The sequence below is a fragment of the Desulforamulus profundi genome (assembly GCF_002607855.1).
Genome location: NZ_AWQQ01000088.1, coordinates 1 through 57,671, shown reverse-complemented (window position 1 = coordinate 57,671; position 57,671 = coordinate 1). Strand labels below are relative to the sequence as shown.

General features: G+C 44.2%; 53 protein-coding genes and 10 pseudogenes (1 of these 63 running past the window's edge). 11 read left to right on the top strand and 52 right to left on the bottom strand.

Annotated elements, in window-relative coordinates:
• The 31 genes and pseudogenes from cooS to P378_RS13180 form a co-directional block, all read right to left on the bottom strand.
• A pseudogene (cooS, locus tag P378_RS13330) lies at nt 1-989 on the bottom strand (anaerobic carbon-monoxide dehydrogenase catalytic subunit); it reaches 920 nt to the left of the window's first position.
• 24 nt (nt 990-1,013) lie between these two features.
• On the bottom strand, nt 1,014-1,577 hold the full coding sequence (locus tag P378_RS13325) for a 4Fe-4S dicluster domain-containing protein (protein ID WP_099083593.1): 564 nt from the start codon (nt 1,575-1,577) through the stop codon (nt 1,014-1,016).
• 18 nt (nt 1,578-1,595) lie between these two features.
• Complete coding sequence (gene hypA / locus P378_RS13320) at nt 1,596-1,931, bottom strand: hydrogenase maturation nickel metallochaperone HypA (protein ID WP_238473223.1); 336 nt, start codon at nt 1,929-1,931, stop codon at nt 1,596-1,598.
• Between the two features lie 131 nt (nt 1,932-2,062).
• Entirely contained in the window at nt 2,063-2,236 is a 174-nt protein-coding gene (locus tag P378_RS23090; protein WP_274378725.1) for an NADH-quinone oxidoreductase subunit D-related protein, read from the bottom strand.
• Nucleotides 2,233-3,144, bottom strand: a complete 912-nt coding sequence (locus tag P378_RS13315) for a hydrogenase large subunit (protein WP_238473222.1) — start codon at nt 3,142-3,144, stop codon at nt 2,233-2,235. Before P378_RS13315 ends, P378_RS23090 begins: the two co-directional genes overlap by 4 nt.
• On the bottom strand, nt 3,141-3,683 hold the full coding sequence (locus P378_RS13310; protein ID WP_099083591.1) for an NADH-quinone oxidoreductase subunit C: 543 nt from the start codon (nt 3,681-3,683) through the stop codon (nt 3,141-3,143). The genes P378_RS13315 and P378_RS13310 overlap by 4 nt, the downstream gene beginning before the upstream one ends.
• Before the next feature lie 21 nt (nt 3,684-3,704).
• Complete coding sequence (locus P378_RS13305) at nt 3,705-4,199, bottom strand: 4Fe-4S dicluster domain-containing protein (protein WP_099083590.1); 495 nt, start codon at nt 4,197-4,199, stop codon at nt 3,705-3,707.
• Between the two features lie 13 nt (nt 4,200-4,212).
• On the bottom strand, nt 4,213-4,644 hold the full coding sequence (locus P378_RS13300; protein WP_099083589.1) for an NADH-quinone oxidoreductase subunit B family protein: 432 nt from the start codon (nt 4,642-4,644) through the stop codon (nt 4,213-4,215).
• Between the two features lie 15 nt (nt 4,645-4,659).
• On the bottom strand, nt 4,660-5,625 hold the full coding sequence (locus tag P378_RS13295) for a respiratory chain complex I subunit 1 family protein (RefSeq protein ID WP_099083588.1): 966 nt from the start codon (nt 5,623-5,625) through the stop codon (nt 4,660-4,662).
• Nucleotides 5,626-5,627: 2 nt separating this feature from the next.
• Complete coding sequence (locus P378_RS13290; protein WP_238473221.1) at nt 5,628-9,056, bottom strand: complex I subunit 5 family protein; 3,429 nt, start codon at nt 9,054-9,056, stop codon at nt 5,628-5,630.
• Nucleotides 9,053-9,451, bottom strand: a complete 399-nt coding sequence (locus P378_RS21950) for a proton-conducting transporter transmembrane domain-containing protein (RefSeq protein ID WP_238473220.1) — start codon at nt 9,449-9,451, stop codon at nt 9,053-9,055. The genes P378_RS13290 and P378_RS21950 overlap by 4 nt, the downstream gene beginning before the upstream one ends.
• 413 nt (nt 9,452-9,864) lie before the next feature.
• Nucleotides 9,865-10,530, bottom strand: coding sequence for a Crp/Fnr family transcriptional regulator (locus tag P378_RS13285; RefSeq protein WP_099083587.1), 666 nt, complete (start codon nt 10,528-10,530; stop codon nt 9,865-9,867).
• Between the two features lie 311 nt (nt 10,531-10,841).
• Nucleotides 10,842-11,942: a GerAB/ArcD/ProY family transporter gene (locus P378_RS13280; RefSeq protein ID WP_099083586.1), complete on the bottom strand. Its 1,101-nt coding sequence runs from the start codon at nt 11,940-11,942 to the stop codon at nt 10,842-10,844.
• An 11-nt stretch (nt 11,943-11,953) separates the two neighbouring features.
• The gene (locus P378_RS13275; RefSeq protein WP_099083585.1) at nt 11,954-12,505 is read right to left on the bottom strand and encodes a Ger(x)C family spore germination C-terminal domain-containing protein; all 552 of its coding nucleotides are present in this window, start codon (nt 12,503-12,505) and stop codon (nt 11,954-11,956) included.
• Nucleotides 12,493-12,837: a Ger(x)C family spore germination protein gene (locus P378_RS13270; protein WP_143338490.1), complete on the bottom strand. Its 345-nt coding sequence runs from the start codon at nt 12,835-12,837 to the stop codon at nt 12,493-12,495. The genes P378_RS13275 and P378_RS13270 overlap by 13 nt, the downstream gene beginning before the upstream one ends.
• 11 nt (nt 12,838-12,848) lie before the next feature.
• Nucleotides 12,849-13,136, bottom strand: coding sequence for a Ger(x)C family spore germination protein (locus P378_RS13265; RefSeq protein ID WP_099083583.1), 288 nt, complete (start codon nt 13,134-13,136; stop codon nt 12,849-12,851).
• Nucleotides 13,108-14,563 (bottom strand): annotated as a pseudogene (locus P378_RS21945) (spore germination protein). The gene P378_RS13265 and the pseudogene P378_RS21945 overlap by 29 nt, the downstream one beginning before the upstream one ends.
• An 836-nt stretch (nt 14,564-15,399) precedes the next feature.
• Nucleotides 15,400-16,253 (bottom strand): annotated as a pseudogene (locus tag P378_RS13240) (class II fructose-1,6-bisphosphate aldolase).
• 40 nt (nt 16,254-16,293) lie between these two features.
• Nucleotides 16,294-17,483: pseudogene (locus P378_RS13235) on the bottom strand (phosphoglycerate kinase).
• A 144-nt stretch (nt 17,484-17,627) separates the two neighbouring features.
• Nucleotides 17,628-18,692 (bottom strand): type I glyceraldehyde-3-phosphate dehydrogenase, encoded by a 1,065-nt coding sequence (gene gap, locus P378_RS13230; protein WP_099083578.1) that lies wholly within the window; start codon nt 18,690-18,692, stop codon nt 17,628-17,630.
• Nucleotides 18,693-18,777: 85 nt separating this feature from the next.
• A pseudogene (gene glpX / locus P378_RS13225) lies at nt 18,778-19,745 on the bottom strand (class II fructose-bisphosphatase).
• Between the two features lie 83 nt (nt 19,746-19,828).
• Nucleotides 19,829-20,587 carry a LytR/AlgR family response regulator transcription factor gene (locus P378_RS13220; protein ID WP_099083577.1) on the bottom strand — a complete coding sequence of 253 codons (759 nt, stop codon included), beginning with the start codon at nt 20,585-20,587 and terminating at the stop codon, nt 19,829-19,831.
• 154 nt (nt 20,588-20,741) lie between these two features.
• The gene (gene rpe / locus P378_RS13215; RefSeq protein WP_099083677.1) at nt 20,742-21,419 is read right to left on the bottom strand and encodes a ribulose-phosphate 3-epimerase; all 678 of its coding nucleotides are present in this window, start codon (nt 21,417-21,419) and stop codon (nt 20,742-20,744) included.
• A 101-nt stretch (nt 21,420-21,520) separates the two neighbouring features.
• Nucleotides 21,521-22,693: a fructose-1,6-bisphosphate aldolase/phosphatase gene (fbp, locus tag P378_RS13210; protein ID WP_238473219.1), complete on the bottom strand. Its 1,173-nt coding sequence runs from the start codon at nt 22,691-22,693 to the stop codon at nt 21,521-21,523.
• Nucleotides 22,642-23,606 (bottom strand): annotated as a pseudogene (locus tag P378_RS13205) (transketolase family protein). Before P378_RS13205 ends, fbp begins: the two are co-directional and overlap by 52 nt.
• A gap of 4 nt (nt 23,607-23,610) precedes the next feature.
• A complete protein-coding gene (locus tag P378_RS13200) occupies nt 23,611-24,450 on the bottom strand; it encodes a transketolase (protein WP_099083576.1) in 840 nt (279 codons plus the stop codon).
• The gene (locus P378_RS13195; protein ID WP_099083575.1) at nt 24,434-24,631 is read right to left on the bottom strand and encodes a hypothetical protein; all 198 of its coding nucleotides are present in this window, start codon (nt 24,629-24,631) and stop codon (nt 24,434-24,436) included. Before P378_RS13195 ends, P378_RS13200 begins: the two co-directional genes overlap by 17 nt.
• A 116-nt stretch (nt 24,632-24,747) precedes the next feature.
• Nucleotides 24,748-25,335 (bottom strand): phosphoribulokinase, encoded by a 588-nt coding sequence (locus P378_RS13190; protein WP_099083574.1) that lies wholly within the window; start codon nt 25,333-25,335, stop codon nt 24,748-24,750.
• Between the two features lie 31 nt (nt 25,336-25,366).
• Nucleotides 25,367-25,462, bottom strand: a pseudogene (locus P378_RS24255) (hypothetical protein); the annotation flags it as partial.
• Between the two features lie 75 nt (nt 25,463-25,537).
• Nucleotides 25,538-25,804, bottom strand: coding sequence for a RuBisCO large subunit C-terminal-like domain-containing protein (locus P378_RS23085; protein ID WP_274378724.1), 267 nt, complete (start codon nt 25,802-25,804; stop codon nt 25,538-25,540).
• Between the two features lie 11 nt (nt 25,805-25,815).
• Nucleotides 25,816-26,934, bottom strand: coding sequence for a ribulose-bisphosphate carboxylase (locus P378_RS13180; protein WP_207654047.1), 1,119 nt, complete (start codon nt 26,932-26,934; stop codon nt 25,816-25,818).
• Nucleotides 26,935-27,650: 716 nt separating this feature from the next.
• Here P378_RS13180 and P378_RS13175 point away from each other — a divergent pair.
• Complete coding sequence (locus P378_RS13175; RefSeq protein ID WP_099083675.1) at nt 27,651-27,950, top strand: zinc-ribbon domain containing protein; 300 nt, start codon at nt 27,651-27,653, stop codon at nt 27,948-27,950.
• Nucleotides 27,951-28,040: 90 nt separating this feature from the next.
• Here P378_RS13175 and P378_RS13170 read toward each other — a convergent pair whose 3' ends face one another.
• Nucleotides 28,041-28,349, bottom strand: a complete 309-nt coding sequence (locus tag P378_RS13170) for a helix-turn-helix domain-containing protein (protein ID WP_099083573.1) — start codon at nt 28,347-28,349, stop codon at nt 28,041-28,043.
• Between the two features lie 207 nt (nt 28,350-28,556).
• Between P378_RS13170 and P378_RS13165 the strand changes: the two genes are divergently transcribed.
• Nucleotides 28,557-28,811: a ribbon-helix-helix domain-containing protein gene (locus P378_RS13165; RefSeq protein WP_099083572.1), complete on the top strand. Its 255-nt coding sequence runs from the start codon at nt 28,557-28,559 to the stop codon at nt 28,809-28,811.
• Nucleotides 28,812-28,854: 43 nt separating this feature from the next.
• On the opposite strand, the gene P378_RS13160 is transcribed toward P378_RS13165, so the two are convergent.
• Nucleotides 28,855-31,092 carry an S-layer homology domain-containing protein gene (locus tag P378_RS13160; protein WP_099083571.1) on the bottom strand — a complete coding sequence of 746 codons (2,238 nt, stop codon included), beginning with the start codon at nt 31,090-31,092 and terminating at the stop codon, nt 28,855-28,857.
• A gap of 260 nt (nt 31,093-31,352) precedes the next feature.
• Between P378_RS13160 and P378_RS13155 the strand changes: the two genes are divergently transcribed.
• On the top strand, nt 31,353-31,646 hold the full coding sequence (locus P378_RS13155; RefSeq protein ID WP_099083570.1) for a hypothetical protein: 294 nt from the start codon (nt 31,353-31,355) through the stop codon (nt 31,644-31,646).
• Nucleotides 31,647-31,803: 157 nt separating this feature from the next.
• Entirely contained in the window at nt 31,804-32,037 is a 234-nt protein-coding gene (locus tag P378_RS13150) for a hypothetical protein (protein ID WP_099083569.1), read from the top strand.
• A gap of 162 nt (nt 32,038-32,199) precedes the next feature.
• Here P378_RS13150 and nrdD read toward each other — a convergent pair whose 3' ends face one another.
• Nucleotides 32,200-32,460, bottom strand: a complete 261-nt coding sequence (nrdD, locus tag P378_RS13145) for an anaerobic ribonucleoside-triphosphate reductase (RefSeq protein WP_099083568.1) — start codon at nt 32,458-32,460, stop codon at nt 32,200-32,202.
• A 1,094-nt stretch (nt 32,461-33,554) separates the two neighbouring features.
• Here nrdD and P378_RS20180 point away from each other — a divergent pair.
• The 3 genes from P378_RS20180 to P378_RS13135 are packed head-to-tail and all read left to right on the top strand — an operon-like array spanning nt 33,555 to nt 34,747.
• Nucleotides 33,555-33,995 carry a DUF3800 domain-containing protein gene (locus P378_RS20180; RefSeq protein WP_207654046.1) on the top strand — a complete coding sequence of 147 codons (441 nt, stop codon included), beginning with the start codon at nt 33,555-33,557 and terminating at the stop codon, nt 33,993-33,995.
• Nucleotides 33,974-34,258, top strand: a complete 285-nt coding sequence (locus P378_RS24250) for a DUF3800 domain-containing protein (RefSeq protein WP_207654059.1) — start codon at nt 33,974-33,976, stop codon at nt 34,256-34,258. The genes P378_RS20180 and P378_RS24250 overlap by 22 nt, the downstream gene beginning before the upstream one ends.
• A 3-nt stretch (nt 34,259-34,261) precedes the next feature.
• A complete protein-coding gene (locus tag P378_RS13135; RefSeq protein ID WP_099083567.1) occupies nt 34,262-34,747 on the top strand; it encodes a hypothetical protein in 486 nt (161 codons plus the stop codon).
• A 459-nt stretch (nt 34,748-35,206) separates the two neighbouring features.
• On the opposite strand, the gene P378_RS23080 is transcribed toward P378_RS13135, so the two are convergent.
• The 13 genes and pseudogenes from P378_RS23080 to P378_RS13090 all read right to left on the bottom strand — a co-directional run bounded on the left by P378_RS23080 (nt 35,207) and on the right by P378_RS13090 (nt 48,933).
• The gene (locus tag P378_RS23080) at nt 35,207-35,332 is read right to left on the bottom strand and encodes a hypothetical protein (protein WP_274378723.1); all 126 of its coding nucleotides are present in this window, start codon (nt 35,330-35,332) and stop codon (nt 35,207-35,209) included.
• 586 nt (nt 35,333-35,918) lie between these two features.
• Complete coding sequence (locus tag P378_RS13130) at nt 35,919-36,137, bottom strand: YdbC family protein (RefSeq protein WP_099083566.1); 219 nt, start codon at nt 36,135-36,137, stop codon at nt 35,919-35,921.
• Nucleotides 36,138-36,194: 57 nt separating this feature from the next.
• Nucleotides 36,195-39,301 (bottom strand): annotated as a pseudogene (locus P378_RS24545) (type III restriction-modification system endonuclease).
• Nucleotides 39,302-39,312: 11 nt separating this feature from the next.
• The gene (locus tag P378_RS13120; RefSeq protein ID WP_338013932.1) at nt 39,313-40,815 is read right to left on the bottom strand and encodes a site-specific DNA-methyltransferase; all 1,503 of its coding nucleotides are present in this window, start codon (nt 40,813-40,815) and stop codon (nt 39,313-39,315) included.
• A 70-nt stretch (nt 40,816-40,885) separates the two neighbouring features.
• The gene (locus P378_RS23675) at nt 40,886-41,263 is read right to left on the bottom strand and encodes a hypothetical protein (RefSeq protein WP_338013922.1); all 378 of its coding nucleotides are present in this window, start codon (nt 41,261-41,263) and stop codon (nt 40,886-40,888) included.
• A gap of 2 nt (nt 41,264-41,265) precedes the next feature.
• A complete protein-coding gene (locus tag P378_RS13115; protein ID WP_099083565.1) occupies nt 41,266-41,892 on the bottom strand; it encodes a DUF4391 domain-containing protein in 627 nt (208 codons plus the stop codon).
• 1 nt (nt 41,893) lies between these two features.
• Complete coding sequence (locus P378_RS13110; protein WP_338013921.1) at nt 41,894-44,644, bottom strand: helicase-related protein; 2,751 nt, start codon at nt 44,642-44,644, stop codon at nt 41,894-41,896.
• Nucleotides 44,645-44,697: 53 nt separating this feature from the next.
• The gene (locus P378_RS23670; protein ID WP_338013920.1) at nt 44,698-45,120 is read right to left on the bottom strand and encodes a phospholipase D-like domain-containing protein; all 423 of its coding nucleotides are present in this window, start codon (nt 45,118-45,120) and stop codon (nt 44,698-44,700) included.
• Nucleotides 45,121-45,187: 67 nt separating this feature from the next.
• Complete coding sequence (locus P378_RS13105) at nt 45,188-47,158, bottom strand: DUF262 domain-containing protein (RefSeq protein ID WP_099083564.1); 1,971 nt, start codon at nt 47,156-47,158, stop codon at nt 45,188-45,190.
• A 366-nt stretch (nt 47,159-47,524) separates the two neighbouring features.
• Entirely contained in the window at nt 47,525-48,013 is a 489-nt protein-coding gene (locus P378_RS21940) for a C1 family peptidase (RefSeq protein WP_238473218.1), read from the bottom strand.
• A complete protein-coding gene (locus tag P378_RS21935) occupies nt 47,959-48,318 on the bottom strand; it encodes a hypothetical protein (RefSeq protein ID WP_238473217.1) in 360 nt (119 codons plus the stop codon). The genes P378_RS21940 and P378_RS21935 overlap by 55 nt, the downstream gene beginning before the upstream one ends.
• A 52-nt stretch (nt 48,319-48,370) precedes the next feature.
• The gene (locus P378_RS13095) at nt 48,371-48,748 is read right to left on the bottom strand and encodes a YcbK family protein (RefSeq protein ID WP_099083563.1); all 378 of its coding nucleotides are present in this window, start codon (nt 48,746-48,748) and stop codon (nt 48,371-48,373) included.
• A 2-nt stretch (nt 48,749-48,750) separates the two neighbouring features.
• Entirely contained in the window at nt 48,751-48,933 is a 183-nt protein-coding gene (locus P378_RS13090; protein ID WP_099083562.1) for a YvrJ family protein, read from the bottom strand.
• A gap of 174 nt (nt 48,934-49,107) precedes the next feature.
• Here P378_RS13090 and P378_RS13085 point away from each other — a divergent pair, with 174 nt between their 5' ends.
• On the top strand, nt 49,108-50,685 hold the full coding sequence (locus P378_RS13085; protein WP_099083561.1) for an IS1182 family transposase: 1,578 nt from the start codon (nt 49,108-49,110) through the stop codon (nt 50,683-50,685).
• 1,486 nt (nt 50,686-52,171) lie between these two features.
• Here the strand turns inward: P378_RS13085 and P378_RS19740 are convergent.
• Nucleotides 52,172-52,342, bottom strand: a complete 171-nt coding sequence (locus P378_RS19740; protein WP_180261104.1) for a hypothetical protein — start codon at nt 52,340-52,342, stop codon at nt 52,172-52,174.
• Between the two features lie 365 nt (nt 52,343-52,707).
• On the opposite strand from P378_RS19740, the gene P378_RS13070 reads away from it, so the two are divergent.
• Together P378_RS13070 and P378_RS13065 are read left to right on the top strand one after the other, a co-directional pair.
• Nucleotides 52,708-53,352 carry a YpjP family protein gene (locus tag P378_RS13070; protein WP_099083558.1) on the top strand — a complete coding sequence of 215 codons (645 nt, stop codon included), beginning with the start codon at nt 52,708-52,710 and terminating at the stop codon, nt 53,350-53,352.
• 137 nt (nt 53,353-53,489) lie between these two features.
• On the top strand, nt 53,490-54,011 hold the full coding sequence (locus P378_RS13065; protein WP_099083557.1) for a hypothetical protein: 522 nt from the start codon (nt 53,490-53,492) through the stop codon (nt 54,009-54,011).
• Nucleotides 54,012-54,031: 20 nt separating this feature from the next.
• Here P378_RS13065 and P378_RS13060 read toward each other — a convergent pair whose 3' ends face one another.
• From P378_RS13060 to P378_RS13050, 4 genes and pseudogenes are all read right to left on the bottom strand, one after another.
• Entirely contained in the window at nt 54,032-54,619 is a 588-nt protein-coding gene (locus P378_RS13060; RefSeq protein WP_420796005.1) for a S8 family peptidase, read from the bottom strand.
• 3 nt (nt 54,620-54,622) lie between these two features.
• Nucleotides 54,623-54,808, bottom strand: a pseudogene (locus P378_RS24245) (DDE-type integrase/transposase/recombinase); the annotation flags it as partial.
• 82 nt (nt 54,809-54,890) lie between these two features.
• Nucleotides 54,891-55,517: a DUF6431 domain-containing protein gene (locus tag P378_RS21930; protein ID WP_238473240.1), complete on the bottom strand. Its 627-nt coding sequence runs from the start codon at nt 55,515-55,517 to the stop codon at nt 54,891-54,893.
• Nucleotides 55,518-56,067: 550 nt separating this feature from the next.
• Nucleotides 56,068-56,709: a hypothetical protein gene (locus P378_RS13050; protein WP_099083555.1), complete on the bottom strand. Its 642-nt coding sequence runs from the start codon at nt 56,707-56,709 to the stop codon at nt 56,068-56,070.
• Nucleotides 56,710-56,955: 246 nt separating this feature from the next.
• On the opposite strand from P378_RS13050, the pseudogene P378_RS13045 reads away from it, so the two are divergent.
• Nucleotides 56,956-57,435, top strand: a pseudogene (locus P378_RS13045) (IS1595 family transposase); the annotation flags it as partial.
• Nucleotides 57,436-57,671 lie beyond the last annotated feature (236 nt).

Genomic DNA, 57,671 nt, shown 5'->3' with positions numbered 1-57,671 from the left:
AACCATGGCATCAACAGCACCGGTAATAAGGCTAGTTCTTGAGACAGATAATTGGTAGCCAGTGGAACTCCACGCCGCATCATTACTTCATTACCCGTACAACAAATACCTACTATATTAATACCTTCTTTAGCCCCGGCTTTCTTAGCGTCTTCATTCATTTTCATCGCTACATCGCAAACGATTTCACTAAGTAACGGGTTATGACCGTGAACCGCAATGTTGACAGCATCTTCCTTCAACACACCAAGGTTGGCTGTAGTAACTACAGGCTCAGGGGTTCCAAATATAACATCTGATAACTCTGTTGACAAATACATGCCTGTATAATCAGACAATGCACCCTTTACTCCTCCAAGCGTAACGTTAACTGCATCGGCATCACATCCTACATGAGTGCGTCCCATGATTTCTGTGACAACGGCATCAATATTATGTGGCATAACCCCTAGTTCCACCAATTTGTCCACCCGCTTAGCGGTCAAAGTTTCCTTAGCCCAATTACAAGGTATGTTGCGCTTCTGACGAGAAAAATCATCCAGAGAAGCTAAAGCTACTTCTTTTGCAACTTGCTTAATATCTTTACCTTCCGGTGCCAAGTTTAATTTTTCTGCTATACTTCTTAGTTTTTGCTCATCTTTAATCCGATATGCAGGTGCATGTCCTTCACCAACTTCCAATAATGTTAAAGCTACATGCCTACCGTGTTCAGAGTGAGCAGCAGCACCTGCAGCAATCATTCTAGCTAAATTTCGAGCCACGATGGTATCGGCATCAGCTCCGCAAACACCTTTCTGTGGGCCATTACCAAAAGGATCGATACGGCAAGGCCCTTTCCAGCAAATACGACAGCAAAGTCCTGTTTCTCCAAAACCACATTGTGGTTTCATCGCTTCAAAACGATCCCAAACAGTATCAATTCCAGCTTTTTTTGCTATGGGAAGCAAATAATCGACAGCAGGATCAATAGTTTTTTTCATCTCACTCATAATATCCCCTCACTTATTCCTTACCTAAAAATTACCTTTTGTCTGAGCCTTGATAAATTTTCTTCCACTTTCTTTAAGAATTTCCTTACGATAACTTTCATAATCTACTAACTTTAATGCTTTGGTTGGGCATGCCTTAACACAGGCATAAGGAATTTCATCATTGTCCTTTGCTCTTCCGAAACAAAGATCGCATTTCCGTGCTTTAGCCTTTTTGGTTCTGTGATTACCTCCATCGTTTACGTCTGCAGACATAATTATAGCTCCAAAGGGGCAAACCATAGCACAAACTTTACAGCCAACACAATTGCCCTCATTAATTTTAACAAAGCCATCCTCTTCATATATTGCTCCTACAGGACAAGCCCGTGCACAAGGTGCATCTTCACATTGTCTGCATTGCATAGGCATAACCATGTCATCAACTTGGATCACCGAGTTTCTTGGCTGTAGTTGTAAGCCTTTGGTTACGGCAGTTTGTAAATCACAATCTGCATGAGCAATAGCACAGGCCAGCTCGCAATTCTTGCAACCCAAACACCTCTTAGGATCGGCGTAAATAAAGAAATTCTCTTTAGCTCTCTCCATTGGGGATTCACCACCTTTCTATTCTTCTACTTCCAAACTCTCAATGTACAATTCCTTTCCGGCAATGATGTCTACAGATCTGCTCTCACATTGTGGACATTGAAAATTGTAATTGCAAACCCGGAACACATTGGTACATTCCTGACACTTTCCCTGCAGCGGAATCCGCTCAATAACCAGCTCTGCACCTTCGACAACAGTATTTTGCGCATAGGCCTCAAAACAAGCGGTTAAAGTCATATGTTCCACTGCTGTCATCTCGCCAACTTTTAGTTTTACCTTCAATATCTTTTGGATTTGATGCTCTTTTACCTTAGCATTGATAATCTTAAATAGACTATCCACTATTGCCATCTCATGCAGGGCTATCGCATCCTTTCGCTACGACATAAATCAAAAGGACTACTGCCAAGTCTTTAAGGATAATTGAACCAAGCCAACAAAGTTTTACGGTAAGCCTGGCACCTGGTTTTCTGATTTTAGTATTATCTTTCGGTGCAGGAGATGCAGGGATCAATACTACTAATAATAAGTGGAATATCAGACACCTTATTTCCCGGCATCATAACATTGAGCGCTTCCCAGTTCATATAAGTGGGCACTCGCCACTTAAGGCGTTCCGGTAGATCAGAACCGTTTGTGCGTAGATAATAAATCAATTCTCCCGTGGAGCCTCTGACTTGGCTATAGCTTCCCCAGCAGGTATTTCCGGCAAATGATCAATACAAGTTGGACCGTCAGGTAGTTCTTTTAGACATAGTTGAATAATATTGATAGCTTCCTGAATTTCCCTTAACCTAACTATGGCTCTCGCTCTAACATCACAACCAGTTTCTACATTAACATTAACTTTTATCTTGTCATAAGCCGCATAAGGACTCTTTACCCGCACATCATTATTTACTCCAGACCCCCTGGCAACAGGACCAACCACACCATACCGGATGGCTTCTTCTTTAGGTAAGATCCCTACACCTTCAGTTCGAGCTCGAACAAGCTTATTGTTCATATAGATATCAACAATTTCTTCCAATGGCTTTTTCAAGCTGTCCATCTGCTTCATCATATATTTAATCTTTTCATTAGATAGGTTATATTTTACGCCGCCAATGGTATTAGCGGCCAAGTCCATCCGATTACCATAAATAGTCTCTTTGGTATCCTGGACTATCTCCCGTATCTCCATCACATGCATAAATAAGGAATCAAAACCAATGATATGAGCCAATATACCAGCATTGAACAAGTTGGATGCTATCCTTTTTACTTCATCAGCGATAACCCTTAGATATTCACCTCTTTCCGGAACTTTGATTCCGGCAATCTTCTCAAGGGCCATACAATAAGTAAATGGATGGTTATTTGAACACAAAGAACAAAGACGCTCAGTTAAAGTTATATTTTGGTAAATGTTGCGTTGCAATGCCAAGGATTCCATACCCCTGTGTACAAACCCTGCCGTTATATCCAAACCAACAACAGTCTCTCCTTCAACCTGCACCCGGAAATACATTGGTTCTTCTAACGCTACATGTAGTGGTCCTACTGGGATGGTATAAGTGCTCATTTAGTATCTACCTCCTTAGAAGTGGCTGCAAATACCTTCTCCCACAACGTTTTACTAGTTGCTCCGTTCATAGCTAATGATAAAGGAATTAATTTGTTCATTATTCCTGTATCAATAGTTTCATCAAGGAACAATCTCTTTGGATTGGGATGACCGACCACTTTAATATCATATAATTCTTGCAACTCGCGTTCCGTCCAATCAGCACCTTTTAAAATCGGAGTAATGGAATTAACTTTACTACTATCACGGGGTATTTCTATGGTAACTGTGCAAGTACAGCCATCCAGATCAAAGTGGTAAGCTATTTCATGAATATCTCTCTGTTGGGCATCTTTAGTTTTATAAGCTGTAATAGTGATTACCCGGCCGCCCGATCTTGACACAATCAAAGCAACATTAGTAATTTGGCTGTGGTCATTAAGCCTACACCAGCCAGTAACCACTCCTTTCGAATCTGTTTCCCAACGCAAGGAGAATCCTTCGCCCACTGCCTGAGTTAGTTTCTCTTTAAAATCCTTCTGAATATTCCGCTCCATCCTGTTTCCTCCTCTCCTTCATCAAAGGGCTCGTTCTTGGCGGCATTTTGGGCATAAATGCCTTAATTTTTCAATGTCCTTGTTAACTTGATCATAAGCTACGTTCAGTAATTCAGAAGCTACCGGCACCATAGGTGTAGCACACCGGGCACAATTTACATATTTAATGAAGCCTTTTTCTACATATCTGTATTTATCCTCTTGCCTGTGGGCTGTATGATAATCCTCAGTTAAGCGAATTGCTTTAGTTGGGCAGTAATGCTCACAGAGACCGCAAAAGGCACACGTATTATGCCAAAGTATAAACTCCAGGCCACTTTTGTCGGCCACTTCCCTGATTTGGATTGCTCCACCGGCGCAAACGTGCTCACACATTCTACAGGCAACACAAGCCTTGGCATCATATTTGATTTTACCTCTCAGTCCCTTGGGAACAAAAGTTTCACCGAAGGGATAAGGGTCGGTAGACGGACCTTTGAGCAAATTACGAATGGCTATTTTTAAAAATGAAGACATGGGTCCCCCTCCCTTACAGCCTGGTTTCCCAGATTTTGATAGCTTCAACTATCCCGTCGATAATCGCCTGTGGTCTGGGAGGACAGCCCGGTACATTTACATCTACCGGAATAAATTTGTCAATAGGCCCGGTAATAGCATAACTGTCTCTAAACACCCCTCCCGATATTGGACACACTCCTATGGCTACCGTTACTTTAGGATTAGGAATTTCATCGTAAAGACGCAAAACCTTTTCCTTAACCCGAGCAGTAAGAGGACCGGTAATCAAAACGATGTCGGCATGCTTTGGACTTCCACAATATTTACAGCCTAAGCGTTCAACATCATAACGAGGGATACATGCCGTAGTTGCCAATTCCACATCACAACCATTACAGGATCCCGCATTGATGCGGTACAACCACGGTGATTTCTTGGCAATTTTTCGCAGCAACTTTTTCATCCAGACTCCTCCCTGTTATCCTTGTAACAACGTTAAAACCAAGCTGATCAAAGCCAGTACTGTCGGATACTTAAGATAGAATTTAAAAGCCTGATCCATCCGTACCCGTCCTGTACTGGTGCGAACAACTGTAATAGAAATTACCATTAAAACTAAACATTTTAGGAAAAACCACAATAGGTTAATCAAGAAATTTTCACCCAGTGGTGTCGGGAAAAAGAGTGCTATGGCTAAACCCAATACCACAACCATTTTTAGGGAGGTCATTAGTTTAAATAAAGCTAAACCGGTACCGGAATATTCCAGAATAGGACCCTCGACAATTTCAGTTTCCGCCTCGGGGATATCAAAGGGAACCACCCCCATATTACCCGGAATGAATACCAGAAAAGCCAGCAGAGCCGGTAACATGGTGTAATCAAAAAGTAATGCCCCGTTTTCCAGTTGAAACTGCACAATTTCACTTAAAGAAAAGGTAGCTATACCACCTGTTGCCAGTCCAACCTTCAAAGCAACGGTTACGAGCACTATCAGTAACGGCAACTCATAGGACATCATCATGACCATTTCCCTGGAAAAGCCTATAGCCCCAAAGGGTGAACTGGAGGCAGAACCACCGATCATCAAAGCAATGGCAGGTAATGACAGCAAGTAAAGCAAAACCAATAAATCTCCCGAATGCTCAAAACCTTGGTATACGCCAGCAATAGGTATCAAAGTCACAGCTGCCATCATCCCTACAAACCCCAACAATGGCGCTAACCTAAAGGCCTGCAGGTGCGCGGTCTCCGGTACAACTGTCTCCTTCCTGGTTAGTTTGACCAGGTCAATAAAGGGCTGGTAGACAGGGGGCCCAACCCTCCTCTGTAATCGAGCAGCAATTTTACGGTCAATTCCCATAAGAAACAATCCAAAGACTACGGCAAACAAGCCACCAGGAAAAATTAATAAATCAAAAATTAATTTAACAATATCCGTCATAGTTATACCCCCTTACCTAAGCCGGTAATCCGGTATAAAACTTTAATGCACTGTTTAACCAAGCCTTTTGGCGATTCATAAAGATTATGGGAATTAACATGCACCTCTTCAGCTGTTAAATCAGTTACCCCACAAGTATAGATTTTTGTATATCTGATTTTCCCATTGCCAATAAAGTAGACACTGACACCTGCAATAAAGGCCACTGCCAATAGTATAGTGATAACCCCGGCATTCCAAGCTCCCAGACCGGAATCAACCCCAAAAAATGAAGCTGAAACCGGTGTAAGGCCCAACCAGCTCTCTATGGCAGCAATAGTAGTTAGTGGTATCCCCGGGAACACACCAAAAACCACACACAAAACAGCCAAAATTATCATAGGGATTTGCATTGTCCAAGGAGCTTCAGTTACATTCTCTAACTCCTTAGGTAATTGCCCGAAAAAGGCAGAATGTAAAAACTTAACAAACGAAGCTAAGGTCAAAACACTAGCTAGCAAGGAGAGTAAAGCTAAAAACACATATCCTTTCTCCATGGCAGCTTGATAGATTATCCATTTAGAGGTAAATCCATTAAACGGCGGGATACCGGCAATCGAAAAGGCCCCAATCGCAAAGGCCCCGAGAGTTACCGGCATTTTCCTGCCGATTCCTCCTAACCTATCCAGGTTCTCAATACCGGTTTTCACCATAATGACACCGGCAACTAAAAAAAGTAGGTTCTTAAACAGCATATGGTTAACCAAATGCAATAAACCTCCAGCCACTCCTAAAGAAGAACCCAAGCTAACTCCTAAGATGATATAACCCATTTGACTCACTGTATGATAAATAAGCAGGCGCTTCATACCACTTTGCAAAAGAGCCAGTGCAGCAGCCATTAAAATAGTTAAGCCACTTACCCAGGCAACTGAATACATTAGGCTGGGCATCTCTCCTGCCAGACCAAACTTACCTATAAGAGCAACTCCTCCAAAAACATAGAATAATTTAGCCATCCCAAAGGGCGCACTTTTTAAAAGCACAGAAGAAATGTAACCACTGACCGGTGTTGGTGCAGTTGGCGGATGCATCTGATAGTCGATGCGGAAAGGTAGCATAGCTGCCTTCATTGCAAAGCCGATCAACATCAAGATCAAGCCAAAGGCCACAAGGTTTGTCGGCAAAGTACTTAACCGCCAGGCCAGCTCACTCATCTCAAAGGTACCGGTGTTAGCTGTTAAGACAATTAGTCCTAAAAACATCAGACTGGCTCCAACATAATTAAAAATAAAGTATTTAAAACCTTCCCGTAATGCCTCTTTGGTTTCCTCATGAATAATTACAAAGTATAGGGTCCAGCTACTCATGATTTCCCAAAAAGCAAAGAAACTGAAGAGATCTTTGCTCACCGCTACACCTAGAAGACCGCCAATCATCAAAACAAAAAACGTGTAAAAGCGACTTTGGGCATGTCCATGATCCATATAACCCAGTGAGTAGAGTAAATTTAAAACTCCAATAAAGGCAATAAGTAAAGCAAAACTCCAGGAAAAAACATCAAGATGGGAAGATGCAGTAAATACTGTTATCAATGTTGCGACCATTGTCACAACTGCTAACCAGCCGCTGTGCTTGGCCGAACGTCTTCCTAAAAGGTACGTAACCAGAGCCCCTACCATCGGAATTACTGCAACCATGGGCCAAACGATGGAAACATTGGGAATAGCAGTTACAGCCATTTGTCCTTTAGCTGCAATCAAATCAGCCACTGGCTTAACCAATGACATACCAGCTTGCGGATATAAACCGTTAAAAACAGTTAAACCCGTTAGGATCCCAATTGGAATCAACATGGTAATCGGAGCTTCCTTAAGCACAGGACCCTCATACTTTTCAAAGAAAATAATCCTAACCAATTTCAGATAATAAAAACCACCAATAATGCTACCCAAAAGGATTAAACCTGCTAATGCCAAATGACCGGCTTGTACACTGGCATAAAGCATTAAGAATTTACTGATAAATCCGTTAAAAGGCGGTAAACCCATAATGGCTAAAATACCAATACTAAAACATAAAGACGTTACAGGCATCACCCGACCGATACCTTTAAACTTAGTAATTTCCTGACTCTTCAAGCGGAAGATTAAAGCTCCCACAGCCAAGAATAAAAGGTTTTTCATGATTGCATGATTCAAAACATGATAAAGGGAACCAATAAGACTCAAATAAGTTCCTATTCCCAAAGTAATTACTATCTCTCCTACCTGGGCCATAGTTGAATAAGCCAACATCCTTTTAATATCAGTCTGTCTAAGGGCCATGATTTCACCGACCAAAAGCGTCAGTGCCCCAAGCATGGAGATAATAAATCCAATAGTAGAAAACTGACCGGTAGTACCCAACTCAGTCAGTAAACCCGCACCAAAAACAACAAAGAGAATACGTACAAGTCCATAAATACCGGTTTTGGTCAAAATACCTGACATTGGCGCCGAAATAGATGAAGGTGCCACAGGGTGAGCATCAGGCAACCAGCTATGCAACGGCGCCAAGCCTGTTTTGACACCAAGACCAATTATAAACATTCCCAACACTGCCAACATAAGACTTGGAGATAATGCTTGTAAATTTGCGGAAATTACCGCCATATCGAAGCTTCCAAGTTTTACATGCAAAGTCAAAATTGCAAAATGCATAATGTAAGCTCCGGAAGTACACATAATAAAATATTTGAAACCGGCCCGTAAGGCTTTTGTAGTTTGCTCATGAATAACCAAAAGATAAGAAGTCCAGGTCATTAATTCCCAGAAGACGTAAAAATTGCCCAACTCTTTACTGGTCGTTAAGCCCAATAAAGTACCTAACATTAAGAGTAAGAAGAAAAAGTAACGGTTTGTATGCGGTTTACCCTTTAAATAGCCGACAGAATAAAGAGTGATCAAGAAACCGATACCGGCCATAATTAGAGCAAAAAGTTTTGATAAACTGTCAAAATCGCCACCTTGCCAAGCCAAGTATACTGTTATACCGGTAATGATAACCGCCAACAAATTACGTAAGTCCGGCGAAAAACGTCCAATAAGATAAACTACGAACCCACCCACATAAGGAACGAGAACCAAGGTGGACCAAGGTGATTCAAAGGCAGGCAATTGTTCCAGACCCGCACTCCCTAATAATATGGCAGCAGCATGCTCAGCACTGTGAATGAAAGGCTCCGGAAATAAGCCCATAAAAGCAGTTAGACCACTCAGAACCAGTAAAACTATCATCAAAACAGAAGAAGTTTCTTTGACTTTTTCTACTCCCTCCACCTCTTGGACGGGTTTCTCGAAACATAGTCTTTGAATTACCAGAAGGAAATACACTGCTTCAATGATACTGCCTAACGTGGCCATAGCAGCATAAAACCAATGACCGCTTTCAATAGCTGCATAAATAATCAAAAATTTACTAATAGAACCCTTAAATGGCGATAAGCCATTACTGAGAACAACCCGAAACCAAACAAGGTTGCTATAACAGGCATGGTCTTACCTATCCCTTTGAGCTTTTCAATACTATGAGAGCGCCCTCGTGCAATAAATGCCGCTGCAGCAAAAAAGACCAACCCCCGCATTACAATTTGGTATTCCAAATGCAGCAGAGCTCCTGAGATACCTTCATAAGTACCCATACCAAGTCCCAGCAGAACATACCCGATTTCAGCAATACTGGAAATAATCAGTAATCGGATTAGGTTTTTCATCTGCTTCAGTGCAACTAGTTCACCAACCAATAGAACTATTACACCAAACAAAGCTATCATAGATGACCCATTAATTAGAAAACCAAAATCCACATTTCCTACCTCCTTCACCAAAAACAATTTGTTCTTTTGTTCACTTTAACGAAAAGTTAACATAACTTCTGTCGGATAAACGATGTTTTTTCAAGAACCTGAATCCGTAAAATAAACCTCCTGTAGCACCCCTTAATTTGTAGGAAAACAAAGTAATATGCAGAAATATATAGATAATTGGTGTTTCTAATATTCACCATAGAGGTGCTGTTTTGTGGGCATGGACACGACGACTCGAACACGTTCACTTTACGGAAGAAGCTGCATCAGCGATACTAAAAGTTAGAAATAAGATAACATGGTTTAGTTGCAAAGTTCATTTAGACCAGTTCATAAAAATGATAGCGATCAAGAAAGTATTTTACAAAAGGAGCACATAAAAAAAGAAGCGAAAAAGTATTTTCGCTTCTTAACTAGAAACCTGATTCTATCCCCTGCAATTTTTTTAAATCTTTAATCAAAATAGTTCGTCGGTTTACTTTTTCTAAAATGCCCGACTTTTGCAGATCATTTAAAAAAACTGAAACTGTTTGACGGGTAGCTCCCACTATCAGAGCAATTTCTTCAGTAGTTAAGCCCAGCTCTAACTTAATTCCCTGCTGTACCGGTATTCCTATGTCTTCCGCAGCCTGAACTAAAAATTCAGCCAGCCTTAAGTAAGTCTCTTTAAAAACCAAACTATTAATTATGGTAAATGAGCTTTTCAATAAATCCCCCAATACTTTAACCATATTCAAACCAAAAACAGGGGAATTAACAACAATCTTTTGGAAGTTGCGGACATCGGTAACCAATATAGTTGTATCTTCCATAGCCTGAATAAATGCTCTAGTATGTGTACTGTAGACATCACCTGGACTCAAAATAGACAGGGTAAATTCCTTATCTTCATAAGCCAGATAAATCCTAGCCCTCCCATGCTTTACTAAAAATACCAAATTTTTCTCATCGTTCGGTAAATAGAGAATTTCCTTTTTAAGAAACCGACGTTCCTGAAACTTTTCCAAGAACTCGGCATACTCCGGGGAACTCAGAGTTTCCAACAAGTCGATGTCTGTTAACCTCATTCTGGTTGGCATAATTCTTCCCCCTCTCGTATAAATGGATATGGCCCGATAATTGCAAATCTACACCCTCATCTTGTTTTCAACAAAGGATCAAGTCCGGCATCTTTGGAAATAGTTAGTTGGTAACTCCCTCCGGCAATAATACTGCCAATCTAGCAAAAAACAAAGCAGCAAACAACGTGATGCCCCCTACTTATTTTCCATTAATTGTTTGGCCAGTGCCAATTCTTTGGGAGTGTTAGAAGGATTCAAACTTTGGATGCTTATTATATTGAAAACTTCTTATGCTGTTAAAAAGACCTCTCATTATCATTAGACTTAAATCAGTAATTTCCTCTTCTTTTTTTTCTTTTTGACATGATAGCAATTAACATCCACAGAATAATAATCACCCCTGTAAAAACCACTCCGTAAGGATAGTAGTTTTTTAAGAAGTAATAATATTCACTGTAGTTATTAAACATCGTTAAAGATGTGATGATCAATACCATTCCCAAAATCCAATTAATCCACCGGTAATTAGCAATAGAAAACCACTGGGATATGGCAAGGCTGGTGGCATAATGGAAAATGCCCAAACGAACAAAACTTCCAGCGGTCAAAAGGGTAACTCCGTAGCTATCAAGTCGATCGGTAAATCCCAGTGAGATCAATCTAACGGTGTTTCCCATGGGATAGATAAAATTTTTCACCTGTTCTTCTCCAAAGATGGCAATCGGACCAGTGACAGCCCCCAAAAATATTATAAGATTGACGCCTAATGCAATTAAATATACTTTGACATGGGAAATGGATTTTTCATGGTCCTTCTTCACGTTAACCATGAGCAAAACTAACATTTCACCAAAAACGGCAAAAGTGAGGAAAATAACGGGTAAAATGGGCTCAATGCCCATATCAAGGGGAGGAAGCAGTTGAGTGTAATCCTTTTTCTCTAACAATGCGGCGGATACAACAATTCCAGTAAAAAGGACTATAACAACAATCCATTCAGATACCCTAACAATCACCTCGATCCCCAGATGAACCAAATAAAATACGGCCAACCCAAAGGAAAGGGCAACAGCCCAGCGAGGCGTTTCAGTTAAAAAAAAAGATACTGTGAAATCGACAAATCCATATAGTGTAATCACGGATAGAAGAAAAAAATAAAGAACCAACGGAAGAGTAAGGATACGTCCAAACCAGGGACCCAACCACCGATTAACCCTATGAATAAGGGTCTCCCCGTATAATATCTCATTTAGTTTCCCCATGGCAACAAATACCAAAACACCAAGGAGAAATGAGACAAAAATGCCAATCCAGGCATCTTTCCCCGCCCATTCGAAATAAACTGGAACAAGCAAGACATGCCCAATGATGGATAGCATCGTCGTTAATAGGAAAAACACCTGTTTTGTAGAAATCGCTGTTTTTTGCATCAAAATATCACCTATTTTTCTTCTGAATGTTTGGCAAGACCTTGTCCAGGAATATCCACGGATACATTCACCTCAATGGGCAAATCGGAAAAAATATCCTCCCACTTCTCCTTGTTCTTCTTCCAGTAATCCGGGTATTTTCGGTGAACTGCATCCTTTATCCCGTAGGTATCCGCTTTCCATTTCTTCTGTGTTTTTCCCAGGGAGGAGTTGACTTCTCTCTTTATTTCCATGGCAGCGTTATGTTTGATATCTTCAAGGGTCCTCCGGTCAACCTGTAAAGGACCTAAGATTTCTCCAATATTCATCGTACTTTTTATGTCCAACGTTACCGATAAATCTCCTTCCTTCAATACTGGCTTTATAGATGTATTGTTTCTCATAATCTCCAAAGATATTTTCCCGGTAACCTTATTTTCCTCCTTTGTCCCTGGAATTGGAATAACCAATATCCCTCCTTCTACCTCTCCCCTTACCCACAGAACTCCCCTTGTTTCCTTAGAATTTAATTCCCCGACCCATTTCCCCCCTTTAATAACAGCCATGCCTTCTACCAAGGCCAAGGATGAACTCCCTTTTTGATTCGATAGATCATTGGAGCATATCCTACCTTTCCCGGAGAAAGCATCATCTGGTTGAATTGATATACCTGTATCTGGGGAGCAAAAGATAAGGATCTGTTCTGGGCTTCTAATCCTTTTGTAATACCTAAGGCAGTAATACTTTCCAATGGAGAACGGGCGGTCAGTATTTTTTCAGTAGGTACTTGAGAAAAAATCACACTAGGAGTTGGTCTAATTTCATGGTTCCTGATAAAAAAGTCTAAAAAGGGTGTAATATCTTTTTGGGCTATAGTAGGTCCTATCACGATCATTTGTAGGTGATACCATAACATTTCCCTACCCGTCAAGGGATAAATTTGCGAATTGCCTCAAAAAGTGTTTCCCCCTTAGAAGCAAGTACCAAAGTGGCTAATTCTTCTTTCTTCTTTACCTTTTTCAGCTGAATCAGTTGAACGGTAACTTTTATTTTCCCGTCTTCGTCTAAATCTATCCCCGCTCCAATAACGAAAGCCTGTTCATTTAATTCTCTACTGCTCCAACAACCTGCTAAGGTAATCAATCCGATAAAAAGAAGAATAATCAAAAGCCCTTTTACCATTCTGTTATTTTTTCTCTCTATGGTCTTTTCCACCAACCCACCCTCCCCATTTTTGACGAATTAAATTGGCTGGCCTCAAAACCTTAGGTCTAGATACAAGCATCCATAATGGCAGTCGTACCATCGCATCCTTCCAGTCCTTAAAAGTAATGGGAAATATAGGAGCTGAATAAGGAATACCAAAGGAACGGAGCGATGCAAGATGGGCAATAATAACTATGCCAAGAAGAATAATGCCATATAAGCCAAAAACAGAAGCAATCAGTATAAACAGTAATCTCAATAAGGAAATAGTGTCAGATAGTGCAGGCACCAGGAAAGAAGTGATCCCTACTATCGCAATAACAATGACGGTGGGTGCCCCTACCAGACCGGCTGCGACCGCACTTTCACCCAAGATAAGGCTCCTACGATACTAACCGCCTGTCCAATGGGCCTGGGCATCCGAACACCTGACTCCTTCAACCATTCAAACATCAAGTTTAGAAACAACACCTCAAATGGTAAAGGAAAGGGAACCCCCTCCCTCGCCTCGGCCATAGTGATAAGCAGTGGCGTAGGAATTAATTCTGTATGAAAATTCTGACTGGCAATATATAGCCTGGAAGTATGATCGAACTGAGAAAAGCCAATATTCTGATTATACGGATAAAGGAGACATAAAAGGGACGAGAATAATAATCCTCAGCTATTTGAAAAGCACTGATAAGAAGATTGGGTACGGTTAATACCTCGGGAGTCCCATCCACAAAGATGGCCACTCTTCCCTCCAGGAGTCGCGCTGCCACAATGTCCGGTTTTTCCGTATTAGATACCGTAGGGAAAAAAGAGAAGGGTGCATCTTCAATGTACTCTTCAATGAATCCCGTCTCCAAGATGGCATCCACTTGAATTTCTTCCAACCTTCTTTTTACTTCCTTCACAATCTCTTCATTTGCGATGTCTTTAATATAGGAAACCACCACTTTGGTTTGCGTGGATGTACCGATGGTCATCGGTTCCATCCTTAAATGGGGATGATGAATACGTCTTCTAACCAAGCTCAGATTGGTTTGCAAGTTTTCGATAAATCCATCTCTGGGACCCCTGACTACCGTTTCCGTCACTGGTTCTTCTATGCCCCTCATTTCCCAGGCTTGAACCCCTATCAGGAGTGCTTTCTGTTCTCCCTCAATGAATAAAGCCACTTTTCCGTTAACCACCTGATTGACAACACGGGTCATGTCTTCTTCTTCCTTAATATCAATGACTGAGATGACAGAGTCCTTTAAATAGCCCATCAAATCATGACCCGAGTCAACTAGATCCACCTGCATCAAAGGTTTGATGATATTTAAATTAATGGTTGTCTTCTCCACCATACCATCTACAGCCATTAAAAAGGCCTGGTAATGAATCTGTTTCCCAACCCGAAAGGAACGATATATGATGTCATAATTTTCACCAAATTGAGCTTTCATGTATGTAAAATTTTTGTTTAAACGAGTGCTAACCTTTTGAGATTCAGGCTGTTTCCGCCTCTGCCCATCAGTTGTACTCTCCTCTTTCTTTTGATGGGTTATAAATTTCACTTTTCTGCTCAGCCAACGAAACATGCTCTGCCCCTCTTTTCATCAGTATCTTTCTTGCTATTTTTTGTTTTTATTAGATTATATATACAGAAAAACACCAAGGTGGTTTTTTTATATATATGCTTGTTCACTGATTCTTCTATCCATCTGGCAATATAGGAGTGAGGGAGATAAGCTTCCCCACTATAGGAATATGTTAGCCACTTTTCATGCTGGGGGAACTGGTCGATAATTGTTTCAATTGTTGTGATGCGGTTTTTAGTTTTCCATGCAAAGGAGCGGTAGCACATGACAAGACACCGTTCCTAAACACATAGACATATGTGTTTAGGAACGGTGTCTTTCTGGAGCTTTATAGCCAGCATGGGCATGTTTTTTATCGGCGGAGCTTTATTAGAAATGGTAATCGAAGCAAATGAAAAGATTTGCCTCCTGGAATGTGATCCGATTAATCACAGGGTATCCGATCTGGTTAATGAAAAAATAAAGAAATCTCCTATGTTCATATCAGTGTTATCAGTGAGGATAAGATAAGAAATTGGGCGGTGAGTGATTTACCGGCCCGGCAGGATATGTAAAATAAGGGCCTATCCTGTTCCAGCCAGGTTGCTGTCAAGAGGCCGCGTTAGCGTCGGCTATAGGCCTTTACTCTTGACTGGCAGCTGGCTGGAGCAGAAACTCAGGTAGGCGGTGGGGCTATATAGTTTTATGCCCGATAGTTTTGCTTATGCTTTTCCATTTGAACCAAAAACTTTGATTTTCTGCCTAATTAACTCAATGGTTGCCTCGCGTGCCGGCCCCAGTATCTTTCTGGGGTCAATTTCTTTAGGTTTTTCATCCAGCGCCCGGCGCATGGCATGGGTAAAGGCTTCCCGGATGTTGGTATCTATGTTTACTTTTCTTACCCCCAGGGAGATTGCCTTCTGGATGGACTCATCAGGCACTCCTGATGAACCGTGCAGTACAATGGGTATTTTTACCAAGTCTCTAATTTCTTTTAATCTCTGAAAGTCAAGTTTAGGTTCTCCTTTATACTGGCCGTGGGCGGTACCTATGGCCACTGCCAGGGAGTCCACCCCGGTGCGTTCCACAAATACTTTTGCTTCCCGGGGATCAGTTAACATAGCTTCCCGTTCGTCCACAGTAATGTCGTCTTCCGTACCCCCTATTTTTCCCAGTTCCGCTTCCACTGACACGCCTGCAGCCCTGGCCGCTGCCAGAACCCGGTTAGTCAGTTCGATATTTTCTTCCAGCGATAGTTTGATCCGTCCAGCATCACGGAAGTAAATCCGGCTCTAATGCACTGCATGCACTGTTCAAAGCTGGTGCCGTGGTCCAGGTGCAAAGCAACCGGTATGCAGGCTTTATCGGCTGCCAGTTTGACCATGCCAACAATCCATTCCAGGCCCGCATATTTAATGGCTCCCTGGCTGGCCTGGATAATCACCGGTGATTTCTCCGCCTCGGCGGCTGCAATGATGGCCTGTACTATCTCCATATTGTTGCAGTTGAAGGCTCCCACTGCATAATTGCCGGCCTCTGCTTTTTGTAATAGTTCAGTAACGGTTACCAATGCCATTTTTTAACCCCCTGAAAAATATTTCAAAAATTATGAATTCTTAAGCTGGAGAACTATCCTGCAGTGCAGTTAGTCCCGGCAGTTCCTTACCCTCCAGAAATTCCAGCATAGCACCGCCACCGCTGGATATATGGCTGATACCGTCAGACGCACTGGTTTTCTTCACCGCTGCTACAGAATCACCGCCACCCACTACACTGATGGCATTGGAAGCGGCCAGTTCCCTGGCCACCGCCTCGGTGCCCCTGGCAAAGGTGTTATGTTCAAACACACCCATCGGCCCGTTCCAAACCACAGTCCCTGCAACTTTTACAACTGCAGCGAACTTAGCCACAGTTTCAGGGCCAATGTCCAATATCATGTAATCGTCCGGCACCTCTTCCACCGGCACCGTATAAATATTCGTGGGGGACTCCAGCGATTCAGCCACCACCGCATCGACCGGCAGCAGCAGTTCCACTTTTCTTTCCTCAGCCTTCTTAAAAAGGTCTTTGGCCAGGTTAATCTTATCATCTTCCACCAGTGATTTACCAACTTTGTTGCCTCTGGCTTTTAGAAAGGTGTTGGCCATACCGCCGCCGATCATTAGTGTATCAACTTTGCCCAGCAGGTTTTCAATGACGCCGATTTTATCCGATATCTTAGCCCCTCCGATAATGCCCACAAAGGGACGCCGGGGATTTTCCAAAGCTTGCCGCAGCATTTCCAATTCCTTTTCCATTAGAAAGCCGGCCACCGCCGGCAGGTACTCTGCCACCCCAGCAGTGGAAGCATGGGCCCTGTGGGCTGTACCAAAGGCATCATTAACATATACGTCCGCCAGCTCTGCCAGTTGTTTGGCAAACTGCCGGTCATTTTTTGTTTCTCCGTCGTAAAAACGAATATTTTCCAGCAACAGAACATCGCCGTCCTGCATTTGGGCAATTGCTTTTTTCGGCTTATCACCAATGCAATCGTCAATCTTTGTTACATCTTTGCCCAGTAGCTCAGCAAGCCGCCTGGCCACCGGGTCAAGGCGAAGTTCATCCTTTACCTGGCTTTTAGGGCGCCCAGATGAGAGACCAAAATCACTTTAGCACCTCGTTCTACAAGGTACTTAACGGTTGGTAGTGCGACTTTTATCCGGGTATCGTCTGTTATGGCGCCATCCTTTAACGGAACGTTGAAATCCACTCGAACCAGTACGCGTTTACCTCTAACATTAATATCCTTAACAGTTTTCTTCCTCAACAAAAATCACCTTCCGCATCCCGTTCGAAACAAGTTTTTTACAAGGGCTTGATAAATCAAACCCTTAAAAAACTTGTTATTTTTTTATTCCCTGATGATACAGTTTTGGCATCATCATGCTTGTCTTAATGTCTAATTCTTTAGCTACAGTCCTTTGGAGGCAATACAACGAACAAGGTCAAGTACCCGGTTGGAGTAACCCCACTCGTTATCATACCAGGCCACAACTTTGGCCAAGTTGCCCTCTATTACCATGGTAGATAACGCGTCCACAATGGAAGAGTGCGGGTTACCGTTATAGTCGCTGGAAACCAGTGGCAGTTCACTATAAGCTACAATACCCTTCAACTCATTCTCAGAAGCTGCTTTCAGGGTCGCATTCAACTCTTCAGCAGTGGTAGACTTGTTCAGTTCACAAACCAGATCTACAACAGAAACATTCGGTGTGGGTACACGCATAGCGAAACCGTTTAATTTACCATTTAATTCCGGCAGTACCAAAGCTACCGCCTTGGCCGCACCTGTAGTGGTGGGAATAATTGATAAAGCCGCTGCCCGGGCCCGGCGCAAGTCCTTGTGTGGCAGATCAAGGGTATTCTGGTCGTTGGTGTACGAATGTACTGTAGTCATTAAACCTTTAACAATGCCAAAGTTATCGTTGATAACCTTTACAACCGGTGCCAGGCAGTTGGTGGTACATGAAGCATTGGAAATAATATGATGGCTGGCAGGATCGTACTTGTCATGGTTTACACCCATAACGATAGTAGCATCAGGTTCCTTAGCCGGAGCAGTGATAACTACTTTTTTAGCGCCGGCATTCAAGTGCCTGGCAGCATCGTCCCGTGAGGTGAACCGTCCGGTGGATTCAATAACAATATCGACGCCCAGGTCCCCCCAGGGAAGTTTTTCCGGGTCAGCCTCAGCAAATATCTTGACTTCTTTGCCACCAATAATCAAAGAGTCTTCAATAGCTTCAACATCCATGTCAAGAGTTCCGTGTACAGAGTCATATTTCAACAGATGCTTAAGAGTTTCAGAGTATGTGCGGTCGTTTACTGCCGCATAATCAAGTCCGGGTTTCTGCTCCGGGGCTTTAATGCGGCGTGATTTATGGTTAACCCCAACTACTTCAATATCCCCGTTTTTTATAGCAGCCCGTAGTACAAGGCGACCTATTCTCCCAAAACCGTTAATACCGATTTTCACCCCATTGGCAACAAGCAACTCCTTTCAAATTATAAGATTAAGAATATTTTTAATAACATAGAGAATAATTCATAAAATATGAAGTTTACTCCATCACCAGGTGCGGTTTGTTTGGCAGGTGGTGAATTGCCCTAATAAACCTCATTGTTTTGGTTTTGGCTCTCATTACGATGGTATTGGTTTCAACACGCTCGTTACTTAAAAAACGTACACCCTTAAGAAGTTCACCATCCGTTACACCGGTTGCTGCAAAGATAGCATCGTCACTTCTTACCAGATCTTCCATGTACAATATCTGCCTCGGGTCTTTCAAACCCATTTCCACACAGCGGCGGTACTCTTCATCATCCTTCGGCACTAAGCGGGCTTGCATTTCTCCACCCAGACACTTCAGTGCAACAGCAGCGATAACACCCTCCGGCGCACCGCCGGTACCTACAAACAAGTCAATGCCGGTTTCATCCAACCCTGTGGCAATGGCTGCGCCAACATCTCCGTCACCAAACAACCGCACCCGGGCGCCTGCTCTGCGCACCGCTTCTATGATCTGTTGATGGCGCTGGCGCTCCAGTATCATCACCGTTAAGTCACTTATGTTTTTACTGTTGCTTCGGCCACTATTTTTAAAGTATGGTCAATGGGGTCGTCGATATGAATTTTCCCTGCCGCTTTGGGCCCCACAGCAATTTTCTCCATATACATATCAGGGGCATGCAATAGGCCTCCCCGGTCAGCAATGGCCACCACTGCCATGGCATTGCTGTAACCTTTGGCCACCATGTTGGTTCCCTCCAGGGGATCTACAGCCACGTCCACTTTGGGAGACGCTGCCTGTCCCAATTTTTCTCCGATATACAGCATTGGAGCTTCGTCCATTTCACCTTCACCGATAACCACCGTACCGTCCATATCTATTGAATCAAACATCGCCCGCATGGCGCTGGTTGCTGCCTGGTCTGCTTCTTCTTTTTTGCCCCGGCCCATCCAGCGGGCAGCAGCTATGGCAGCCACTTCGGTAACCCGCACAATCTCCATAGCCAGTTCGCGGTCCATATATCTCATACCCTTCAAAATTATTTTTCCAGAGAGAACTGTTTCCCATGTACATGGCAGTTCCAGGACCAGGTTTCTTCCGCCTACCGAAACCGGCTCAAGCCCAGGCTTTCCCTCAACACCTTCGCTCTGTGACGGGAAAGTGGAACCGCACTGCGCTGTACATCATTTAATACAAGGTTATATGTCCCTTTAGCAAAAGGCACAATCTCTTTGATGTCTTTTAAATTAACAATGTAACACCGGTGAGCACGAAAGAATCCCAGGGGTTTGAGGCGACTTTCCAGTTCATCCAAGGTTAAGCGGGTGACAAATTTTTTGTTATGCGTTTGAATATATATACGACTTTGCTCGGTATATAAAAATACAATATCCCGGGTTGGCACTAAAACCATTTTTCCGGCCGGGGTTTGGGCCGGAATCCGGTCAATGCCGGAAGCCTGGACGTGGACCTGCGCAGTCACGTCTTTTACACCGACCCGCTGGCGTACCTTTTGCAGGATGCGGCGCAAACTCTCTTCCTTAACAGGTTTTAATAGGTAGTCAACGGCATCCACGTCAAAGGCTTCTGCGGCATAGTCTTCGTAAGCGCTTACAAAAATAATGTGGGGGTTGCGCGGTAAGCGACGGATGGCAGCACTAAGTTCCAACCCGCTCATTCCCGGCATCATAATATCCAGAAAAAGAAGATGGTAGTCAATGGATCGGATTAATGCCAAAGCTTCCCGGGCGTTGGTAGCCTCACCAACCACCTCAATGTCAGTAAATTGGCTGAGCAGGTAACGCAGTTCCTGCCGGGCAGCATACTCATCATCTACAATGAGAGTCCTACATTTTCTCACCTCATTCCCCCCCTACGTAAGCGAATTGAGTAAAGTTTTCTATGACCGCACCGTTATCGCTGCAGATATGTGCCGTCCATTTCGTTAATTTTGCCTGCCCGCCGGGTGTGTCACCCACCGGCAATTTGAACTTACTTATTTTGTACTTTCATCCTCAAGTCTTGATGCAGACTAAGGTGGAGTGTGCCGCCGCCCGGAGGTCATGTATGGCGGTCGCAATATCCGGGGCGGTAAAAATGGCTGATCCGGTCACCAGTACTCCCGCACCGGCCCGGACAACCGCCGGTGCGGTGTTTACGTTTATACCTCCGTCAACTTCTATTTCAAATTTTAGGGCATATTTTGCCCGCAAATCACACAGTGCCTCCAGTTTTGAAACAATTTCGCCAATGAAGCGTTGCCCCCCGAAACCGGGGTTTACTGTCATTAAAAGTACCAGGTCCACTGTGGGAAGAATTGGTTCCACCAGGGCTAAAGGTGTGGCCGGGTTTAACGCTATCCCGGCCAGCGCACCCTTTTCTTTGATACGGGTAACGGTGCGGTGAAGGTGGGTACAGGCTTCCACGTGTACCGTTACCAGGTCTGCCCCTGCAGCAATAAATTCTTCAATATAATAATCCGGTTTTTCTATCATCAGGTGTACGTCGAAGACAAGGCGGGAGTGCGGTCTAAGCGATGCCACCACCGGAGGGCCGATGGTGATGTTAGGAACGAAATGACCGTCCATAACGTCAATGTGCAGGTATTCCACCCCTGCCTCTTCAACGGCCGCCACCTGTTCGCGCAGGCGGGAAAAATCCGCTGATAAAATGGAAGGTGCAATTTTAACCAACATAATCCCCTCTTTTGCCTATTTTGCTCTATCCTTTTCCACCGGTTAGCATTTGGTGAACAATGTCGCAAATGTATGCGGTCGGTCACAGACCCCCGGCACTATGTCCCTGTCTCTTTGTCTTCCGGCAGGTCGATGAACCGTTCTTTTAGTTTCCGCATCACCTGCGGCATAGTGGTGTATTCCATCTCGTCCAGGTGCAGGCGGTGCGGTTCAAAGGGACCCATCCGGCGCATGTAATCGGCAATATCAAGGGCCACCTGCCGGGCGTTGTCAAAGGCCGGGTCTGCAAACATATCCTGCGGCCCCACCAGTTTACCGCCGGCCAGTTGAAAGCCCAGGGCAATCACCCGCGGCGGGCCGTCGAATCTGACAGGGTGGGCATCTTTCACCTCCACCGGTAACAGCGGACCGGTATGGGACCCGCGCAGCCAGCCGGCCACCAGGTGCGGGTGGGAAAAGGCCTCAAGAACTTCTCCCAGGGAGGGGTATCCGGTCTGGCAGCGCACAATGCACACCGGGTCGTCTTTGCCAACGTATCTACCTGCTACGCGGTAGAGGGGCTGGGCACTGGAAACGGCCGCGATCTCGCTGGTGCCCCGGTGGTAGACGCTCTTAATGACGAACCTCCCCGGCGCACCGATAAAGACCAGCATGTCGTAAATTTCTTCGGGTGCCGCAAAGTTGATCTTCTTGTTTTCGGCCAGATCGTATACTTCGAAGTTGAAACCGCAGTGCATACTGGGGTCGATAATCAGGCTGGTGGTGTTAAAGGGATCTGCAAAAATCTTGTACAGGGGGAGGTTCCATGCACCAGGCTTTGTCTTGTCGGCCATTAGGATGATGACGGTCTCACTCTTGCGCTCTTCTATTTCCATCTCTGCTACTCCCGGCCCGAGACCTTTAATGTTGCCGGCAAAAGCATCAGAGAGTAGGTCCTGCCCGGCGCCGCAAAGTTTTAATTTTTTGGCGACTTCTGTGCAGGCTGAAAGGGTATTCCTCGCCAGCCGTCCAATTTCTCCACTGTTGCACCCCAGTTCATGGGTAAGGATGAGGTTGATATCGTCTCCCACGTAGGTCACGTGGTGGTCGATCAGAAGCGGGCTGGCATCCAATTCTTCACAGGCTTTTTTCAGCAGTTCGGGGTGAACTCCGGAGTGCCCGACAAAGCCCCCCACGTCCGCTTTAATAACGCTTAACGTGATTTTTTTCTCTATTTTCTCTATTTTGTTCTCTCCTTTCCATTGGTTAATATTTGGCGGACAGTGTCGCAAATATTTTCCGGCGTGAGGCCGTAGTGGGTCAACAGGGCGGCCGCATCACCAGACTGTCCGAACAGGTCGGGAACACCAACCCGGTGCACGGGTACCGGATGATGGGATGCCAGTGCTTCGGCCACCGCACCGCCAAGACCGCCGATGACGCTGTGCTCTTCTACGGTGACTACAACGCCCGTACGGGCCGCACTCTGCACCAGTGTCTCTGTATCCAGAGGCTTGATGGTGCTTACATTGATAACTTCGGCGTCGATACCCTCCTCCGCCAGTTTCTCCGCTGCCCGCAGGGATTGTTCCACCATGAACCCGCAGGCCGCCAGGTTATATCTCTACCCGGTCGCATGATCTTTGCTCTGCCAATTGTGAAGGGCTCTTCGTCTGATGTAATTACCGATGTTGCCAGGCGGCCCAGCCGGAGGTAAACCGGCCCGTCATACCGGGCCACGGCAAGGGTAGCCTGGTAAGCTTCCTCGGCGTCTGCAGGTACCACCACCTTCATCCCCGGCATCGCCCGCATCAGAGCTATGTCGTCCAACGCCTGATGGGTGGCTCCGTCTTCGCCCACTGTAATCCCAGCGTGGGTAGCGCAGATTTTTACGTTAAGGCCGGTGTAGGCAACGGATTGAAAGATCTGGTTTAACGCCCGCTGAGTGGCAAAAATAGCAAAGGTGGAGGCAAAAACGATCTTGCCGGTGCAGGCCAGGCCGGCGGCCACACCTATCATATTGGCCTCAGCTATCCCAAGGTTGAAAAATCGTTCCGGATATGCATCGGCAAACAGGGCTGTTTTGGTGGACTTGGACAGGTCGGCGTCCAGTACCACCACCCGGTGGTCCCTGTGCCCCAAATCCACCAGGGCCCGCCCGTACCTATCGCGGGTAGCTTCTTTGGTCGGTTGTTTGGTGCTCATAACACTATTCCCCCAGTTCTTCCAGTGCCTTTTCTCGCTGTTTCCGGTCCGGCGCTTTTCCGTGCCATTCTACCGCCCCTTCCATAAAGGTGACACCTTTACCTTTGACTGTGCGAGCGATGATGGCTGTAGGTTTGTGAGCGTAGGCCACGCTGTCCAGGGCCTGGAAAAGTTCTGAAAAGGAGTGGCCGTCTACTTCCACAACGTTCCACCCAAAGGCTCGCCACTTCTGAGCCAGGGGGGAAAGGGTCATCACTGTTTCTGTGGATCCGTCTATCTGCAGGCCGTTGCGGTCTACTATGGCCACCAGGTTGTTCAGTTGGTAGTGACCGGCGGCCATGGCGGCCTCCCATATTTGTCCTTCCTGACACTCACCGTCGCCCAGCAAAACGTATACCCGGCAATAACGGTGGTCCAGGCGGGCGCCCAGGGCCATGCCCACTCCCACCGACAGACCCTGACCCAAAGAACCCGTACTCATTTCCACACCGGGCACTTTACGCATGTCGGGGTGGCCTTGCAACAGCGAACCCAGCCGGCGCAAGCTTGAAAGTGTTTCTACCGCAAAGTACCCCCGCTCGGCCAAGGTGGCGTAAAGGACCGGTGCCGCATGCCCTTTGGAAAGAATAAAGCGATCTCGCTCCGGATCGTTGGGGACATTAGGATCTATTTTCATCACCCCAAAGTAGAGGGTGGTGAGTATTTCTACCGCTGAAAGGGATCCTCCAGGGTGTCCGGAGCCAACCTCAGCTATCATGTTGACTATATGCCGGCGAATGGCCTGGGCTCTTTTTTCTAAATCCAGGTATGTTTCTCTTCCGACAGAGCTAGCTGTTGACAGCATAATAACCCCTCTCTTCCCAATACCTAGACTTGTGTTTGTTTCCACGTCTGGCCACCAGCAGTAGCATAAACCCAAAGGGTGTCAATTCTTTTTCTTCTGCTTTTTCTCCCCATCCAAGGGCGTCTGCCACTGCTTCCAGCACCGGCGGTGTTATTTCTTCTGTCAGTTCTACCACGTTCATCTCCCGTCCCCAATACCATTCTTTAAAGCAGCGGCAGGGCAATATACCCCTGGAGTGCAGGGTAATCAGCCGGTGTACGATGTCGTTGGCCCCCGTCCGTTCCGCCAGGCGAACTTTTATCGCCTCTGTAGACTGCCGTTTACGGTGTGCGGGAGAAGTGATATCACCAGGTCAGCATGCCTCATCTGCGGTTCTACAAAGTTGCGGATGTCTCGCTGCCGCTGCCTGATTTCTTGCACAACTTGTTCCACGGTGTATCCCCGATGAGCGGCATCCCGTTGGATCTTCCAGCGTATTTTTAGATCCCGGTGGGTATCGTAGTAGATTTTATAGTCGTATGTTTCTCCCAGTTTCTCGAATAAAAAGGAATGCAGTCCTTCGCAGATCACGAATTCCCGGGGTTTTACCCATTCCGGCTCCCCAAAGGTGCCGGTGTCGTGGTCGTAAACGGGCTTGAGAATTTTTTCTCCCCGGCGCAGCCGCTCGACATGTTCCATAAACAGCCCCAGGTTATTTGCCCGCGGGTTTAACGGGGTAATGCCAACTGCTTTCCGCTCGGCCCGGTCAAGGGAATGGTAGTCGTCCAAACCGATCACCGTTACCCGCTCTTTGCCTAAAAGTTGAGCCAGGTTGTTTACAAAAGTGCTCTTGCCTGCCCCGCTGTCCCCTACTATTCCGATAAGTGTGGTTTTCCGTCTCATCATTATTACATACCTCCTTACCTACAACGGTGCCAATGTGCAGTTGGTCCATTCCTGCCAGGCGGCTCAGTTTGGCCAGGGTCAGCATGCTGATCCCGTGCCGTTTGCTGTGCGCAAAGGCTGCATACATTGCCCGGTGTGCATGAATTACCAGTCCCAGTTTCTTATTGGCTTCCCTTAGGGTGCTGTACCGGAAAACCGCAGGTTACGATGTTTTGAGTTTATCCCGCCAACCCGGGTACAGCCGGTCTGCATCTTGAGGAAAGGACTCGAAGGCTCGGGCGAGTTCCTTGTGCTCCTTGGCGTATTCCACCAAATCGATTCCCTTTATCCATGCCTCGTGGGCCTGTCGCAAGGAAAGCGCGCCGGCGGTCGGGCCGTCGATATGGCCAAAGGCGCCGCCGCCCGAGGTCTGGCAGATGTTCGAATGGCCCAGGTTGTTAAAAAATCCGGGCAGCCTCAGGGCGTTCATGCCTCCAGAGATCATGGGCGTGGTTGCCTTGAACCCGTACCATTTCTGTTTGAAATAGGCCCTTGGGCCTCTTCCCGTTCCAGCATGTAGGCCATGATTTTGTCCGCCGGGTCCCCCTCCATCTTGCCGAAACCCATGGTCCCGGTGTGGATGCCAGAAGCGCCCTGCAACCGGGCCATCTTGCTCAGGACAAAGGCGGTGTAGCCGCGTTTGGCCTGGGGCGAAGTGACTGCCCCGTGGCCGGCCCGGTGGTAGTGCAGGAACTGGTCCGGGAAGTTTCGCCGGGCCGTGGTGATGGCCGTTGGACCGGCAACATAGCCGTCGATCAGAAAGGCGACGTGGCTGGCGTTCTCGCCGAAAACCTCCAGGATGTACTCACCGCGGGCGATGATCTCGGCAGGGTCGTCGGCCGTGATGTTGGCCGAGAAGATCTTGGCCTCGCCCGTTTTGTCCTGGGCCCGTTTCATGGCATCGGACACGGCCTTCATCGTTTCCTTGAGCGGAGCAAAGGGTTGGTTGCCCTGGGGCTCGTCGTTCTTGACGAAATCGCCGCCCAGCCAGAATTGGTAGCAGGCCTCAGCAAAAGGGGCGGGCCTCAGGCCGAGCTTTGGCTTGATGATTGTCCCGACGATCATGCCTCCGTTTTCCAGGGGCCGCCCCAGGATGCGCCAGAAATCCACGATGTTACGGGCCGGGCCGTCGAAGAGCTGCAGGTATTCCCGAGGAAAATAGAAATCGTGCATCTTGGCGTACTCGACGTCGCCCATGCCCTGGTTGTTGCCGATGGCCAGGGTCAGGAATGAGACCAGCATAGCCCGTCCGTCGATGATGTTCCGGTCGAAAAGCTCCAGGGGGTAGGCGATTTTCATAAGATAGTCGCCGCTGTCGGTCTCGCTGAGTTCATAAACCAGGGCGTCCACACCCTTGGTGAAATCGTCCGTGGTGCAGACCTCCACGTTGGTTCCCGTGGACGATTCGGCCGCAAAATGGGCGGCCACCTCCATGTGCCCGTAACCCTGCTTGGGTTTCATGATGTAGGCGCACAGAACATGCTTTCCCCCGTCAAGGAGTTCCTTTTCCTTGAGGTCCAGATTCGTATATCGGCTTGATTGATTATAAAGAAATGACATTGTTCTGCCTCCTGTTTTCAAAATCGCTCTCCTGAGGAAGGTAATCCAACTCAACAAAGTTACTACTGTAACGCATTGACTCATCTCTCCTTTACAATAATGTTAATAAAACTATATTTTTTATTTATGTTTTTCAGTATATTGATTTGACCTAACCTAGACAATAAAAGGCTCACCAAGAGCTGCTTACCCTGTCTGAAACTGCGGTAACCGGGGACGAAATACCTTTTTGAATTGATTTTTAAAAAATTCGCCTTACACCCGGCACAAACAGCATTTCAGGCTAAATTAGCGACAGGTAAGACAAAAAGAAAACTGTGTTACGTTGGATACGAAAGGCAGAAATTATTACGGTTAGTAGCGTTAAGGGAAAGCCTGTTAAGGAAACGCAACTGGGAGAGATGGAACCGGAGCTGCAAGGGCTATACAATGCATTGGTTAATAGCCCTTGGTTTATACATGCTGCAAATCTCTGAGTGCCCGTGTTTACTGGGCTGAGGGTGGTTTTAAACTTAATGTTTAGTAAAGTCACGCTAGGTGAAAGAATGGATTGATTTTTCCCCGTTTCCGGTGTTATACTTAAGCTACCTCTAAGTTTCACAGAGCTAACTATGGCTATCTTCCTCCGAAAATTTTATCGGTGTCAGGGTATCGGTAGTTCTTTGTTGGCACCGGGAAATTTTAGGGAGTTTAATTATTCGGGGGAGATAGGTTTGGTGTTTTCCGACAGGACTCTAACATGCCGTGATTGTGGAGCAGAATTTGTATTTACCGCACGTGAGCAGGAATTCTTTGCTGAAAAGGGCTTCCAGAACGATCCTTCCCGTTGCCCTGCTTGCCGCGCTTCCCGTAAGCAGCGGATGCAAGGCAATGACGGATACCGTCCCGCCCAGCGGCAAATGTTTGACACAGTGTGTGACGAGTGTGGCTGTTCGACTCAGGTTCCTTTCCAGCCCAGCGGTACAAAACCAGTATACTGCCGTGACTGCTTTACCCGTGTGAAACAATATCGTTAGTAAGACTTAACCGGATGCCGCCAAGGCATTCGGTTTTTTGCTTTACCGGGTCAAAAATTAACGCCTGTTTCAGGCGTTATAGGTACCGGGTTATAAAAAGAGCTCCTGCTGGCTTATCCTTCTGGCAATCTGACCGCCTCTGACTGCTTCCTCGTAATCCACTTCCTCTTCGAATTTTTCCCCTGTGATAAATTCAATGGACACTCCACAGGTGTCAGCAATCAGGTTAAGAGCGTCCCAATCGGGGTAAAACTGCCCCTTCTCCAATTTTTCTACCCATTTTGATGTTTCCCCTATCTTAAAGGCCAGCATTTTCTGGGTAAAATTTTGTCCGCTTCTCTTGGCCCTGTGCTCACGGGCCCTTTTTACTTTGAGGCCTAGTTCCTTTGGGCTATACACTTGCTGATGCCTCCTTTCAAGATCCTTGTCCTTATTATTTGTTTAAGTTGTTTTGGTATGAGTGGTAAATTTTCCGAACTTTTTGTAAACCCGGGTGTCTCATTCAGTGGGTCAATTTTTAAGATGAATTTACCAGCGCAGGTTATTTAACCCTGTTAACATCACATATGATATACCATAACAAAACCAGTAAAGGAGGCAATCTTTATGCGCAGACACAAGACCATCACCATAAGCATCCCCGAAGATTTAATTGAGTATTTGGATAAAAAAATTTCTCAAATCAACCGCAGTTCCTACGAGGAGACAAACCGCAGCCAGTACATCCGCTTGCTTATCAAAAAGGATATGGCCACCCTTGCCGCCGGTAGGACCTCGCCCCCCGAAGCTGCGGAAGATATGGGGCTGTCGGATTTGAATTATTATAATTCTTTACTGGATTTGGGTGGGTATAAAAGGTAAAAAACACCGGTGGCAAACTCCACCGGTGTTTTTTCATGAAAGATTAATCTTCCACCCTCAGGGTCTCAATTTCACCGTCATCCAACTCAATGGTTACATCTTCCCCGATGTAATTCTCTGCCAACCTGCTTAAGGAAATTGTACGGCCATTCGGGTCTTTTATGGTTACGTTGGTTTCCGTGATAAAGTAATGCCTGGCACCACTGCTGGTACCATTTTCCTGTTTGATGTAGATGCGTACGCCGGATACCCTGTCTAACTTCCCTTTTATGGTGATATCACGGTCATTGGTGATTTCGATTCGTGTAACCTTGCTGTTCTCTACCCGTATCTCTGCCTCGGACCCAATGATGATATCCTCCAGATCAAGGGTGCTGCCATCATTTCTTACCGTAACATCCCTATCCAGGTTATAAACGGTTCTTTGACTGTTTTTCTCAAAGGTAATTTTGTCCTCGTCGATGTCCAGGGCATAAATAACACCGGTATAGGTGCCGCTGGAAGAGGACCCGCCTAAAATGTTAACAACCGTTACTTCGTTATCGTCGTTAATCAGTAACCTGATCTTGTCTCCCCTGGTAACATTTCGTAAGGTGCGGCTCTTGGAGTCCTGCCATACTTTTACATCTTTATCTAAATCATACTCTACTTCCCGCCCGCTGGAATTTTTAACGGTAATGACATAGTCGTAGGTATCAATGCTTCTGACTTCCCCTTCAACCACTTCGATATCCAGAATATCAATCCGTACTACAACATCCCGGGAATTCAATTTCAGTTTTACATAATCATGCTCATTAATATAATCAAAATTCCTGCTGCTTCCACTGGCTTTATAAACTTGAACATCTTGATCCACGTCGTAAGTTTTCTCAGACCCGTCTGTCTTCTTAATGGTTATCCTGTAACTGCCCGAACGCTTCACATATGTGACTTCGCCTTCCAAATCGGAAGAACTTGACACTGTATCAGACAGCAGTTTAATTGTTACGGCCTTTTCTTGAGAATCCAATTCGATTTCAACCGAATCGCCGTCCTCAAGGTCCTCCCTGTCGATGGAATCGCCGTCCTGGTCCTTCACCCGGTAACCGGATGCATAGGCTAAGGTTCGCTCGTAGCCGTCGAGATCTTCAAAGGTAATACCTGATGATCCGGCGTTAACAATATAGCCGAATACCTTGCGCGCTTCATTTAATGGTGTAATGCCGGTAACAATGCCGCCTACCTTTGTTATGGCCACTCTTTGTCCCCGGGAAAGTCCGTAGAAACCGGCACTTACTGTGGATTTCTCAAGCCGCTCACTGGTACCGTCATCATAACGGACGGTTAAGTAATCCAGATACATGTTGACAACATAACCCCTGCGTTCATTGCCGGAGGGTGAATCGGTGGTAATGGATACACTGCCGCTCAGGGGGCTTGCTGCGGTATAGGCAATGTAAGCAACCTTACCGGTTGTATCCAGGATTACTTTGACATTTTCATTGACCTTAAAGGTAGTCAATAAACCTCTTTTGCCGGTACGGTAAAGAAGGGCATCGGTTTGCAGGCTAAGGGTTACGGTTTGTCCACCCTTCACCACGGTAATTTTTTTACCCACCGCATCCACTGCACTGAGCTTGGCAATGAAATATTTATTGGGATTCGGATTTATCTTTCCGTTCTCCACCATGCGGGCAATGATGGCGGCCATTTCTCCCCGAGTTACGTTGGCATTGGGGTCAAAGGTGTTGTCCGGGCGGCCCGCCATAATGCCGTGCTTCACTGCCGCGGCCACAAAGGGCTGCAGGCTTGCCGGAATGCTGGCCTTGTCCTTAAAATTTAACTGGTAGCCGTCCGCAGACAGCTTCAGGGCATTGGCAAAGAGCACTGCGATTTCCGCCCTGCTGGCCGGGTGCCTTGGCTGCATGTTGGGAATGCCGGCTTTGGAAATGTATCCTTTGTCAGCGGCAAAGGCCACATTCTTCTTCCCCCAGGCCGGGAAATCCGCCGAAAAATTATAGCCCCCCTGGGACATGCTGTAGTTGTCCGCTTCCGCTCGCTGGCCCAGTGCCCGGTTGAGGAAAATGATGGCCTCCACCCTGGTCACCGGCGCCTTGGGATCAAACAGCCCGTTGCCCCGGCCTCCCACAAGTTCTGCGGCACTGCATTCGGCCACCGACTGTTCCCACCACTTCCCGGCCGTGTCCCTGAACAGGTGAGAGGATGCTGCCCAGGCGGATGTTATGGTCAAAAGGGAAAGAACCAGCGTTACGAACAAACATAATTTTTTTCTCAACATGAAAAACCTCCTTTTGTTGAACCAGTCGGATGCCTGCATAGGGGCTGCACAGGTATTCGACTGGGCCAACTGCCTTCTGTTTTATATAGACTCTTTTTCTTATTATTTCGTTACAAAAATCAGAATTCCTGTCCAAAATTGGAAAATAAAAGGCATTCTGCCAGGAGAATGCCATTGCATAAAATAATTTATTTGTTAAAGGCCTTTTGAATGGAGACGACTGTCATACTAACAAAAACAGAACTGCGGAGGTGTTCGTTATGACCCTGTCTCCCGGCGAAAGAACACTCTATGCCTATTTTAACAGCCGTGTGGCTGCCAGGGGGGCGGCCGAAGCGCTGCAGGACGCCGGTTTTGAACTGCCCCTGGTGGACCGCACAGACCGCCATGCTGCCGCCGATTTCCTCGGGGCCTCAACCCTTTATCCCGAGGGCGAAGGAGGCCAACTGGCCGAGGTGGATTTTGAGCACGGCTTCTTTTTCACCCTTAAAACAACGGACGATAAAGTAAATAAGGTTATCGACATCATCAGAAAGCATGAGGGTATTGTGTAATGCTTTTGCATTGGATAAAAAACAGGAAGTGTTCAAAAACAGGACTTGCACTGCAGGCCTTGTTTTATCCTGATGGTTGAGGGAGTTTCTCTGGAAAAAGGAATTCAGCATCCTGATGTCGAACCAAGTCATAAACCTAACCTGAGGGGGACCTGTCATGCAGTATGATTTTAAAGAAGCATTTAACCGCATCGGCCAGCAGCTGGATGAAATAACCAACAAAAGAATAGAAGAATTGCGCAGGCTCAGTGATGAAGGAGAAATTGATTTCGCTCAACTTGCTAACGAGACTTTGAATGAGATGATTAACAGCAATATTCGTGTCACTGCCAGGGTCCTTGAAGAATACCATGAGAAATTAATGCAATACCTCTCGGACAAAGGGATCTAGCGCCCGTATATTAATCCTATGCATGAAACTGACCGTTAATCCGTAAACGGGTTCATTGTAATGCCAAAAGATGATAAATTAAGAAACATTCTGTTACTTATTTCTTACAGTATTGATTAACGAATCTGTCTTATAAAAAGTGAACCCGGTTATCCCGGTTGATTAGTTATGCACCACTCGATCCGCCAGCTCTGCCTGCTTTGCATCATTGAACCGGTCAACGGTGCTTAGATAGCCTGTTATTCGACGAACCCTTTTGATGGCCGTTTTCGCCCTGGATCTTACCTCCAGCTCCTCGGGGCTGATTTCAACAATCTCAAGCTCACCCAGTTGTTTACCTCTGGCCGCATAACGCAGCTCCTCTTCCCAAACGATGCCGTCCACTTCGGTTTGACTGATGTTTCCTATAACGTTTATTCTCATTGCCGCCAGCCTCCTTACTAATGGTTTGGCTTTATTATATTGGAACAGGGTAGGGACGGCAATTTGTCGGAGTGTGATTTAAGGGTATTGTAAGGAATTTTTGCTAGCAGGATGACTGACTCCCGTATCCAACCTGTGTGTTTCCTTAACTGGATTCATATCTAAGCTTAAATCCAACTATGCATAAAAGAACTATTGCCAGCATCAATAAATATTTTAAAGAGAATAATATAAGAATAATATAAGAATAATATAAGAATAATATAAGAATAATATAAGAATAATATAACAAGTTTTTTCATGCGATACCCCTGTACAATTATGTCGCATATTATTACCCTCTATACTTTGATTTAGCATTCTTAACCCAAGCAAGCTTGCCGGGGCATAAAATAACGCAGGGTGTTGTACACTGCCAAGTTATCCCTATTCAACTTGGTTTACCTACTTTCGCTTGAAAGAAAAAAAACCGCATCTCTTTGCAGTTCCTACAAATATTGGAGCCGACGAAGGGACTTGAACCCTCGACCTGCTGATTACGAATCAGTGATGGGTAGTTTTTTGATATTTTTCTAAATGCGTAGAAACCCAGTAAAATCAATATCTGAGCTGTATTTTAGGGTGTTCTTTGTATTGCCTTAAAATGGGTCATATTAGCATGATGGATTGTCAAATGGATTGTCAAGTAACTACTGAAACACTAGAAAAATTTCACTACACCACTCCCCCGGGAGTGGTATTTTCATAGCACTACCCCCTGCCAGCAAGGTCTCAGCCGAAGCTACAGCCAACCGATAACATTGAGGAGGATATCCCAGACCCTAAAGCACAGCAAAAGGACCCCGCCCGTAGCCAACCCTAGTGAATAAGCTTACGTCCCAAAGATCCTGCTGCAGTTGGAGGCCGGCAAGGATTTATAGCACCACCCAGGGCAGCAGCCTCCTCGTCTGGCGGGACCAGGTTGACCTGTCCAAAATTGGGCTTCTACCGGTAGCCTCCATTGATACATACAAAACCCGGGAATCTGAAAGGTAGCTTTATTCTAGCTAACCAGATATAATAAATTGATAGATAGAATATTGGGGTGGATGGGTTTGAAGACTTACAACATATATTGTGATGAGAGTTGCCATCTTGAAAACGATAAACAGCCTGCTATGGTTTTGGGAGCATTATGGTGCCCAACAGAAAAAGTGCAGCAAATTGTTCGTACTATTAGGCAAATGAAAGAAAATTATGGGCTAAAACGGGAATTTGAAATAAAATGGACCAAGGTATCACCTGGTCAATTAGATTTTTATATCGAGTTAGTTAGCTTATTCTTTTCTGAAGAGGATTTACACTTCCGAGCACTTGTAATTCCTGATAAATCTAAACTAAATCATAGCTCCTTTAACCAAGACCACGATACCTGGTACTACAAATGTTATTTCATGCTTTTAAAAGCAATTTTCGATCCCCATGAACGTTATCGCATTTATGTTGATATAAAAGACACCCGGAGTGCCCAAAAATTGATAAACTGCATGAAGTAGTCTGCAATAGCATCTATGATTTCCACCGCCAAATAATACAACGTATTCAGACTGTACGCTCACATGAATCAGAATTACTGCAGCTATCTGATCTATTAATTGGAGCTGTTAGTTATGTTAATCGTGGTTTAGGAGATAGTTCTGCTAAACTAGCTTTAATAGAAGAGATTAAAAGGCGTTCTGGCTATAATCTGACCAGATCTACGTTGCTCAGAGAAAATAAATTTAATATTTTTATCTGGCAAGCCTCGGAGGTGATGTAATCAATGCCTGAGTCACCTTCTTGGTTACCAGAAATTATTAAATTAGAAGATTATGGCGGAGATTGGGGAAGATTTATTGAAAGTATATATCAATGCTTTCGTACAGATTTTGTAGATAATACAGCATTTTTTCAATCCCTTAGAGTTGCCATTCAAAGAGAACCAATGCTTAATGGCAAAGAGGAAACATTTTGGCATATTGTTACTTGCGAGGATGAAAATAAATGCAGGTATCCTGACCTCCGACGTTGTGAACGTATCCGTTGGCCAAAAGCTATCTTAGATAATTTTAGTGATAAGCATATAAAAATCTGGGAGACTGTCAGAGGAAGGGACAAGCGTACTACTATCTGGTTCGAACCGTTAGACTATGTCGTTATTCTTTCGAATAAAAGAAACTACTATCTTTTAATTACTGCCTACTGTGTTACAAATAAAAGTAAACGTGCAAAACTAAAGAAAGAATACGAGCGATCATTAAAAGGCTAAAGCCGCCCCTCAGGACGGCTTTAGTACTCCTTCTACACATGGCAGATGAGTTAAACTGCAGTCGCTAGCACAACTGCAGGGTTTCACAATATGGTTCTTCCTGTGTCATTGTGTCATCTGTGTCAATTGTAACATTGCTACATAAATACGTCAAGGTTCCCAATGAATTAGTCAGAAAACTATGATAACTTTAATAAGTATTTTATCCAGATTAAGTGTATTTTATTACATTATTTAAGCATTTAGCTTTTTAAAAAGCTCTTTACTTAAATTATGAATTATTTAAATCGAACTCATCGCCTCTACCATCTATTCCAGCAGGATGATCGTGAAAAGCAACTCACAATGCTTTAAAATGCCACTTAAAAAATCCAAATTATGCTAAAAACTATCTTTTTTTGCACATTTTTGTCCAATAGCTTTGTTACACAGCCTCTTTCGTACATAAGTCAACCCATGTCATTCTTGGACTAACACTACTACCTCTACCTTTTTTCCAACATTAGTGTTTGTTTTAGAAGCAAACTCCTCAAAATGCGCACAGCCTATTCTTCTTGCAGATTTTATAATCTTAATAATTTCCATACTTTGTTTGCCCCCTCTCTATAGTTAAATTTCGGTAAAAAGTAAGTATTATCCTTTATACAAATATCTTCATAAAACGACAATATTCTGATATAGATCATAACAATACTACCGAATTCTTTTTCGTGTATAAAAAACACTAAAGTGTATAAAATTAAATCTTATCGTAGGAGTAGTTTCCTTTCGGTTATTAACTATAAAATGCCGGGGGAATTCATTTGGAAATAAAAATATCATTAACCATTTGTCTGAATACTCACATGGAAAGAACCATTACAGTTGATATTTTAAAACTGATTGCTTGTATCTATTTAATATTACACTTTTGTTGGTTGCCTACCTAATTTGGTAAACTGCCGAAACGAACTACTCCTACTTAGTTACCATCACTGATCGTGTGGTGTAATCTGAGTAGGAGTAGTAAATAAAATATTAATATAATAGTAACAATCCCCCAACACTTTAAGTTTGAGGGGTTGTTATTTTTATACAATTTTTACACTCCTATTTACCTTGCTCATTGCAGAGAATAAATAATAGCCCAAGAAATGTTTACTTGGGCTATCATCCAGTGCAGTATTTTACTTTAATTCAGTTCATCTAGCAGCTTCTTCAGTTCTTTTAGTTCTTCCTCAGAAAGGGTTACCCCCTTACCCATCTTTTGTCTGTCCGGGGACCATTCTCGAATATCATATTTCGGTGGTTTATCGTTCCAGCTAATAAGGTTTAATTCTTTGCGCCATCCTTTGGAACCCTCGGATAGTACACCAATTGTTTTGATGATTTCATATTTGAATTCTGCCACAAGCAATCCTCCATCTGAATAAATTCTAGAAAACATCTTTACTAAATGTTTGCCACCTTATAGCTTACCCATAATATTGAGCAGGCTTTGGTAACTGTCCACATCGTGGTATTTGACCTTACTGGTGGATATCTGGTTAAACAACTTCTTGGCACAGTCTATTTTTGCCTTTTCAATTTCCCGTAACTTCATGCTTTCCATTGAACCTTTTGTCTCGGCAATGAAGTAAATATGCTTGACTGTCCCTTCATAAAAGGCAATGGCCCAGTCCGGTGAGTAATTGCCAACGGGAGTGGGAATAGCAAAGTCCTTTGGCAGTTTGGCATAGACACAAACCTCATCTGCCAAATCCATTTCCTCGGCAAACCTCCGTTCGACGCTCTTTTCGGCGGTGCCGTCGGTAAAGACATAGTCTTGAATGTGTTTCTTGGCCCGGAAGGCTTTGGCAAAATCACCCTCATCTTTTTCCATCGTAAAAATGCTGCTATCATACTTTTCTTCAATTTGATTATAGGTGATATGCTCCACGATCATAGTGGCCTTTTGTTCCTTAATCAAACGGATGGCTTTGCTAATAAACTCTTCCGGATTGTGTTTAAATAGGGCAAAGATATGGTTACCTATACCAGCCAGAATAGCCGCCACGGTGCGGCGGGTAAGGGTGGTACCCTCGGCAATTTTGCCAATTAAGTCGTATTTGATTTGACTGGCGGCGGCGTGTTGCAGGGTTTTGGTAGAGGTATGTTCCTGCTGAAAACTTTCCCCGCGGGCAATGGCCTCTTCATGTAGATTCAACGTTTGTTTGCCAGTCACGATGGTGTATTGCAGCTGGGAGACAAACATATTTTCATTCATATGCTTGATGGCCTTAGCAATTAACTCCTGGCTATCGAACTCCACGGTATAGGCATACTGGTGGTTAATATAGCTCCAGAGGGTTTGGAATTCCTTCTTAAAGAAATTATCATTGAGGGCATTTTCTTTAACCTTTGTTTTATTGCCGTCTTCCACCATGTCATCCAGGACACTCTTATCAAAGACGCTCTGGATTAAGGTATGGACACCTGCGGCCAGGGGGGCCAGGGATTCCGGCAGGGACGCCAGACGGTTGTTGGCTAAATCTGTCCGGTATTCCCTTGTTACGTTATCGTTGTCATCGATATAGTCATTTTTCAGCAGGTAACGGTAAATGTCCTTAGCCAGTTTGACATCCAGAATAACGGTCTGATCTCCCACCGTAATGGTCTTACCCATAAAGTATTCCAGACTGGCTTTGGCCGGACGGTCATACAAGGCTTCTTTAATGCCGGTTTGTAAATCAGCCACAAAGGTCCGGTATCCCTCGCTGGCAATGACCGTCAGCATATTGATATTATGGACCGTCTCGCCGATGCGCTCGGCATCCATGCGCACCCCTTGCTGATTGACACAGAGGCGCAGGCCGCGTCCCACTTCCTGGCGCTTTTGGGTGGGGCTACTGCCGCCGTGCTTGAGGGTGCAAATTTGAAATACGTTGGGATTGTCCCAGCTCCCGCAGGGCGGAGTGGGAGAAGATAAAACGGACCGGTTCCTCAAAGCTGAGGAGCCGTTCTTTGTTTTTAAGAATCAGGTCGTAAGCACTGATGTCATCGCTTTCATCGCTGCCCCGTTTGATGGCACTGTCCACCTTGCGCCCCTGTTTATCTATACTGAAATAGCCGGTATGGGTGGCGCTGGGTTCAATGCCTTTAAGGTAGCGAATGTAGGGGGTATCTTCCAGGGTGATATACTCATTTAAAATATTGATATACTCTTGCTCAAACATCTCACCGTACTCGGAGTTGACCTCTTCCCCGGCCTCGTTATATGCCCGATACTTAGCCACCTCATCGATAAAGAACAGGGACAGGGTCTTGATGCCCATTTCAAAGAGCCGCTTTTCCTTTTCAAAGTGAGAGATAATGGTTTCACGGATTTGAATGCGGCGCATATCCTGTTCGGACACATCCCCCACCACTTCCCCCCGGGCCAAAACATGACCGTTGGTAAAGGTGACAGTACCCCGGATGGGTCAATCTCATTGATATGATAGCCTTTGTACTGTTCCAACTGATTGGATACGGCATAAAGATTATCATCAACCCCTACAATGCGGGTGTCCCGCTTGATCCCGGATTTTTGTTTAATCTCCAATTCAATTTTGGCCATAGGCGGCTTCTTGGGGGAGATAAGGATATTTTCCAGGTACAGGTATTTGGTTGTCCCCCGCAGGTTCTTAACTTCAAAGCCTTTGACCTCAATCTTTTTGACCAGGCGCTTGTTGTAGGCATCCACCGCATCCAATACATAGACCAAGTTGTGATGCTGGGCGTGGGTGGCCGAGTAATTGAGGCAGAACAAAGGATTGAAATTGGCTAAAGCCTTTTGGGTCTTATCGCCACCCATCTTTTGCGGCTCGTCCAGAATGAGGATAGGGCGGTTGGCTTTGATGACATCAATGGGCCGGCGGCTGCCGAAATCATCCAGTATATCATAGATACGGCGGGCTTCTTTACTTCGGGCATCTTCTTTCAGGGAAGTATTGAAGGCCTGTATGTTGATAATCATCACGTTAATACCGGCACTGGAGCTGAAATTATCAAGCTCGGTTAGGTTTTTGCTGTTATAGACAAAGAAGCGGGCCTTCTTACCATAATGCTCCATGAAGTGATCCCGAGTGATTTCAAAGGATTTTTTACGCCTTCACGGATAGCAATGGAGGGAACTACTACGATAAATTTGCTCCAACCGTACCGCTTATTTAATTCAAAGATGGTCTTGATGTAGACATAGGTTTTGCCGGTACCGGTTTCCATTTCCACATCTAAGCTGCATTTGCCTAAATGATTGACTAAGCTGTCGGACTGTTTGATATTGTTGCGGGCTTGCATGTTGCGAATGTTGAGCAGCAGTTGGTCACTCTGCAGGGCAATGTCTGCGTTTTTAAAGCCTGCTGCAACCTCATCTTCCAGCAGCAGGGTCTGCTGTTGTTCTATAAATATGCGGGTTTGTTCTTGCCTGAGTTGTTTTAGGCCTAAGTCTCGCACATAGCTGACACGGTCGATATAGGGTTGTCCGGCAAATATATTAACCACACTGTTGACGGCATCGGTTTGGTATTGCTGTATTTTAAATTGAAACTTCACCGGAACACCTCCTATAGAACCTTTCTTTCCGTGGAGGGGCTGTAGGTGGCAAAAATCTGCTCAAAGTTGGCCGCCACACTGTCGCTGGCCAGGGAGCTATCCCGGAACACCGCATAATAGGGCTTTTGCTTGGCGATTTCGGTAATGACCTCGCCGGTGACATTGCTGTCGAAGCAGGCCAGCAGATAGCCCTCGGCCACGTTAAAGACCCTTTTACCGCCGATGGTGGTTTCTTCAATTTTACTGGAGAGCAGTATGCCTAAATCCAGCATCACCTGGAACAGCAAATCTTCCGGGGTACGGTCGGGCTTGATGTTGTCGGCCAGGGCAAAGAGTTCGGTTTGTGCATACTCCGCGGGATGGTAGTAAACGTCCTGCATATTGGTGGAGTCCACCTTGAGGACCCGAAAGCCGGTATCCAGCTTGCCTGCCAGTTCGGGATGCTCCTCCAGAATCTTTTTACCGGCCCGACGGATGCGTTCTTTACCGATTTCACATATATTCTTGTAACCTGCCTTATAGGCTTCGGATTTTTCATCTGTTTCCTCGGGCAGTTGGACCATAATGAATTTGCGGTTGCCTCCGTCTTCGGCATTTAACTGCATGACGGCGTGAGCAGTAGTAGCAGAACCCGAGAAGAAATCCATTACAATTGAGTCTTTTTCCGTCCCAGTTACAATGAGTTTTTTTATTAAATCAACTGCTTTAGGAAAATCCATTATACTGGCCCCAAACAACTCCTTAATTGCCTTCCTGCCATAGTCATTAGTTATTTCTTTATCTGTCCAAAGTGACTTAATCAAAGTTGTTGCAATATTTCCATCACTATCTGATAGATAGTCTTTTCTGTAAATTCTCCATTCATTTCCTGTTTTTTCGGCAATAAGCAATTTGTTTTCAGTGCTTACTTTTTGCTTTGCCCATGTCCAGCACGTTTTTGTTCCATCAGGAGCATCAGGCCACACTTCATCAGAAAAATTGCTATTTTTAATTAAGGAAACCTGACCATTTTTAGGATTAACATATAATGGATAATATAGATTTGGTCTGGTAATTGGATTAAAGGACTGGTTTCTGTTTCTCAGACCAAGTATTCTAAATTTACCGAAAGAGTCCTCCCGATTATATTCTTCAATCATACGACCTTCTTTTTGTACTCCACCCATAGTTGATGTAAGTTGAAGGTTCCTTCCATAAATAAGGATAGCCTCATGTGTCCTTGCAACGAATTTGTCTAAATGCCTACCGCGTGGGTTTAGCTGAACTGCGAGTGTTGCTATATGGTTACCTTTCCCAAAGACCTCATTACAGATTTTTTGAGCATTTTCGAGTTCATTATCGTCAATACTGATAAAAACAACTCCGTCATCTGTTAAGAGATCTTTTGCCAACTTTATGCGAGGAAAGAACATATTCAACCAATCAGTATGAAACCGCCCGTTACTTTCGGTGTTCTGCACAAGGCGATTACCATCATCATCATACTGCCCGCTATTTGGCATGTATTCGCTAATATCCTGAGCAAAATCATCCTCATAAATAAAATCATTCCCCGTATTATAAGGCGGTCGATGTAAATCATCTTCACCTTACCCAAATAAGTCTCCTGTAGCAGCTTGAGAGCATCCAAATTATCCCCCTCAATATACAGGTTTTCGGTGGTATCAAAAGCCACACTTTCCTCCCGGCAAGGCGCAGGGTTTTGGCAATAGGAGCGTTGGCCAAGAGGATGGACTTTCTCTTATCCGGCCAGGTAAATTGGTAGCGTTCTGCCGGGCCTTCCACCAGGACGCTGGAGAGTTCCTGACGTAGGACATCAAAATCTATGGCCTGCTCAATGATGGCAGAGCCGTCTGCCCGGTAACCCTTAATGACCTCGGTGAGGGCATTGGGGAATAACTCCCCGATTTTTTTAATATTGTCCTCCACTTTATTGATTGAGTGCATTTTCAGCTTGTCCACCGTTATTCTCCTTTTTCCTGAGCTAATTTCTTCTTCATACTTTGCAACTTGGTATATAGTTCAAACCTTTTTTTAGGTTGTTTTTCATTGCGGGAGAGCCGCTCCAGTTTATCCACTTCCTTTTGCAGCTTTAGGATGGTTTCTTGTTTTTTGAGCTTTTCTTCAATGGTTAGACCACCCGTGGCGGGAACGATCTCTTCCTGCAGGGCGATCTGTTCGATAAACCCTTCCCATATGTTATCAAGATTAAGCCCTTTCACAGCCAGCTCAAGGTCTGCCAGTGGAAGCCACTGGGTCTTGTAGAGTTTGCTATAGTAAAGGGCCAGTTGTCCCTGGTCCTGGAATTTCAAGAGAAAGAGCAGCTTATGGGCATTTTGCCTGGCTATGTTTTCGATAATGCGGTAGTCCAGATCCTGTTTTTTCAGCTCAATAGATAGCACCAATATTTCAGCTATCTCCCCACCCTTTTCCACGTTTAAAGTATCCGGTGCCAGCTTGTACTCCAGGACAATACGTTTTACATCCGAAACAAATTTCTCCCGGACTTCGCTGCTTAGCGTAAGCCGCTTATAAAAGGCTTCCTTTGGCATAATTCGCCCAACCACAGCCGTGCTAGGGAAAGACAACATCTTAGATCACCACCATGAAGCAGATTAGCTCAAAATCATCCAAACCGGAGATGTTACCAGTAAGGAAGGTGGTTTGCCCAGTGCCAAAGAAGCTGTCCATGTCACTTTCTTCCTTGACGGTAATAATAGAAGAAATGGCATGCTGGAGTAGACTCGATACACGGTCCATTTTCTTGCCATCGTTAGTTTCGCGGTTAAAGATTTGGCAAGCCTCCATATCGGGTTTTACTTTGCCCCGGGAGAGATGGCGCAGCATATCCAGGGTGGCTTTGGGTTCCAGATGGTTGCAAATAACTTCCCCATCGTCGCCAATGTACACCATGTAGAAGGGGTGCAGGCGGTTTTGATTGGCATGGTTAATCATGTTGTTGACGTTCTTCAGCACAAATACCACGCCGGGCTTGTCGCCCCTTACCACGGCATGAATACCAGTGGGTGTGCGTTCTAAATTGGGATTGGCTTTGAGATAGGCCAGCAGGTCCATGCGGAATTCGTTTAAGCCCAAATCCATAATGGAAATACCGCTGGTCATTTCCTCCAAGTCCACCACTTCATTCTGTAGTTTTTCCAATTGTTGCCTGCGGTAAATCAAGTCTCCCTTTTCTTCGGGGTTAAGGTAGTCGTCATCGCCGGTGGCAGTCATGATGGAAATGCGCATTCTGGCTTCCACGCGGCTTTTCAGGTTGATATAATCGTCCAACGTGATATCCGGCCAGAAGTTGACCAGTTGGATAACGTCATTTTGGCTGCCAATGCGGTCAATCCGTCCAAAGCGCTGAATGATGCGGACCGGGTTCCAGTGAATATCATAGTTGATGCAGTAATCGCAGTCCTGCAGGTTCTGTCCCTCGGAAATACAGTCGGTGGCGATGAGTATGTCTATCTCGTTTTTATCCTGCGGCATCACCAGGGCCTTTTCTTTGGACAGGGGTGAAAAGCAGGTTAAGATGGTATTCATATCGTTACGGAATTTGGCAATGGTGGTTCTTCCTTCAATATCCCCGGTAATTAAGGCACTGTTTAAGCCGAACTTGATTTTGACAAATTTGCTGACATTTTCATAGAGGTATTCCGCTGTGTCCGAGAAGGCCGTGAAGATAATAATTTTTTTGTTGTCCCGGTTAATGGGGTGCTCAATTTTATGCTCAATCACACGGAGCAGCTCAGTGAGCTTGGAATCATATTGGGGCGTGATGTCGCCCACCATGAGGATAAGAAGCTCCAGGATTTCCAAATCGGCTGCTAAGTCCCGCTGCCAGGACAGGTAATCCATATCCCGCAGGTCAATTTTAAATTTCTTGCCCACATTAAACATATCGATGTTCTGGTCATCCAGATCCAGGTCCCCTAAATCAGTCATCTCACGTACTGTAACCTCTGCACCGGGCCGGAAGTTTTCAATGGATTTTAAGGTGTCATAGATTTGCTCATAGATGCGCCGGACAGTTAATTTAAAGGAATGCACGGAGCTTTCCATTCTCTTGAGCAAGTTGATGCTCATCAAACGTCGTATGCCTTCCTCACGTCCACTCTGGGACAGCCGCCGGCTGTGTTCGGAATCCAGGTCAATGTATTTGCTTAGCTTGCTGGCCAGGATATAATTAGTTGGCGTATAAATGGATAGATTCAGCTGCATCAGTTGCTCATAGACCTGCTCATAGTTGATGGCATTGTTTAGGGTTGTCAGTTTGGTTCGTAAGGAAATTGGTTTGTTGCGTTCCGGGAACTTGCCAATTTCCGAGGTATCGTAGTAGCGCTCAATGTGCTTGCGGGAGCGGGCAATGGTAACACTGTCCAACACCTCGAAGAAGTCAAAATCCAGCTGTTTCAGTAAGGAAGCGGTGGTGCACTGTTCCGGGAGCTGTTTGGACCAGGAGTTATATACCTTTTGGGCCATACGGAAAATGGTATCGATGTCGGTCCTGGTATTCAGCTTTTCATTAATAATTTCCGCTTGCCCTTCATAGGCCAATGCCAGCTGGTTGCGCAGATCATAGAAACGGTTGTTCACCGGGGTGGCGGAAAGCATCAAGACCTTTGTTTTGACACCCGGGCGGATAACTTTATTGAGCAGTTTCAGATAGCGATTTTCTTTTTCGCCATCCTCACCGGAGATGGCACCACCGTTGCGGAAGTTATGGGATTCATCAATGACCACCAGATCGTAGTTGCCCCAGTTGATGCGGTCCAGGGATATGCCAATGACGGAATCCCCCCGCTCCCGGGACAAATCGGTATGAAAAAGCACGTCGTACCTCAGGCGGTCATTATACAGTGTGTTGTTAATTGCGTTGCCACGATAGGTCAGCCAGTTGTCCTTTAGTTTTTTAGGGCACAGCACCAGTACGCTTTTGTTGCGGTTTTCGTAGTATTTAATCACTGCCAGGGCGGTAAAGGTTTTACCTAAACCAACACTGTCGGCCAGGATGCAGCCGTTGTATTGTTCCAGTTTATTAATGATGGCCAGGGCCGCATCCTTCTGAAAGTTATATAGCTTATTCCAAATCAGGCTATTTTTGAAGCCAGTGGCTTCGTTGGGCAGAACATCCTCGGAAATATCTTCAAGAAACTCATTAAAAATGTTGTAAAGGGTGAGGAAATAAATCAGCTCGGCAGAATTTTCCTGGTAGACTGCGGAAATGTATTCAATAACTTCTTCGGTCACATCCTGCAGCCGATTTCCGTCGTTCCAAACACTATCGAACAGGCAAACGAATTCATTGCTGAAGGGGGCTTCCATTTTAGTTACCATATTATGAATATTGTTACCCCGCTCGCAGCCGATATCAACGGTGGTAAAGCCGTTTAAGGCATATAGGTGAGTTGCTGGTCACCTGTTTGTACGTTGAGAAAACCGCCCATACCTTCTTGGGTGGAGTTGGATTTAAAGCGGACCTTCCTGCGAATCCATTCGGCACATTCTTTGGCGATGGCCTTTTGGGTCAGTTCATTTCTTAGTTTTACCTCAAATTCGGTGCCGTAAAGGCTTCTTTCCCTATGTAAGCGCGGAATGTAAAATTCGCGTTTTTCCTTGGGAGATTTTTCGGCGACAAATGTGGGGGACGTAAATATAAAACGCAGGGAATCAATCTGACTTAGCTGACGCTTCAATTCTTTATAGGCATAAATAGAAAAACAGGCGGCTGCAATAGAAACACGGCTTCCTGGTGTAATGACCTGGACTAGATCATCTTTTACTATTTTGTTTATATTATTGAAAACTTCCATAAAGGCTCCCCCCACCGGATATCATATCAAAATGATTGTTATAAACCAATTAGTTGAGCTATGAGGATTAAACTATCTCCACTTTCCAATCATCATTCGATAACTCCACGGCCTGCAGTGCTTGAAAGCAAAATCTTTCAATATCTTTAGCTGATAAATTCACTTCAACAAATGCACCATTCTTTAGGGTACGAATAGCACGGAATTTGTTTTTATCTCGCCCGATAAACCGAGGAAACTGTTTCATGAGCAAATCCATTTTTTCCGGTTCTAACTCGGCAATGGTATTTATGGTCTGCTCCAAAACATCCCGCCAAGAAGAAACTGTAAAATACTGTCCCAGTATCCATAGGCCGGTGGGAGTAGTACCAGTAATACCGGACCGATTGGTTTGTTCACTTACCGTTTCACCAAAGTAGGGCCAAATTTTCAGTGCTAACTCAGCCAAGTGCTCCGAGCGTTTTTTGATATCCTCTTTTTTCCAAGTGCTAGCGTTTTGGAAGAACTTATTCATTTCCAGGTGGCTTTCCTGAAGAAGTTGTTTCTTACTGTCAAAATCAAGGTTGGACAACTCGGAATTGTATTTTGTAAGGGTCAGGTTTCCTATGGTGTGCAGCAGTAGTTCATGCGTTAGTTCCCAATCTTCACCCAGGTAATTTTGCCAGTCTTCCGTAAGGGTTTGGGGCATAATATGTTCGATAGAAAAGTCCTCTAACGGCACTTGCTCTTTATGTTGGTAGGACTCTTCAAAGGTTTCTAAAATGAGCTTGGCCTTCACTGCACGATCGCCGCTGCCGTAGAGCTTAACATCTTGCAAGCGAGCCAAGAACTCCACGTCTTTGGGATATTTCTTAGTTTGCAGAATGACTTTTACTCCGCTGGCAAAGGATTCTGCTTTTATCTCTTGTACCTGGTTATAGAGGGAAGGGAATATTTTATTAAGCGAATTAGTTGGTACGTTACATATAAATCTTCTAATGGTGAAATTTTCGATGGTCTTAAGCACTTCGTAGAACTCTTCTGTTGTAATTACTTGGTTGAAATAGTCCTCATAGCAGTTTAACAGGAACGGGTAAGCGGTATTTACTTCAATTCTATTGATTCGTTGCAATGCCTTGCGAAGCATTGGTTTTTCTTCTTTCATCGGGTTTAACAGTCTTTCATAGTAACCTGCAAAACGAGACAATTCTTTCAGGTAAGTGAGAGCATCTTCCCTGTTAATCATTTCTTTGAGGGAGAAATAAACATCGTTTTGTTTAACATTGGCACCATTTCTCATTAGGTAATGCCGGATAAATTCGGTGAGGCTTTCGCCCAAGGCTTCATCCATCGGTTTCCAATATTGATTGTATATTTTTTCTTGCTCATTTACGTGGATTCGCATAAAGAAGTAGTTGCGAATTAAATCCGATTGCGTAAGAGGCTGGCCTTTGGCGTTTAGACTTTCGAACACAAGATAGGGGTTGTCATCTGGGTCTAAAACAATGCTAACAATGGACAGCTTCCCGGTAATGATATCTTTTATTTTTTCCGCATCAATGTGTTCGGGCCTTAGCTTCCTCTCGAAAAATTGGTAAGCCCCTGTAATTTTATCCACTGTGCTTATAGAATTGCCGTCTATGATGTTATGGAATGATGCTCGGTCTACTTGCGTAGGTTGTAATTTATAGTGATCTAGCCCACCTTTATAGGGATTTACCAGTAAGGTATTGTTAATCTCTTCAGCTAATAGAGGTTGTTTACATTGCTTGGCTTTATCTCGCAGGGCCGCTAAAAGTATAAATATGGTGGTAAGACGCTGTTGGCCATCGATCAAGAGGTACTTGGGTACCCCTTCGGGTACAGAGGCTGCAGGCATGGTTACAATGGAGCCAATAAAGTGGCTACGGGGATTTTCTTCCTCTAGAAGCTCCATGATATCCTTCCAGAGCATTTCCCAATCTTTTTTCTCCCAGCTATAGGTTCTTTGAAATAAAGGGACTATGTATTGTTTGTTACCTTCAATGATTGCTTGCAATTTTGTTTCGGATGCTTTCATGGCTTTTCCCCACCCTTTCTCTAATTTTGGTTGCCTTTATGTCTTTTAACGTACTTACTAATAGACATTTATTAGCGTGAAATTTTTAAATTCATATCCAAATTATTTGCTATTAAAATAAGAGTTTTTTTGCAAACCCTGAAAGGAATAACAATATACCTATTCAATCGATACGTAAAAATTTCCTTTTGTTTTAACTACATAATCTTTTCCAATTTTATCTTCTTACTACAATTCAATAGGTTTTACTTGTTAAGTCGGCATGCGATAAAAATCTGCCTATACACGATTGTATTGGCAGATTTTTATCAGATTTATCTATTATAGAAGGGCACTTAGCCAGTGGTTTAAAAGCGTTTTCTTAAGTTACTTCCCCGTCCACATATCTATAACCAGGCCCCTGATCCAATATTGATAGGGCAAATAAAAATACCCCTGGTCTCCCCAATTCTCTCCCCAACTGTTGCGGACAACTGCCCACTGCTTGGTATCGTCATAACCCACCACCAGGACGGCATGGCCGCCGAGCAGTTGTTCGGTTTCCGTATAGGGTATTGGCACAGTACCTGTTTTAGCCACCTCATCGCTTTCAAAAGATTCATAGACCAGCATACCAGTAACCACCGGCAGTCCTTCCGCCAGTGACGTTTTCAGCATGGTTAAATTGCTGACCCGGTGATATTGGCTGATTTTGTAGTGATGGGCATCCAAAATGTCCCGTAAGGTTGGCGGTTGAGTAAACTTGTCAACATTGTAGGGGTCGTCGGATTCCGGGCAAACACCGATATTCTTGAGCACCTTCATGCCGTCACGGATGGTGGCGCCGCTGTCTTCATCAATCGTGCCCTCCAGCATACGTTCCTCTCGTAATACAGGAACAGCCTGGACAGTCTCACCAAGGGCTGCTTTGCCTGTATCATCAGGTATTCACGCAGGCCGGAGGCAATTGCATTGGCTGTGCAGGAACCAAGCTCGCCCTGGTCTACCACCGGGCTACACCGGGATCTGAGGTTAACCGCCGGGGGCAAATCCTTAGGATGGATAATCGCTTTGGCCTGGTAGATATTGTCCCGCAGGTCGGGGCTGTCTTTCTGCAGCTTATAAACGCGTTTCACCTGTACATCCTCTCCCTCCATAAATCTGTTTTTAATCTCCACCAAAAACCAACCACATACTTCCATTTAAGGGGCAAGGCTCTGCCAGATCTCACAATTAACCATCCCATCTGGCTCGGTAACCACGCACATCCACATGGATAAAACCATGCTGCTGGTACAGGCCAATATTGTCAAAGCCCGCCTGTTCCGCCAGTGCTGCCAGGCTTTCAACCGCCAGGCCCGGTACCCTTATGTCCGCCGCCATGCCCTTTAGGTGGTAAGAATTAGTCGCACCGCCCACCGCCCCGATGTGAACCGGGCAGCGGTAGCCGCTGTTCACCAGCACCGGGGCACCGGCTAGGCATCGCAAGTATTCCAGCTTCTGCAGCAGCTCCGTCTGAACCAGCAACCTACCACAGCAGCGACAGGCCAATTCACCTTCTATAAAGTGTGGCGTTAACTTCAGCCAGGGCCTTGCCTTAACCGCGCCCATGCTTACACCTTCTTTATCTGTCGCAGTTTGTCAACGTCAACATCCATATACTTCGCTATGACCAGGGTTTGCATGTCTATACTTCTTTGCAGGTCTTTGATTATCGGTTCTAAGCGTATCAACAGGTGGCCAGACACGACTATAGGAAAACCGTAATTGCTGACCATTTTGAAAAATTCTTCCATAATGGCACCCCCTCGTAAAAAAGGGAGTGGATTATTCTCCACCCCTCCTAGGAGACTGTTAAAAAACTCCAAACAATAATAACCAAAAATAGATATTTTTAGCATAAYAGGAAGGAAAATAGAGATATTTGTAGAAATAAATACCTATCATCAGATAGGGAGTGCTAATTTAATATGTTAAAGCAAAAAGGACGTCAATTATCTATAACCGACATTGATGTATTAGAGCAATGGAGTAACAGACCCCTTGTTTCTGAAAACAGCATCTATTATGCCCTTGCTGAAGCTGATGACATATTTTCCGACGAACTTTTTTCTTCTGCATACTCCCATAAGGGGCGTCCYGCTRCCTCTCCGGCCATGCTAACCAAAGTTTTATTACTCCAGTTTTATGAAAATGTGTCAGACCGGCAGGCAGAAGAGCGAGCTTTATACGATCTGCGTTGGAAAGTTGCACTTCATTTACCTATAGGAGAGTCCGGCTTTGACCATAGCACGCTGTCTAACTTTCGTGACCGTCTTCTTCAGAATAAAAAAGAGCAGGAAGTTTTTCAAAAAATACTGGAGAAAGCTGCCGAAAGAAAACTAATCCCTCAAAATTCGGTTAGACAGATAATTGATTCAACCTGCACCCTGGGCGCAGGTGCAGTTCAAGATACTTATACCTTAATTAGAAAATCTATTTACAAACTCATTCAAGAACTCCAAAAACATATCAATATCGTTGAAATTGTAAAAGAACCATTGAAGCTTAACTATCAAGATGACAGCAAGCCTAAGATTGACTGGAACAACCCAGAAGAACGCAACCAATTATTAAATGACCTGATAAGTGATGCAGAAAAGCTRCTTTCTRCCATTGAAAGTCATAAACTTAGCCCAAAGGGACAGCAATTAAAAGAAATCCTTTCCAAGATCGTTGAGCAGGATATCCAACGGCAGGAAGATGGTACAGTTATTATTAAGCAAGGAGTTGCCAAAGACAGAATAATCTCAACCAGTGATCCGGAGATGCGTCATGGGCGCAAATCCAGTTCCCGTCTTTTTGACGGATACAAAACACATACGGCCATGGAAGAAGAAAGTGAATTTATTACTGCCGTAGAAGTAACCCCTGGTAACCAGCATGATTCCGAAGCTGCGACCAAGTTAATAGATGCACAACCTAAAGAACAGCAACCGGAAACTATTATGGGTGATACTGCCTACGGTACCGGACAAGTACGGGCTGCAATGGAAGATAAACAAATTAAAGTAATTGCCCCTGCTCCAGCCGAACCCCAAAGACCAGGCTGTTATCCTAAATCTGCTTTTAATATTGACCTGGAAAGTGAGACATGTCAGTGTCCCGCAGGAAAAATCGCTGAAGAAAAACGATACAGTAGAGCAGGTAAACTTAAAGCCTTTGCATTTAGTGAAAAACAATGCGGTAATTGCCCTTTAAAAACAGAATGTACACAGAGTAAGCAGAACAGACGAATTGTAACTGTACACCCTTACGAAAAACAACTACAAGCTGCCCGGGCTTTTCAAAAGACTGAAGAATTTAAAGAGGCCTATTCCGGTCGCTATAAAATAGAACGCAAACAATCAGAAATGGTGAGATATGGTCTGCGAAAAGCCAGATACATTGGCCAAGCCAAAGTTAAAYTTCAAGCATATCTGATAGCAACATTAGTCAACTTCAAGCGATTGTGCAAACTAACAATGGAACAAATTGCCAAAGAGCCATTACCTGCGATTATAGGATAAGTGCGCCCAATTGCATGACAAATACTGGAAAATGGGAGGTAATATACTCAAAAAATATTAGTTTTCGTCTTAAAATCTAAAAAAAGTGGGTCACTACTGTTAATTAATGTAAATTTTATTTTTTGAAAGAAGTAAAATTAGGGTTTTAAAGGGGTTTTTTCAACACCCTCCTAGTAGAATTGCAAGCGACTTGATTCTTTTGAACATTAAAGCTACCCCCTTAAATTATTTTTCAATACCTAGATACGGAAGGTAGCTTTTTGGTTTCAAAAAATTTGTTATTTCCCAAAAAAAGATACTCCCTGCTGAGGAGGTTTGAAAGAATTTTTTATTTAATAGATATCCTGTGGATCTATTGGCAATTTCCAACTAAATGTAGTATTCCTTCATAAAAACCAGGTCTTTTTCAACAGTAAGGGTAACTTTTTATAGTTTTTTCTCACTCACTTCGGGTGGTAACAGCTTCCTACACTACCCCATGACGGAGGAGAAACAGTACCTTCTTACCGTCATTGGCGATAGTTTGAAACATGGTTATTTACCGAAATTGGCAATGAACTGGTTACCGCCATTCAGCGTGGTTTGCTACAGTTAATCTCTAATAATGACAGATAATATCTTACTTGATATTAAAACTTGCACAAAAAGTTTTTAACATCAAGTATCTTTATGAATGCGGATAACGATTTAACTTGATAATCGTAAAGCAATCATCAATGAATTAGTATTGAGTAAATTAATTATGGCTCACTTTCAATTTTTTTGAATCCATAGATAGAAATTTATAGATAGGAATTTGCTTTTTCATAGACAGTATATTACTGCCCGTCAAACATAAAATTGTAGCCGATTTATGCATAATTTAACGATAGTTTTTCCAAAAACTGTTGCTTTACCGGATTTATATGAACGATAGCCCGGCTGTTTTACCAAAAAGGACAGGCATGCAGACTCTCATGCCAAAATGTGCGCACAATCAAACAGGCCATGACAGATTCAATGTAACAACACGTGAACAATCCTCATAGCCCTATACTGTCCAAATCGTCAACCTATCTTGATAAGACCCCTAAATACAGTCCTCATAAGGTGTCAACTGGGAATATTCATCCTCATACGGCATTTGGAGGACAGAATCATCATGGGTTATATCATAAGACGGTCCGGAAGGTTTTGAAGCAGGATGTACTGATGCTCCTTATAAAGGTTGGGGGGATCATGATTTCCCGGCATCCACAGATCCAGGTGCAGCAACGGGCCCAGTTCCTGCGGAAAACCTTTTTTGAAATATCGGAATCAACCAGTGAAGGCGCCTGGTTGTCAGTCTCTGTTTTTTGCGCATTCCCCGCGACTTGTTTCCTAATCAAGCGCTATATATAATAATCCTTCCACATAGTTAAAAATGTATAATTTTCGACAAGCAGCTTACGTAGATTGATTATTGATAGTTCTTTGTTGCCCGAGACTGTTTTCGGCATCCCTGCCCTTAGCCGTCCAGTGCGTCGGGTCTCAGGGCAAAGAGTTCACGGAGTTGCCCTGTGTCCAGCTCCGTCAGCCAGCTTTCACAGGAGCCGATGATGCTTTCAGCCAGAGCTTTTTTCTTTTCCATCATTTTTTCAATAACCCGCCTTATGGCGGTGACTCCCTGGCTGGTCACCAGTTCGACAAAAAGCTATAAAAAGTACCCGTTGTGTTTTTTTTTTTGATATGTTATGTTCAGTATCAGGAAGTCGAAGCTGGAAGGATCTTGAAGAACAAAGGGAGTCTGATGTGTTTGCCGCGCCGTCTGAAGCATGCGCCTGCCGGAAAAGGCAGGCAAGGAGGTGAAGAATTTTGTTACTTTTTCAACCCCGAGATCCCTCTCAAAAAAGTAATAGTGATTTGGAGGCAAACCGGGTGTAGCCTGACAACCTTGTTCCCATAGTATGCCATCCAGAACCACTATTACAATTCCATTTAACCATTTATTCTGAAAATCTTCAATCCCCAGAGGGCTTCATCAAAAAATGAGGAGGTTTTATAATGAGATCGGTTAAACAAAAACTGAGTTTGGTTCTCGTGCTTGCCTTACTGGTTAACATGTTGTTGCCGGGCATGGGTGCGTTTGCCGCTGAAACAAATAATTTTGTAGTTCCTGGTAGCGGCGAACAGATACTTATATCTCCGGATACGTCTAATTGGGGAGAGCAAACTAGCACACCGCAATCAAATGGAAATTCAAGTAGTCAGGTAAATAGTAATAAAGAAGAAGCAGTCGCGAATCAGATTTTAGATTCAATTAATAATCAGCAGAATGTCGTCCAGAATGATTCGAATAATGTAGAAACACAATTTTGGGGTCAACTTCTTAAAAAGGCAGCAGAGTTTGCACTTAAAAAATTGGGGCCGAAAGTAAAGGACGAAGTGTGGCCTGCAGTTAAAAGTAAGTTAGATGATATAATGGCAAAATATAACGACTTGTCAATAAATGGCCCAAGTAAAGGGGAACAAGTGTTTGAAATAGTAAGCAAAAAACATGGCGCAGTATTTCGATTGGATGCTACGCTGTTAAAGAAGTATGATGGCTACTATTTGTACGTGCATTATCATACGCCACCAGATATGAGTAAGCATCATGATATTGCAACTGTTTATATAGGTAAAAACAAACCGCCTGGCTACAGATAATTAAAATACTTCCAGGATTAGTCAGGACAAATGTCTCTAGTTACACAATACTAATAATGAGGTATTAAATCATGTATATAATTTAATACCTCATTATATTATAAACGAAGCTAAAGCTATCGGGAGGATTGATAGGTGTGTATAAACCAGAATTAACATCTTATAAAATTAATTTTGACAAGGGTGATGTTGATGAATCAAAAGTATTAGAACTACTAATTGATATATTGGGCCAACCAGACAATGATTTTATTAACGCTTGCAAAATAATAAACTTGGATTCAAAAGAAAGTAATATAGTTGGGTATCAAGTTCATTTAACAGAAGAAATCATTAAGGTTATCAAGAATCGTTTGGGTGAATTAGGAGTAAATATTGGAGAAAAATTTATAAGAGATTACGGCCATTTCCACATTACTATATATAAAGAGGATGTTAAAAGCAATATACTCTTGGAAACAGAGGATGAAGGAATTGCATACGAGAAAGAAGACAATAGTTGGGATGTATATTATATTGAGGGTTCTCTTGAGGAGTATTTGAGAGTAGATGGAGAATATTTTATTTTTAATATATCTAATGATGAGATAAATAGTCTTGAAGATATTAAAGAGAGGTTTAAAAAATGGGTAGATGAACACAAAGAAAGGATGAAATGAATTAAAAATAATGGGGATTATTACTGGCATATTGGGAGAGGAGCCATCGGAAGAGACGGAAGGTAGATTTGTAAAATTAGAAGCATTAGACAATAGTAATACTGGGAACTGCCGCTTAACCGTACATAACTGCCCCAAAGATAGGTAGAAACGATATCGGTTCCGGGAGCCAGCAGATCCACTTCCGGGCCACTGCTGCTAAAACTTGCCAATTTGCCCCTGCTGTCCACCACGGCAACACTGAGGGTTTCATCAAATACCGAAGGATAATCCACGGTATTCGGGCCACCGTCATTGCCGGCAGCCGCCACGATCAACAGCCCCCGCCTGTGGGCTGCGCGGACCGCTTCCTCCAGCGCACTGCTGTACTTATCGGTGCCAAAGCTCATGTTTGCCACGTGAATTCGGTTTTTCAGACACCAATCGATGGCATTAATGGCGTTCAGGATTGTACCCTCACCCCATTGATCCAGCACCTTGACGGCATAGAGTTCCGCCTCCGGGGCCACGCCCACGATTCCCCTGCCAATATTGGCAGCGGCGATAATGCCGGCCACATGGGTGCCATGACCGTTATCATCATAGTAAGATGCACCGGGGACAACCAAGTTTTGAAGGTAGCGTTCCAGAGTCCTAAGACCCGGTCTTACAATATGTCCATCAGGATCAATATACTCTTTAGCTGAAATATCTTTTAGCAGTGCCGCCTGTTCTCCTTTTTCAAGCTTGCGGCAGACAATTGGGGCAATGAGCCCATAGCGAAAATTCGCTATGGCCAAGCGCTTTTCTTCATCCATAATGTGTCTCTCTCCTTTCCATGGTTTTAAATCTATTATCCGAAAAAGGCCTAAACCCAGGGAGAGGACAACTTTTGTGGGCTTAAAGTAAGGCTTTCGCCCCAAACATCCGATGGATCAGAGAAAAAGCCGGAAGGGAAGTGAAATAGGTATTCTTCAAGGTTAAAGAGAGAGCGCGACACAGAAAACGAACCAAAGACAAAAGGACTCTTACAGCAAATTCTGTACGAGAAGTAAGCTTTTGGGATGGAAGTTTTAGCCCGGGGAAGACGTTAAGCAACAGGTTAAAAAGGTCGGTAGTGACTTTTTGCGCCCTGCTGGATATCACCCTAATCCAACGCTTGAGTGTTTTTAAAGAGACCACGTGGGAATGCGGGTTAAACATGTTAAGTAATTCGCCCCATGAAAGAGAATCTTCTACTCTAACACATATAGCTCTTTCTATGAAGGAAGCCATAAAACTCCGAAAAGGCCATGGAAAATCCGGAAGAAGAGAAATAGTCCTCTCCTCATGTCCTTGAGACTGGCACTCATAACGGTAAATTGGGATTCGCTGCTCGCTGTTAGAATCCACTGCCCAGCGCTCGTAATGGCCGTGTCTATGTGGTCGACAGTTTCCGCAGATTGGGCATGGGAAGTTGAATTCAGGAGATTTTTTACCGTAACGTTCTAAATACTCTTTGACAGATGCCCCTAAGAAAGTTACCATAATCATAGCAGGACTTTACAGTTCCTGTGGGTTGTGAGCTTTCGGGGGTCTTGGCGGATGTACCGAAAGCTCATTTTATTTTGCTTAAGAACTGTAAACACAAATCACCCCAGTTAAAGTTCTACGGAAGATAATCCATTACCTTACTTGGCAAGTCAAAAAGAGTGCGTGTGCCTTATGTGGAAAAGCCCTCTGGGGTGTGGCTTAAAAGAGCTTTTCCACAACGGCACGCCCCGCACACCTTCGGCGGCTGCATTGGGTATTCCTTATCCTGCGCGCACCTTATTATTGATGTTAACGACAAATAATTAAGCCAAAATTCCATGTTTACCGACACAGAATTTTGGCCTTAACACTTGGTAAAGTTAGCGCCGACAATTACTATCAGATTCGTGATAAGAGGAGGGGGTTAGTCACCCCCTCCTACTTGATTATTTTTTTCGACGTTTTTTTAGAAATTTTACCAGTAAATAAATTCCTACGCCCATTAATGCTATACCAGATATATATATAACACTAGCTAAGGTTTGTCCATCCATTTAACCACCTGCTACTTAAGATAATATTCAGCAGTCGGACTAGTATAATTAAAGGTCACTAATTGGCCGATCCCTTTAATTATAACATAGAATTGCATTGTACCGTATACACTTGCAGTTAATGTTCTCCCTGAATCAATAATTCTAGTAGTTTGACCTTTTTGAGTCCATTTAAAACCCACTGGTTGATCTAGACCAGTAATCCATGAATTTACACTATTACAAGATAAAAAACGTTTAGTTGAAGAGTCATAACTATAATTTACCTGAATGTTTATCTTTTGTGGTGGCAGATATGGCACAGAACCTACCCAAAAAGATTTTACCTGGCTACCTGTTGAGGTAGCTAAAATTTGTAATTTTTCTGCAGGTGCTTCTTCAAATTGCTTATTTTTTTGTTTTATATCTTTTTGTTCTTTATAAAATTTAGCTATGTCTTTTTCAAGTTCTTCAACACTTGAATATTCTACAGGAGTAATACCTTCAGGAATATCAACTTGTTCAAATTTTACATCATATTTTTGTGACAATACATCCAGTTTAGAGTTTATCTCTTGTGCTTTATTTGTGGAATTACTATTTGCAAAAGCAATACCGTTGAACATTAATACAAACATTAAACCAAAAACAATACTTTTAATTACTTTTTTCAAGTTCACTACCTCCCTTAATTATTTTTAAAGAAATCTACTTAAAACAATTATTTATACATTGGACCCACCCCCTTTCCTACTAGACAGACAAGGGGGTGGGTTGGTTTTAAAAATAAATCGTAATATATCTACAAATATCGACATTATCAATAATAATAAATGAGTATACCGTTAGCTCAGTAGCCCCTTGTCCCCAGAACGCATGTTTGCTATAATAAATAAAACTTATGTTCTGAGGGTGATGGTATGGCTAAACAGGAAAAAATTACACTTCTTCAATTTCAAAAAATGTTCCAAACTGAAGAAGATTGCCGGACATATCTTTTTAAAATGCGCTGGCCTAACGGGTTTTGTTGTCCCAAGTGTGGCCATAAGGGCTACTATGAAATTAAAACCCGGCACCTTTTCGAGTGTACTGTATGCCATTATCAAGCATCCCTAACTGCTGGAACTGTAATGGAGAAGACACGTACCGAGCTGAGGATTTGGTTCTGGGCCATATATATGATTGCTCATGACAAGCGTGGCCGCTCTGCAGCTTCATTAAGCCAAGAACTAGGCATATCCTATAAGACGGCTTGGTTAATGCTTCATAAAATTAGAAAAGCCATGGCTAATCGAGATTCCCAATATATTTTAGGTGGTATAGTGGAGGTTGACGATGCCTTTTTTGGTGCCCCTAAAGAAGGCGGTTTGCGAGGCCGTGGTACAGATAAAACACCTGTGTAACTGATAAAATAAAATCAACAAATTTCAACAAATAAGAATGAACACTATATACCAAAATCCTCCTTTTCGGCTATGATGGAACTGGAAATTATTCAAACCACTTCATCATGGGCGGGAGGAAATTATGAACAATAGAGAAAGGTGGAAGATGTACTACGAGATTCAATCACTTAAAGAAATGGGATTGAACGTCTCTCAAATTGCCAGGAGGTGGGTATCTGCCGGAACACGGT

Bases quoted from the DNA above. Each gene is read 5' to 3' on its own strand.
- hypA (WP_238473223.1), bottom strand. From the start codon at position 1,931: ATGGCAATAGTGGATAGTCTATTTAAGATTATCAATGCTAAGGTAAAA.
- nrdD (WP_099083568.1), bottom strand. From the start codon at position 32,460: ATGAGAATAAACGTTATAGGAAACATCAGTCAAACCGAAGTGGACGGC.
- P378_RS23670 (WP_338013920.1), bottom strand. From the start codon at position 45,120: ATGGAAGTTTTCAATAATATAAACAAAATAGTAAAAGATGATCTAGTC.
- P378_RS13190 (WP_099083574.1), bottom strand. From the start codon at position 25,335: ATGATGAGACGGAAAACCACACTTATCGGAATAGTAGGGGACAGCGGG.
- P378_RS13300 (WP_099083589.1), bottom strand. From the start codon at position 4,644: ATGAAAAAGTTGCTGCGAAAAATTGCCAAGAAATCACCGTGGTTGTAC.
- P378_RS21930 (WP_238473240.1), bottom strand. From the start codon at position 55,517: ATGGTAACTTTCTTAGGGGCATCTGTCAAAGAGTATTTAGAACGTTAC.
- P378_RS23085 (WP_274378724.1), bottom strand. From the start codon at position 25,804: ATGAACGCCCTGAGGCTGCCCGGATTTTTTAACAACCTGGGCCATTCG.
- P378_RS13200 (WP_099083576.1), bottom strand. From the start codon at position 24,450: ATGCTGTCAACAGCTAGCTCTGTCGGAAGAGAAACATACCTGGATTTA.
- P378_RS13305 (WP_099083590.1), bottom strand. From the start codon at position 4,199: ATGTCTTCATTTTTAAAAATAGCCATTCGTAATTTGCTCAAAGGTCCG.
- P378_RS13165 (WP_099083572.1), top strand. From the start codon at position 28,557: ATGCGCAGACACAAGACCATCACCATAAGCATCCCCGAAGATTTAATT.
- P378_RS13270 (WP_143338490.1), bottom strand. From the start codon at position 12,837: ATGTTATGGTATCACCTACAAATGATCGTGATAGGACCTACTATAGCC.
- P378_RS13180 (WP_207654047.1), bottom strand. From the start codon at position 26,934: ATGTCATTTCTTTATAATCAATCAAGCCGATATACGAATCTGGACCTC.
- P378_RS13310 (WP_099083591.1), bottom strand. From the start codon at position 3,683: ATGGAGCGGAATATTCAGAAGGATTTTAAAGAGAAACTAACTCAGGCA.
- P378_RS23080 (WP_274378723.1), bottom strand. From the start codon at position 35,332: ATGGAAATTATTAAGATTATAAAATCTGCAAGAAGAATAGGCTGTGCG.
- P378_RS13115 (WP_099083565.1), bottom strand. From the start codon at position 41,892: ATGTTGTCTTTCCCTAGCACGGCTGTGGTTGGGCGAATTATGCCAAAG.
- P378_RS13285 (WP_099083587.1), bottom strand. From the start codon at position 10,530: ATGCCAACCAGAATGAGGTTAACAGACATCGACTTGTTGGAAACTCTG.
- P378_RS13280 (WP_099083586.1), bottom strand. From the start codon at position 11,942: ATGCAAAAAACAGCGATTTCTACAAAACAGGTGTTTTTCCTATTAACG.
- P378_RS13155 (WP_099083570.1), top strand. From the start codon at position 31,353: ATGACCCTGTCTCCCGGCGAAAGAACACTCTATGCCTATTTTAACAGC.
- P378_RS21940 (WP_238473218.1), bottom strand. From the start codon at position 48,013: ATGCTGGAGGGCACGATTGATGAAGACAGCGGCGCCACCATCCGTGAC.
- P378_RS13070 (WP_099083558.1), top strand. From the start codon at position 52,708: ATGAGATCGGTTAAACAAAAACTGAGTTTGGTTCTCGTGCTTGCCTTA.
- P378_RS13315 (WP_238473222.1), bottom strand. From the start codon at position 3,144: ATGAGCACTTATACCATCCCAGTAGGACCACTACATGTAGCGTTAGAA.
- P378_RS13095 (WP_099083563.1), bottom strand. From the start codon at position 48,748: ATGGGCGCGGTTAAGGCAAGGCCCTGGCTGAAGTTAACGCCACACTTT.
- P378_RS13195 (WP_099083575.1), bottom strand. From the start codon at position 24,631: ATGAACGTGGTAGAACTGACAGAAGAAATAACACCGCCGGTGCTGGAA.
- P378_RS13135 (WP_099083567.1), top strand. From the start codon at position 34,262: ATGCCTGAGTCACCTTCTTGGTTACCAGAAATTATTAAATTAGAAGAT.
- P378_RS13295 (WP_099083588.1), bottom strand. From the start codon at position 5,625: ATGACGGATATTGTTAAATTAATTTTTGATTTATTAATTTTTCCTGGT.
- P378_RS13160 (WP_099083571.1), bottom strand. From the start codon at position 31,092: ATGTTGAGAAAAAAATTATGTTTGTTCGTAACGCTGGTTCTTTCCCTT.
- P378_RS13105 (WP_099083564.1), bottom strand. From the start codon at position 47,158: ATGAAAGCATCCGAAACAAAATTGCAAGCAATCATTGAAGGTAACAAA.
- P378_RS13150 (WP_099083569.1), top strand. From the start codon at position 31,804: ATGCAGTATGATTTTAAAGAAGCATTTAACCGCATCGGCCAGCAGCTG.
- P378_RS13325 (WP_099083593.1), bottom strand. From the start codon at position 1,577: ATGGAGAGAGCTAAAGAGAATTTCTTTATTTACGCCGATCCTAAGAGG.
- P378_RS13090 (WP_099083562.1), bottom strand. From the start codon at position 48,933: ATGGAAGAATTTTTCAAAATGGTCAGCAATTACGGTTTTCCTATAGTC.
- P378_RS13110 (WP_338013921.1), bottom strand. From the start codon at position 44,644: ATGGTAACTAAAATGGAAGCCCCCTTCAGCAATGAATTCGTTTGCCTG.